The sequence below is a fragment of the Halomonas saccharevitans genome (assembly GCF_900116405.1).
Classification (GTDB): Bacteria; Pseudomonadota; Gammaproteobacteria; order Pseudomonadales; family Halomonadaceae; genus Halomonas; species Halomonas saccharevitans.
In genome coordinates, this window is record NZ_FPAQ01000027.1 from 1 (window position 1) to 54,456 (window position 54,456).

49 protein-coding genes, 3 tRNA genes and 2 rRNA genes are annotated in these 54,456 nt (G+C 68.5%); 28 read left to right on the forward strand and 26 right to left on the reverse strand.

Annotated elements, in window-relative coordinates; genetic code table 11:
* Together BM388_RS12475 and rrf are read left to right on the forward strand one after the other, a co-directional pair.
* Positions 1-136: ribosomal RNA gene (locus BM388_RS12475) — 23S ribosomal RNA — on the forward strand; the annotation flags it as partial.
* 83 nt (positions 137-219) lie between these two features.
* Positions 220-335 (forward strand): 5S ribosomal RNA (gene rrf / locus BM388_RS12480).
* Between the two features lie 336 nt (positions 336-671).
* Here the strand turns inward: rrf and hisC are convergent.
* The gene (gene hisC / locus BM388_RS12485) at positions 672-1,727 is read right to left on the reverse strand and encodes a histidinol-phosphate transaminase (protein WP_089850651.1); all 1,056 of its coding nucleotides are present in this window, start codon (positions 1,725-1,727) and stop codon (positions 672-674) included.
* Positions 1,728-1,849: 122 nt separating this feature from the next.
* Here hisC and BM388_RS12490 point away from each other — a divergent pair, with 122 nt between their 5' ends.
* The 5 genes from BM388_RS12490 to mnmH all read left to right on the forward strand — a co-directional run bounded on the left by BM388_RS12490 (position 1,850) and on the right by mnmH (position 7,056).
* Positions 1,850-2,743: an AEC family transporter gene (locus BM388_RS12490; protein WP_089850652.1), complete on the forward strand. Its 894-nt coding sequence runs from the start codon at positions 1,850-1,852 to the stop codon at positions 2,741-2,743.
* 106 nt (positions 2,744-2,849) lie between these two features.
* Entirely contained in the window at positions 2,850-3,296 is a 447-nt protein-coding gene (locus BM388_RS12495) for a copper resistance protein NlpE N-terminal domain-containing protein (RefSeq protein WP_089850654.1), read from the forward strand.
* A gap of 164 nt (positions 3,297-3,460) precedes the next feature.
* Entirely contained in the window at positions 3,461-4,849 is a 1,389-nt protein-coding gene (radA, locus tag BM388_RS12500) for a DNA repair protein RadA (protein ID WP_089850655.1), read from the forward strand.
* Between the two features lie 51 nt (positions 4,850-4,900).
* On the forward strand, positions 4,901-5,938 hold the full coding sequence (gene selD / locus BM388_RS12505; protein WP_089850657.1) for a selenide, water dikinase SelD: 1,038 nt from the start codon (positions 4,901-4,903) through the stop codon (positions 5,936-5,938).
* A complete protein-coding gene (gene mnmH, locus BM388_RS12510) occupies positions 5,935-7,056 on the forward strand; it encodes a tRNA 2-selenouridine(34) synthase MnmH (RefSeq protein WP_089850659.1) in 1,122 nt (373 codons plus the stop codon). The genes selD and mnmH overlap by 4 nt, the downstream gene beginning before the upstream one ends.
* A gap of 3 nt (positions 7,057-7,059) precedes the next feature.
* On the opposite strand, the gene BM388_RS12515 is transcribed toward mnmH, so the two are convergent.
* Complete coding sequence (locus BM388_RS12515; RefSeq protein WP_089850661.1) at positions 7,060-7,755, reverse strand: type 1 glutamine amidotransferase; 696 nt, start codon at positions 7,753-7,755, stop codon at positions 7,060-7,062.
* A 53-nt stretch (positions 7,756-7,808) separates the two neighbouring features.
* Here BM388_RS12515 and BM388_RS12520 point away from each other — a divergent pair, with 53 nt between their 5' ends.
* Together BM388_RS12520 and BM388_RS12525 are read left to right on the forward strand one after the other, a co-directional pair.
* A complete protein-coding gene (locus BM388_RS12520; protein ID WP_089850663.1) occupies positions 7,809-8,102 on the forward strand; it encodes an MGMT family protein in 294 nt (97 codons plus the stop codon).
* 26 nt (positions 8,103-8,128) lie between these two features.
* Positions 8,129-8,713, forward strand: a complete 585-nt coding sequence (locus tag BM388_RS12525) for a YjaG family protein (protein WP_089850665.1) — start codon at positions 8,129-8,131, stop codon at positions 8,711-8,713.
* A gap of 209 nt (positions 8,714-8,922) precedes the next feature.
* Here BM388_RS12525 and hisF read toward each other — a convergent pair whose 3' ends face one another.
* The 4 genes from hisF to hisB form a co-directional block, all read right to left on the reverse strand.
* Positions 8,923-9,696, reverse strand: a complete 774-nt coding sequence (gene hisF / locus BM388_RS12530; RefSeq protein ID WP_089850667.1) for an imidazole glycerol phosphate synthase subunit HisF — start codon at positions 9,694-9,696, stop codon at positions 8,923-8,925.
* 3 nt (positions 9,697-9,699) lie between these two features.
* Positions 9,700-10,446 carry a 1-(5-phosphoribosyl)-5-[(5-phosphoribosylamino)methylideneamino]imidazole-4-carboxamide isomerase gene (gene hisA / locus BM388_RS12535; RefSeq protein ID WP_089850669.1) on the reverse strand — a complete coding sequence of 249 codons (747 nt, stop codon included), beginning with the start codon at positions 10,444-10,446 and terminating at the stop codon, positions 9,700-9,702.
* Between the two features lie 115 nt (positions 10,447-10,561).
* Positions 10,562-11,203, reverse strand: a complete 642-nt coding sequence (hisH, locus tag BM388_RS12540; protein ID WP_089850671.1) for an imidazole glycerol phosphate synthase subunit HisH — start codon at positions 11,201-11,203, stop codon at positions 10,562-10,564.
* 31 nt (positions 11,204-11,234) lie between these two features.
* Entirely contained in the window at positions 11,235-11,828 is a 594-nt protein-coding gene (gene hisB / locus BM388_RS12545) for an imidazoleglycerol-phosphate dehydratase HisB (protein ID WP_089850673.1), read from the reverse strand.
* A 193-nt stretch (positions 11,829-12,021) separates the two neighbouring features.
* Between hisB and BM388_RS12550 the strand changes: the two genes are divergently transcribed.
* From BM388_RS12550 to BM388_RS12585, 8 genes are all read left to right on the forward strand, one after another.
* Positions 12,022-12,474: an acetyl-CoA sensor PanZ family protein gene (locus BM388_RS12550; protein WP_089850675.1), complete on the forward strand. Its 453-nt coding sequence runs from the start codon at positions 12,022-12,024 to the stop codon at positions 12,472-12,474.
* Positions 12,471-14,816 (forward strand): AsmA family protein, encoded by a 2,346-nt coding sequence (locus tag BM388_RS12555; protein ID WP_089850677.1) that lies wholly within the window; start codon positions 12,471-12,473, stop codon positions 14,814-14,816. The genes BM388_RS12550 and BM388_RS12555 overlap by 4 nt, the downstream gene beginning before the upstream one ends.
* An 83-nt stretch (positions 14,817-14,899) precedes the next feature.
* Positions 14,900-15,991: an A/G-specific adenine glycosylase gene (mutY, locus tag BM388_RS12560; RefSeq protein ID WP_089850679.1), complete on the forward strand. Its 1,092-nt coding sequence runs from the start codon at positions 14,900-14,902 to the stop codon at positions 15,989-15,991.
* 22 nt (positions 15,992-16,013) lie between these two features.
* Entirely contained in the window at positions 16,014-16,286 is a 273-nt protein-coding gene (locus BM388_RS12565; RefSeq protein ID WP_089850680.1) for an oxidative damage protection protein, read from the forward strand.
* A 94-nt stretch (positions 16,287-16,380) separates the two neighbouring features.
* A tRNA-Phe gene (locus BM388_RS12570) sits at positions 16,381-16,456 on the forward strand.
* A gap of 6 nt (positions 16,457-16,462) precedes the next feature.
* A tRNA-Gln gene (locus tag BM388_RS12575) sits at positions 16,463-16,537 on the forward strand.
* Positions 16,538-16,580: 43 nt separating this feature from the next.
* A tRNA-Thr gene (locus BM388_RS12580) sits at positions 16,581-16,656 on the forward strand.
* A gap of 322 nt (positions 16,657-16,978) precedes the next feature.
* The gene (locus BM388_RS12585; RefSeq protein WP_089850682.1) at positions 16,979-17,644 is read left to right on the forward strand and encodes a fumarylacetoacetate hydrolase family protein; all 666 of its coding nucleotides are present in this window, start codon (positions 16,979-16,981) and stop codon (positions 17,642-17,644) included.
* Positions 17,645-17,736: 92 nt separating this feature from the next.
* Here the strand turns inward: BM388_RS12585 and speA are convergent, their stop codons facing one another.
* The 3 genes from speA to BM388_RS12600 all read right to left on the reverse strand — a co-directional run bounded on the left by speA (position 17,737) and on the right by BM388_RS12600 (position 21,046).
* Positions 17,737-19,656, reverse strand: a complete 1,920-nt coding sequence (speA, locus tag BM388_RS12590; RefSeq protein WP_089850684.1) for a biosynthetic arginine decarboxylase — start codon at positions 19,654-19,656, stop codon at positions 17,737-17,739.
* Positions 19,653-20,612, reverse strand: a complete 960-nt coding sequence (locus BM388_RS12595) for a homoserine kinase (RefSeq protein WP_089850686.1) — start codon at positions 20,610-20,612, stop codon at positions 19,653-19,655. The genes speA and BM388_RS12595 overlap by 4 nt, the downstream gene beginning before the upstream one ends.
* 122 nt (positions 20,613-20,734) lie before the next feature.
* Positions 20,735-21,046, reverse strand: coding sequence for a DUF2782 domain-containing protein (locus BM388_RS12600; protein WP_089850688.1), 312 nt, complete (start codon positions 21,044-21,046; stop codon positions 20,735-20,737).
* A 199-nt stretch (positions 21,047-21,245) separates the two neighbouring features.
* Here BM388_RS12600 and polA point away from each other — a divergent pair, with 199 nt between their 5' ends.
* Positions 21,246-24,017, forward strand: a complete 2,772-nt coding sequence (gene polA, locus BM388_RS12605; protein WP_089850690.1) for a DNA polymerase I — start codon at positions 21,246-21,248, stop codon at positions 24,015-24,017.
* 133 nt (positions 24,018-24,150) lie between these two features.
* Complete coding sequence (locus BM388_RS12610; RefSeq protein WP_089850692.1) at positions 24,151-24,648, forward strand: hypothetical protein; 498 nt, start codon at positions 24,151-24,153, stop codon at positions 24,646-24,648.
* A 103-nt stretch (positions 24,649-24,751) separates the two neighbouring features.
* Here BM388_RS12610 and BM388_RS12615 read toward each other — a convergent pair whose 3' ends face one another.
* A complete protein-coding gene (locus BM388_RS12615; protein WP_089850694.1) occupies positions 24,752-25,783 on the reverse strand; it encodes a Fe(3+) ABC transporter substrate-binding protein in 1,032 nt (343 codons plus the stop codon).
* A gap of 231 nt (positions 25,784-26,014) precedes the next feature.
* Here BM388_RS12615 and BM388_RS12620 point away from each other — a divergent pair, with 231 nt between their 5' ends.
* Positions 26,015-27,196 carry an ABC transporter ATP-binding protein gene (locus tag BM388_RS12620; protein ID WP_089850696.1) on the forward strand — a complete coding sequence of 394 codons (1,182 nt, stop codon included), beginning with the start codon at positions 26,015-26,017 and terminating at the stop codon, positions 27,194-27,196.
* Here BM388_RS12620 and BM388_RS12625 read toward each other — a convergent pair.
* The 4 genes from BM388_RS12625 to dctP form a co-directional block, all read right to left on the reverse strand.
* The gene (locus tag BM388_RS12625; protein WP_089850698.1) at positions 27,116-28,792 is read right to left on the reverse strand and encodes an ABC transporter permease; all 1,677 of its coding nucleotides are present in this window, start codon (positions 28,790-28,792) and stop codon (positions 27,116-27,118) included. The genes BM388_RS12620 and BM388_RS12625 overlap by 81 nt on opposite strands.
* 211 nt (positions 28,793-29,003) lie before the next feature.
* Positions 29,004-30,332, reverse strand: a complete 1,329-nt coding sequence (locus tag BM388_RS12630) for a TRAP transporter large permease (RefSeq protein ID WP_089850700.1) — start codon at positions 30,330-30,332, stop codon at positions 29,004-29,006.
* The gene (locus BM388_RS12635) at positions 30,329-30,832 is read right to left on the reverse strand and encodes a TRAP transporter small permease subunit (protein WP_089850703.1); all 504 of its coding nucleotides are present in this window, start codon (positions 30,830-30,832) and stop codon (positions 30,329-30,331) included. The genes BM388_RS12630 and BM388_RS12635 overlap by 4 nt, the downstream gene beginning before the upstream one ends.
* Before the next feature lie 95 nt (positions 30,833-30,927).
* Positions 30,928-32,037 carry a TRAP transporter substrate-binding protein DctP gene (dctP, locus tag BM388_RS12640; protein WP_089850705.1) on the reverse strand — a complete coding sequence of 370 codons (1,110 nt, stop codon included), beginning with the start codon at positions 32,035-32,037 and terminating at the stop codon, positions 30,928-30,930.
* A 387-nt stretch (positions 32,038-32,424) separates the two neighbouring features.
* On the opposite strand from dctP, the gene BM388_RS12645 reads away from it, so the two are divergent.
* The 3 genes from BM388_RS12645 to BM388_RS12655 are packed head-to-tail and all read left to right on the forward strand — an operon-like array spanning position 32,425 to position 37,783.
* A complete protein-coding gene (locus tag BM388_RS12645; RefSeq protein ID WP_089850707.1) occupies positions 32,425-34,731 on the forward strand; it encodes a tRNA(Met) cytidine acetyltransferase TmcA in 2,307 nt (768 codons plus the stop codon).
* Between the two features lie 32 nt (positions 34,732-34,763).
* On the forward strand, positions 34,764-36,290 hold the full coding sequence (locus tag BM388_RS12650; RefSeq protein WP_089850709.1) for an aminoacyl-histidine dipeptidase: 1,527 nt from the start codon (positions 34,764-34,766) through the stop codon (positions 36,288-36,290).
* Positions 36,290-37,783 carry a DNA recombination protein RmuC gene (locus BM388_RS12655; RefSeq protein WP_089850711.1) on the forward strand — a complete coding sequence of 498 codons (1,494 nt, stop codon included), beginning with the start codon at positions 36,290-36,292 and terminating at the stop codon, positions 37,781-37,783. The genes BM388_RS12650 and BM388_RS12655 overlap by 1 nt, the downstream gene beginning before the upstream one ends.
* 110 nt (positions 37,784-37,893) lie before the next feature.
* On the opposite strand, the gene BM388_RS12660 is transcribed toward BM388_RS12655, so the two are convergent.
* Entirely contained in the window at positions 37,894-38,367 is a 474-nt protein-coding gene (locus BM388_RS12660; protein ID WP_089850714.1) for a Dps family protein, read from the reverse strand.
* 219 nt (positions 38,368-38,586) lie between these two features.
* Between BM388_RS12660 and BM388_RS12665 the strand changes: the two genes are divergently transcribed.
* A complete protein-coding gene (locus BM388_RS12665) occupies positions 38,587-39,123 on the forward strand; it encodes a hypothetical protein (RefSeq protein ID WP_089850716.1) in 537 nt (178 codons plus the stop codon).
* A complete protein-coding gene (locus BM388_RS12670; protein WP_089850718.1) occupies positions 39,120-39,479 on the forward strand; it encodes a hypothetical protein in 360 nt (119 codons plus the stop codon). Before BM388_RS12665 ends, BM388_RS12670 begins: the two co-directional genes overlap by 4 nt.
* Positions 39,480-39,502: 23 nt before the next feature.
* Here the strand turns inward: BM388_RS12670 and BM388_RS12675 are convergent, their stop codons facing one another.
* A complete protein-coding gene (locus BM388_RS12675) occupies positions 39,503-39,970 on the reverse strand; it encodes an HIT domain-containing protein (RefSeq protein WP_089850719.1) in 468 nt (155 codons plus the stop codon).
* Between the two features lie 132 nt (positions 39,971-40,102).
* Here BM388_RS12675 and BM388_RS12680 point away from each other — a divergent pair, with 132 nt between their 5' ends.
* The 3 genes from BM388_RS12680 to BM388_RS12690 all read left to right on the forward strand — a co-directional run bounded on the left by BM388_RS12680 (position 40,103) and on the right by BM388_RS12690 (position 41,484).
* Positions 40,103-40,849: a sulfite exporter TauE/SafE family protein gene (locus tag BM388_RS12680; protein WP_089850721.1), complete on the forward strand. Its 747-nt coding sequence runs from the start codon at positions 40,103-40,105 to the stop codon at positions 40,847-40,849.
* Positions 40,850-40,933: 84 nt separating this feature from the next.
* Positions 40,934-41,065: an entericidin A/B family lipoprotein gene (locus BM388_RS12685; RefSeq protein WP_089850723.1), complete on the forward strand. Its 132-nt coding sequence runs from the start codon at positions 40,934-40,936 to the stop codon at positions 41,063-41,065.
* Positions 41,066-41,094: 29 nt separating this feature from the next.
* Positions 41,095-41,484 (forward strand): I78 family peptidase inhibitor, encoded by a 390-nt coding sequence (locus tag BM388_RS12690; protein ID WP_245781539.1) that lies wholly within the window; start codon positions 41,095-41,097, stop codon positions 41,482-41,484.
* A 17-nt stretch (positions 41,485-41,501) separates the two neighbouring features.
* Here the strand turns inward: BM388_RS12690 and BM388_RS12695 are convergent, their stop codons facing one another.
* From BM388_RS12695 to BM388_RS12740, 10 genes are all read right to left on the reverse strand, one after another.
* Positions 41,502-42,005: an acyl-CoA thioesterase gene (locus tag BM388_RS12695; RefSeq protein ID WP_089850725.1), complete on the reverse strand. Its 504-nt coding sequence runs from the start codon at positions 42,003-42,005 to the stop codon at positions 41,502-41,504.
* A gap of 106 nt (positions 42,006-42,111) precedes the next feature.
* Entirely contained in the window at positions 42,112-43,422 is a 1,311-nt protein-coding gene (locus BM388_RS12700) for a short-chain fatty acid transporter (RefSeq protein WP_089850727.1), read from the reverse strand.
* A gap of 70 nt (positions 43,423-43,492) precedes the next feature.
* Positions 43,493-44,863, reverse strand: coding sequence for an MATE family efflux transporter (locus BM388_RS12705; RefSeq protein WP_089850729.1), 1,371 nt, complete (start codon positions 44,861-44,863; stop codon positions 43,493-43,495).
* A 144-nt stretch (positions 44,864-45,007) separates the two neighbouring features.
* Positions 45,008-46,885, reverse strand: coding sequence for a WD40/YVTN/BNR-like repeat-containing protein (locus BM388_RS12710; RefSeq protein ID WP_217641066.1), 1,878 nt, complete (start codon positions 46,883-46,885; stop codon positions 45,008-45,010).
* Between the two features lie 40 nt (positions 46,886-46,925).
* Positions 46,926-48,062, reverse strand: coding sequence for an Mrp/NBP35 family ATP-binding protein (locus tag BM388_RS12715; RefSeq protein ID WP_089850731.1), 1,137 nt, complete (start codon positions 48,060-48,062; stop codon positions 46,926-46,928).
* Positions 48,063-48,074: 12 nt separating this feature from the next.
* The gene (locus BM388_RS12720; RefSeq protein WP_089850733.1) at positions 48,075-48,872 is read right to left on the reverse strand and encodes a DOMON domain-containing protein; all 798 of its coding nucleotides are present in this window, start codon (positions 48,870-48,872) and stop codon (positions 48,075-48,077) included.
* A gap of 29 nt (positions 48,873-48,901) precedes the next feature.
* Positions 48,902-49,639: a molecular chaperone TorD family protein gene (locus tag BM388_RS12725; protein ID WP_089850735.1), complete on the reverse strand. Its 738-nt coding sequence runs from the start codon at positions 49,637-49,639 to the stop codon at positions 48,902-48,904.
* A gap of 16 nt (positions 49,640-49,655) precedes the next feature.
* Positions 49,656-50,636: a chlorate reductase subunit beta gene (gene clrB, locus BM388_RS12730; RefSeq protein ID WP_089850737.1), complete on the reverse strand. Its 981-nt coding sequence runs from the start codon at positions 50,634-50,636 to the stop codon at positions 49,656-49,658.
* Between the two features lie 12 nt (positions 50,637-50,648).
* The gene (clrA, locus tag BM388_RS12735) at positions 50,649-53,420 is read right to left on the reverse strand and encodes a chlorate reductase subunit alpha (protein ID WP_245781540.1); all 2,772 of its coding nucleotides are present in this window, start codon (positions 53,418-53,420) and stop codon (positions 50,649-50,651) included.
* 682 nt (positions 53,421-54,102) lie between these two features.
* Positions 54,103-54,456, reverse strand: a 354-nt coding sequence (locus BM388_RS12740; protein WP_139233943.1) for an integrase core domain-containing protein, incomplete at its 5' end; no start/stop codon positions are given.

Below are 54,456 nucleotides of genomic sequence, written 5' to 3' on the forward strand. Positions count from 1 at the left end.
CCCTTCAAGATGAGACATCCCCGAGGCCTTGAGCCTCCTGAAGGGCCCAGCGAGACCAGCTGGTTGATAGGCCGGGTGTGGAAGCGCTGCAAGGCGTTGAGCTAACCGGTACTAATGGCCCGTGAGGCTTGACCATATAACACCCAAGCGGTCTGCCGATGGCAACCGACACGACGGATACGCGAGACGCATCTCGTCAGCATGATTCACCGTTTTTCGCCTGACGACCATAGCGTACGGGAACCACCTGATCCCTTGCCGAACTCAGCAGTGAAACCGATCAGCGCCGATGGTAGTGTGGGGACTCCCCATGCGAGAGTAGGTCATCGTCAGGCACCTATTCAGAAACCCCGACTCTTGTGGTCGGGGTTTCGTCGTTTCTGGGCCTCCCCCGGAGAGTAGCGGAGCGCCGCCCGGATCATCGTCAGGCACCTATTCCGAGAAAACCCCGAGCTCATAAGAGCTCGGGGTTTTTTCATGTGGGCGCACGGTGGTTGGCCGGACAACAGGGCAATCCCGCCCCTGCCAGTTACGCTGCGTCGTTCCATCAAGCCGCCGTCCCAGAGGCCCCTCTCTGGATGCGCCCCTTCCTAACCAAACGCCCCCGCCTCCTTCGAGGCGGGGGCGTTTTCGTTAAGGGAGAAGGTCCATCCAGGCAGGCGCGTGCTGCGCTAGCGGCACAGACTCTCCAGGGCCTCGATGAGGCTATCCATCTCGTCATCGGTGCCGATGGAGATGCGCAGGTGGTCGCGCAGCGCGTCGGTGTTGAAGTGGCGCACCAGCACGCCGCGTTCGCGCAGGCCCACGAAGAGCTGGGCGGCGTCGAGCTCGGAGTGGCTGACCAGCAGGAAGTTGGTCTGCGAGGGCAGTACCTGAAAGCCCAGGGTCTCGAGACGCACCCGGGTCCGCTCGCGGGTGGTGATCACCGCTTCGCGGCAGGCATCGAAATGCTCGTGATCGCCAAGCGAGGCGATGCCCAGCGCACTGGCCAGGCTATCGACGGGATAGGAGTTGAAGGAGTCCTTGACCCGCTCCAGGCCCTCGATCAGCTCCCGCGAGCCCACGGCATAGCCCAGGCGCAGGCCGGCGAGGCTGCGCGACTTGGAGAAGGTACCGGTGACCAGCAGGTTGGGAAAGCGCTCGATCAGCGGCGCCGCGCTCTCGCCGCCGAAATCCACGTAGGCCTCGTCGACCAGCACTACCGAGTCGGTGATCCGCTCGAGCAGCCCGGCCACGGCCTCTCGCCCGTGGCCATGGCCGGTGGGGGCGTTGGGGTTGGCGAAGATCACGCCGCCGGCATCTGCGGGGAAGGCATCGAGGTCGACGCGCCACTGGTCGTCCAGCGGGTGGGTGCGGCGCTCGACGCCGTAGAGCCGGCAGTAGACCGGATAGAAGCTGTAGGAGATGCTCGGCATCGACAGCGGCCGCGGCTGGCGGAAGAAGGCCTGGAAGGACAGGGCCAGCACCTCGTCGGAGCCGTTGCCGACGAAGACCTGGGCGGTATCCACCCCGAGCTCTTCGGCCAGTGCCTCGCGCAAGGCGAAGGAGGTCGGGTCCGGATAGCGCCGCAGGTGGTCGGCGGAAAAGTCGCGCAGGGCGGCCTCGACGGCGGGGGCCGGCGGATAGGGGTTCTCGTTGGTGTTCAGCTTGATCAGCCTCTCGCGGGGCTGCTCTCCCGGCACATAGGGAGTCAGCTCGCGAACCTCAGGGCTCCAGAACTTGCTCATGATTACTCGCTCGAGGGAAGGGGGGTGAACTCATGGTGACCCGAGCGTCCCGCCCGCGCAAGCCGTGCCCATGCTAGTCTCGAGGCGCTCATTCTCTCCTTTACTGTCGACGGATCCCTGCAATGACCGCCCAGATCATCGCCACCCTGCTGCCCGTTTTCCTGATCGCGGGATGCGGCGCGGTCTACGGTCGCTTGCGAACGCCGGATATCCGCGGGCTGAACACCCTCAACATGGAGCTCTTCGTGCCCATGCTGGTGTTCGCCGTGCTGGCCGACCGCCAGGCACCGCTGGCGGACTATGCCAGGCTGGCCCTGGCGGCGGCCGTGGTGGTGCTGGGCTCGGGGCTGGTGCTCTGGCCGGTGGCGAAGTGGCTGAAGCTCGAGGTGAAGACCTTCCTGCCGCCGATGATGTTCAACAACTCCGGCAACATGGGCATCCCGCTGCTGGTGCTGGCCTTCGGCGAGCAGGCCCTGCCGGCGGCGGTGGTGCTGTTCATCGTCGAGATGCTGCTGCACTTCTCGGTGGGGCTCTACATGCTCAGCCCGCACACGCCGCTGTGGCGGCTGCTGCGCATGCCCATCGTGCTGGCGAGCCTGGCGGGCCTCGCCGTCAACCTGGGCGGGGTGCCGCTGCCGGGCTGGGGGCTGGAGGCGATGCACATGCTGGGGGGCGTCTCCATCCCGCTGATGCTCTTCGCCCTGGGCGTGCGCATGCTGGACATCGATTTCGGCGACTGGCGGACGGGCCTGCTCGGCGCGCTGCTCTGTCCGCTCTCGGGGCTGGTGCTCGCCGCGCCGCTGATCATCTGGCTCGAACTGTCGGGGCTTCAGGCGGCGGCCCTGTGGGTATTCGCGGCCCTGCCGCCGGCCGTGTTGAACTACCTCGTGGCCGAACAGTATCGTCAGGAACCCCACAAGGTGGCCTCCCTGGTGCTGATCGGCAACCTGGGCAGCCTGGTGGTCATGCCACTGGTGCTGATACTGGTCTTTACTCGGGTCTACCCGCCGGGTTGAGCAACGCGGTCCCGGGCGAGGCTGTCCGCTGGGCACGCTAGAGGTTATGCTGTGATTCAGGTTGCCGTGCCTCACGGCGTCATGCCCATTGGTTAGGAGGACATAAATGCAAATCAGGACCTTGCTGGTCGGCTCTGCCCTGGCCGCGCTGTTGGCCGGCTGTGCCGCCGGCCCCACCGATCAGGCCGCCACCGAGATGGAAGCGACGACGGTGACCTACCAGGGCACCTTACCGTGCCGCAACTGCGAGGGCATCGACCTCAACGTGACCCTGAACGGCGAGGAGCAGGGGATGGCCGCGGAGCGGACCTTCGACCTGGACGCCTCCTATCGGGCACACCCGCAGAACCCGCCGGACGAGAACTATGCCGGCAACTGGGAGACGCTTCAGGGTACGGAGCAGGATCCCGCCGCCACCGTCTACGAGCTGGTGCCCGACGGCGAGGGGCAGACCTACTACTTCCTGCGCGTCGATCCCCAGACGCTGGAGCTGATCGATCCCAACCTGCGCCGTTTCCAGAACAGCGAGATGTTGCAGCTCAAGCGTCTCTGATCCTGTGAACGAGCAGTACCGGGGCGGCCTCAGGGCCGCCCCGTGTCGTTGCGGGCTCGCTAATCGCGCGGGGCTCCGCAGCCGACGGCCCCTGGCTGCTAGAATGGCGCGATTGATATCCGAGCCGTCATCGACAGCCCCGTCAGCGAGCGAGAGAGTGCCCCATGGCCAAAGTGAAGAGCGCCTTCGTCTGCACCGAGTGCGGTGCCGAATACCGCAAGTGGCAGGGGCAGTGCACCAGCTGTCAGGAGTGGAACACCCTGAGTGAGGTGCGCCTGGCGCCCGCGCGTCCCGGTGCCGGGGCGGGCGGCGGGGCAAGCGGCGGCCCCGGGCGCGGCGGCTACGCCGGCAGCCTCTCCCGCGAGGTGGTCGACCTGGGCAGCGTCGATCTGAGCGAGGTGCCGAGGCTCTCCTCGACCTTCGAGGAGTTCGACCGGGTGCTGGGCGGCGGGCTGGTGCCCGGTTCCGCGGTGCTGCTCGGCGGCCACCCCGGTGCGGGCAAGTCGACCCTGCTGCTGCAGACCGCCTGCAAGCTCGCTCAGGAGCGCTCCTCGATTTATGTCACCGGCGAGGAGTCGCTCTCCCAGGTGGCGATGCGCGCTCATCGTTTGCAGCTGCCCACCCAGGGGCTGAAGATGCTCGCCGAGACCAGCGTCGAGACCATCCTCGGGGTGGCCGAGCGCGAGCGCCCCGAGGTGTTGATCATCGACTCCATCCAGACCATGCACCTGGAGGACATCGCCTCGGCGCCGGGAGGCGTGGCTCAGGTGCGCGAATCCGCCGCCGCGCTGACCCGCTTCGCCAAGCAGTCCAATACCGTGCTGCTGCTGGTCGGCCATGTGACCAAGGACGGCAGCCTGGCCGGGCCCAAGGTGCTCGAGCACATGATCGACGCCTCGCTGCTGCTCGAGGGCGGCGCCGACTCGCGCTTTCGTACCCTGCGCGGGCAGAAGAATCGCTTCGGCGCGGTCAACGAACTGGGCGTGTTCGCCATGCTCGAGCACGGCATGAAGGAGGTGAAGAACCCCAGCGCCATCTTCCTCTCGCGCAGCGAGGAGCAGGCATCGGGCAGCCTGGTGATGGTGGTCTGGGAGGGCACCCGGCCGATTCTCGTCGAGGTGCAGGCGCTGCTCGACGAGTCGGCGCTGGGCAACCCGCGCCGCGTCGCCGTGGGGCTCGACCAGAATCGTCTGGCCATGCTGCTGGCGGTGCTGCACCGCCACGGCGGGCTCTTCACCGGCGATCAGGACGTCTTCCTCAACGTGGTCGGCGGGGTCAAGGTGCTGGAGACCAGCGCCGACCTGGCGGTACTGGTCGCGGTGGTCTCCAGCCTGCAGAACCGGCCGCTACCGCGCGAGCTGGTGGTGTTCGGCGAGGTGGGGCTGTCCGGGGAGATCCGCCCGGTGCCCAACGGCCAGGAGCGCATCGTCGAGGCGTCCAAGCACGGCTTCACCCGCGCTATCGTGCCCCGGGCCAACGCTCCCAAGCGCAGCCCCGAGGGCATGGAGGTGGTCGCCGTGGACAAGCTCGCCGAGGCCCTCGACGCCCTCTAGACCCGACAGACTTGAGGTAGAATGCGATTAACGAATGCCAAGGAGAACGAGATGAGCGCCATCCGCCTGACCCAGTACAGCCACGGCGCGGGCTGTGGCTGCAAGATCGCCCCCGACGTGCTCGACGGGATCCTCGCCAAGGCCGGGCCCGGCGCCAGCCATTCGCGGCTGATCGTCGGCAACCAGGGTCGTGAGGACGCCGCCGTCTACGACCTGGGCGACGGACGCGGCATGATCGCCACCACCGACTTCTTCATGCCTATCGTCGATGACCCCTTCGACTTCGGCCGCATCGCCGCCACCAATGCCATCAGCGACGTCTACGCCATGGGCGGCACGCCGGTGATGGCGCTGGGCATCCTCGGCTGGCCGCTGGACAAGCTCGGCGCGGACGTCGCCGGCGATGTCGTGGGCGGGGCCCAGGCGGTGTGTCGCGAGCTGGGACTGGCGCTCGCCGGCGGGCACTCCATCGAGTCTCCCGAGCCGATCTTCGGCCTGTCGGTCAATGGCCTGGTCGACCTCGAGCATCTCAAGCTCAACAAGGGTGCGAAGCCCGGTGACCTGCTGTTCTTGACCAAGCCGCTGGGGGTGGGGCTGCTCACCACCGCCGAGAAGCAGGGGCTGCTGAAGGCCGGCCACCAGGAGCTGGCACGCTCGACCATGCTCAAGTCCAACGCTATCGGCACGGCGCTGGCGAAGGTCAAGGGCGTGCACGCCATGACCGACGTCACCGGTTTCGGCCTGGCCGGCCACCTCGCCGAGATATGCACGGCCAGCGGCGTCGCCGCACGTGTCGACTTCCGGCGCCTGCCGCGACTCGCCGAGGCCGAGGCCTACCGCCGCCAGGGCGCGATGCCCGGCGGCACCCGGCGCAACCGCGAGGCGCTGGGTGCGAGCCTGCCCGGCATGGACGAGGCGCACTGGCAGTGGCTCTGCGACCCGCAGACTTCCGGCGGCCTGCTGCTCTCGGTGCACCCCTCCTGGGAGGACGACGTGCAGCGCATCGGGCGCGATCATGGCATCGAGCTCACGCCCTTCGGCGAAGTGGTCAAGGCCAGCGGGCCGGCGCTGATCGAGGTGCGCGGATGAGTCTGCCGCTGGTCGAACCGGACCTCGAACTCTTGCGTGAAGGGCGCGTGCTGATCGACGTGCGCGCGCCCGTGGAGTTCGCCCAGGGCGCGCTGCCCGGCGCCGTCAACCTGCCGCTGATGGACGACGAGGAGCGCCACCTCGTCGGCATCGAGTACAAGGAGCGCGGCCAGGACGCGGCCATCGCCCTGGGCGAGCGGCTGGTGCGCGGCGGCCTCAAGGCCTCAAGGGTCGCCGCCTGGCGGCGGCTCGTCGAGGCCCACCCCGACGCCATCATCTACTGCTTCCGCGGCGGGTTGCGCTCGCGCACCGCCCAGCAGTGGCTGGTTGACGCCGGCATCACGCGTCCGCGCATCCGTGGGGGCTGGAAGGCGATGCGCCAGGCGCTCTGCGCGCGCATCGACGGCGCCGCCGAGCAGCCGCAGCTGGTGGTGGGCGGGCTGACCGGCTGCGCCAAGACATCGCTGATCCTGGCGCTGGAGGAGGGCCTCGACCTCGAGGGCTGTGCCCGCCACAAGGGCTCTGCCTTCGGCCGCCATCCACTGCCGGCGCCGAGCCAGATCGACTTCGAGCACGCCATGGGGCTGCGCCTGCTGGACCTGCCCGGGCCGCTGGTGCTGGAGGATGAGTCGCGGCGCATCGGCACCGCCAATATCCCGCTGACCTTCTGGGAGGGCATGGTCCAGGCGCCGCGCATTCGCATCGAGATGCCGCTGGACTGGCGCCTGGAGCAGATCCGCAAGGACTACATCGACGATCTCTGGGAGGTCCATCGCCGGCAGTTCGGCGACTGGCTGGGCTGGGCGCTGATGCGCAAGCAGCTCGCCGCGGCCCTCGGGCGCCTGAGAAAGCGCCTGGGCCAGGCGCGCCTGGCGCGCCTGCAGCGCCTCCAGGCGCTGGCCTTCCGCGAGCACGAGCGCGGCAACACCAGCGCCCACGAGGCCTGGCTGGCGCCGCTGCTCACCGAATACTACGATCCGCTCTACCGCCACCAGCTGGAGAAGCACCCCGAGCGCCACTTCCTCCACGTGGGCGACTGGGAGAGCTGCCTGGAGGTCGCCCGCGAGTGGTCGGCCCAAGCCAGGAAACAAGGCCGGCCCGTGCCGCAGCCGGCCTGAGCCTCAGCGCGCGGCGTGTCGCAGCCACTGTGACAGCAGCCGGTCGAGCAAGGGGGCGAGCCGGTCGAAGCGCCTCGGGTCGTCGAGCATCGTGGCGCGGTCCTGGGCGTGTGGGCTCGCCTCGCTGCCCTCGGGCGGCGGCAGATGATCGAGCAGGGCGGTGACGCTGGCCGCGGTCGCCTCCAGGTGGCAGAGCAGGGCCACCACTCGCCCGTCGTCCCAGGTGAAGCCCTGCAGTGGGCTTGCCGTGCTGCGGCCCAGCGCCAGGGCGTAGTCGGGCAGGGCGAACACCTCGCGGTGCCACATGAAGGCCTCGAAGTCCTCGGGCAGGTCTGCGGGGCTCAGCGGGGCGAGGCTCACCCGGTGCCAGCCGGTTTCGGCCACGGTGCCGCGAGCGACGATCGCTCCCAGCGCCTCGGCGATCCGCCTGGCACCGTAGCCGATCCCCAGCAGCGGCTTGTTGCCGTCCAGCGCCTGTCGGATGAGCTTGCGCTCGGCCCTGAGCCAGGGGCGCGCGCCGTCATCGGCGCTGCCCTCGGGGCCATCGAGCACGATCAGGGCATCGCCGTCGGCCAGCCGCGGCGGCAGCTCGCCCGCATCGAGGTGGAAGACGGTGAAGCTGTGCCCCATGCTGGCGAGCCAGTCGGCGATTCGGGCCGGTCCCTGGTGGGGGCTGTGCTGGAGAAGGTGAACATGCATGCGAGCCTCGCCATATTAGCAATGCGCGGGTGACGGACGGAGCGCCAGGGTACATGAAGCCCGAGCTGAGAGAGCAGATTCTGACCATTCTGGCCGAGATTCCCGCGGGCCGGGTGACGACCTACGGGCGCATCGCCGCGATGACCGAGGGTGCCACGCCGCGGCTGGTGGCCCGCGCCCTGCGCGACCTGCCCGCCGGCCACGGCCTGCCCTGGTTCCGGGTGATCACCGCGTCGCGCAAGCTAGCCGATCACGGCGGTGCCGACGAACAGCGCCGGCGCCTGGTGGCCGAGGGCGTGCTGTTCGATCCCCGCGGGCGGGTGTCGGTCGAGCGCCTCTGGCCCTGAGACAACCTAACCTCCAAGGAGACTCCATGAACGGCTTCTTCCAGCGCCTTCAGCAGCTCGACCCGCGTCGCCAGCAGGCCTTCATGGCGGCGCTGTGCGAACGGCTGTTGCCCAACTATGGCCTCTACGCCGAGAACAGCGGTGAGGGGAACCCCCACGGCCTGCGGGTGATCCTGGATCTCGTCTGGGAGCAGCTGGCGGTGAAGGAGGCGCGCATCGACTTCGACCGCCAGGCCGAGAAGCTCGCCGAGCTGGAGCCCCCCGCCGAGGACGACAGCTTCGGCGCCCGGCGGGCACTGGAGGCGGTGGTCGCGCTCTCGGCGATCCTCGACACCCTGCGCGGCGAGGCCTCGGAGGCGGTACTCGAGGTCAGTCGCGCCTCGCGCAGCGGGGTGCGCGCCTTCATCGAGCTCACCGAGGGCGAGGAGGATGGCGAGCGTCTCGCCGCGCTGCTGCGCGACCACCCGCTGATGGCGGACGAGAACGACTTCCAGGATGCGGTGCTCGAGGCCCTGGAGACCGGGCCGCTGGATCGTGAGGCGCTCAAGGCGCTGCGCCGCCTGGGCCGCAACGACGGCGTCAGCAACCTGGGGCTCTCCGTCGAGGAGTAGCCGCCCGCACGCCGGCTGGAACGACGAAGGGCCCGCCAGTTGGCGGGCCCTTTGTCGTCTCGAGTCGGTAGCAAGCGAGAGACGATGAGCTTATCTGGCGTCAAGCCTTCGCGAGGGCGCTGTGAACCCGTCCTTGGGCGCTACTTTTGACGTCCCTGGTCAAAAGACCCTCGCGCCGCCTTGCCCCCGGCGCTCATCTCATTCGATCACTACAGCCGCATCTCGATCCCGCGCTCCGCCATGTACCGCTTGGCCTCGGGGATGGTGTACTCGCCGAAGTGGAAGATGCTGGCCGCCAGCACCGCGTCGGCGCCGCCGTCGATGACGCCATCGACCAGATGGTCGAGGTTGCCCACGCCGCCGGAGGCGATCACCGGCACGCTCACGGCATCGGCGATGGCGCGGGTCACGCCGAGATCGAAGCCGACCTTGGTGCCGTCGCGATCCATGCTGGTCAGCAGCAGCTCGCCGGCCCCGTAGGCCACCATCTTCCTGGCCCACTCCACGGCATCGAGGCCGGTGGGGCGGCGCCCGCCGTGAGTGAAGATCTCCCAGCGCTCGGGCTCGCCCTCGGCCGAAACCTTCTTGGCATCGATGGCCACCACGATGCACTGGCTGCCGAAGCGCTCGGAGGCCTCGTGCACGAAATCGGGGTTGGTCACCGCGGCGGTGTTGATCGACACCTTGTCGGCGCCGGCGTTGAGCATGGTGCGGATGTCGTCGCAGCTGCGGATGCCGCCGCCCACCGTGAGCGGGATGAACACCTCGCCAGCGATGCGCTCGACCATCTCCACCGTGGTGTCGCGGTCCTCGTGGCTGGCGGTGATGTCGAGGAAGGTGATCTCGTCGGCGCCCTGCTGGTTGTAGCGCTGGGCGATCTCCACCGGGTCACCGGCGTCACGGATGCCGATGAAGTTGACGCCCTTGACCACGCGGCCGGCGTCGACGTCCAGGCACGGGATGATGCGTTTGGCGAGTCCCATGGATCAGCTCCCCTTGTGGCTGAGTGCGTCGCACAGCCGCTGGGCCTCGGCGACATCGAGGCTGCCCTCGTAGATGGCTCGGCCGGTGATGGCGCCGAGGATGCCGTCGTCGGCGACCTTGGCCAGCGCCCGCAGGTCCTCGAGGTCGGTGACCCCGCCCGAGGCGATCACAGGCAGGCCACCCTCACGGGCGAGCTCGGCGGTGGCCTCGACGTTGACGCCCTGCATCATGCCGTCGCGGGCGATGTCGGTGTAGACGATGGAGGAGACGCCGTCGTCGGCGAAGCGCTTGGCGAGCTCGGTGGCCTTGACCGTGGAGACCTCGGCCCAGCCGTCGGTGGCAACGAAACCGTCCCGGGCGTCCAGGCCGACGATCACGTGGCCGGGGAAGGCGCGGCACATCTCGCCGACGAAGGCCGGCTCCTTGACCGCCTTGGTGCCGATGATCACGTAGGAGACCCCGGCCGCGAGGTAGTGCTCGATGGTCGCGGCGGAACGGATGCCGCCGCCGATCTGGATCGGCAGATCCGGGTAGGTCCGGGCGATGGCAGTGACCGCCTCGCCGTTGACCGGCGCGCCCTCGAAGGCGCCGTTGAGGTCGACCAGGTGCAGGCGGCGGGCACCGGCCTCGACCCAGCGGGCGGCCATGGCGACCGGATCATCGCCGTAGGTGGTGGCGTCATCCATGCGGCCCTGCTTGAGGCGCACGCACTGGCCGTCCTTGAGGTCGATGGCGGGAATTACCAGCATGTCGGATCTCCATTCGGCGCGCTCTTGGGCGCCCTTGTTGTCATAAATGCGGCGGTCATGAGTGCGGCTGGCAGGGGCGCGTCTTTGGCACCCCGGGGCATGGCGGCGGTGCCGCTCAGGGCATCCACTGAACGAAATTTTCCAGCAGCTTGAGGCCGGCCCGGGAGCTCTTCTCCGGGTGGAACTGCACCGCGAAGGTGGCGTCGCGGCCGATGGCCACGTGGGCATTCACCCGTCCGTAGTCGGTGGTGCCGAACACCGTGGCATTGTCGGCGGCCTCGACGTAGTAGCTGTGCACGAAGTAGAAGTGCTCGTCCTGGTCGATGCCCGCCCACAGCGGGTGGTCGTGGTGCTGATTGACCAGGTTCCAGCCCATGTGCGGGACCTTCAGGCGCTCGTTGCGCTCATCGCGCATGTCGGCCGGGAACTTTCGCACCTCGCCGGGCAGGAAACCCAGGCAGCCGATGCCGCCGTTCTCCTCGCTGTGGTCGAGCAGCATCTGCTGGCCGACGCAGATGCCCAGCAGCGGCTTGTCCTGGGAGGCGAGCAGCTCCTCGACCAGGCCGCGCAGCTCGGTCTTCTCGAGCTCGCCCATGCAGTCGCGGATGGCGCCCTGGCCGGGCAGTACCAGGCGGGTGGCGCCGCGAATGCGGCGGGCATCCCGCGTCACGACCACGTTTTCGTGAGTGACGTGCTCCAGTGCCTTGGCGACGGAATGCAGGTTACCCATTCCGTAGTCGATGACGGCAATGGTCATGGGGCGCTCCTCGTGTGATCGTGCGGCGGCCTCAGAGGCTGCCCTTGGTGGACGGCATCTGACCCGCCATGCGCGGGTCCTGCGCCACGGCCATGCGCAGTGCGCGGCCGAAGGCCTTGAAGATGGTTTCCGCCTGATGGTGGGCGTTGAAGCCCTTCAGGTTGTCGATGTGCAGGGTCACCCGGGCGTGATTGACGAAGCCCTGGAAGAACTCCCAGAACAGCTGGGTATCCAGGCGACCGATGCTGGCGCGAGTGAACTCCACGTCCATGCTGAGCCCCGGGCGGCCAGAGAAGTCTACCACCACGCGGGACAGCGCCTCGTCCAGGGGTACGTAGGCATGGCCGTAGCGGTAGATGCCGCGCTTGTCGCCGACCGCCTGGTGGAAGGCCTGGCCCAGGGTGATGCCCAGGTCCTCGACGGTGTGGTGATCGTCGATGTGCAGGTCGCCCATCGCCTCGATGTCGAGGTCGATCAGGCCGTGGCGCGCCACCTGATCGAGCATGTGATCGAGGAAGGGCACGCCGGTCTCGCAGGTCAGACGCCCCTCGCCGTCGAGATTGATGGTCACCGTGATCTGGGTTTCCCGGGTGTTCCGGGTGACCGTGGCGATACGCTCGGACATGTCGGATCTCCAGCGCCTGGGCGCGTGTCGAGGGGGCCGGGAGTGCCTGCCGGCCAGCAATACGAAGGGGCGTCGGGTGCTGTGCCTGACGCCGAGAGCCTGCCATTATAGTGAATCGCTCACCCCATCCGCTACAATGCGGCCCATGACAGTGGCGGCACGCCTGCCGCCCCGGCCTCCAGGAGATCCTCGCATGCCGGTGACCCTTCAACAGGTCGATCAGGACGCCTGGGACGCGGATGCCCAGATACGCCTCGACCTCGTACGCATCTTCACTGACGCGCCCCCCGAACGCCTGCCCCTGCCCGTGGACGATTTCATCCGTGAGCACCTGGCGGGCGGCCACCGGTTCAGCTGTGCCCGCTTCAACGATCGCCTGCTGGGCGCCGTGGCGGTAAAGCTCGATCAGGATGCCTGGTGCCTTTCGAACCTCTGCGTGCGCAAGACCACGCGCCGCCGAGGGGTCGGCTCGCGCCTGCTGGGGCTGGTCAGCGAGGCCGCCCATGCCGAGGGGTGTCGCCTCTATGCCGCCTCCTCCCAGCTGCCCGTGGCCGACCAGCTGCTGCTCTCGCGGCTCGGCTATCGGCTCACCCAGGACGGCGACTACTTCGAGCTCAATCTCTTGCCACCGCGAGGTCATCAATGAAGCGCCTGTTGCGCACCCTGCTCGCCGCGATCGGCGTCCTCGGCCTGGTGATGGTCGGTGCCGTGGTCTATGTGACGACCTTCTTCGACCCCAATGATCTCAAGCCGCGCCTGATCGAGGTCGTGCGCGAGCACAGCGGCCTAGAACTGACGCTCGACGGCCCGCTCTCCTGGTCCTTCTATCCCCGACTGGGGGTCGGCGTGCAGCAGGCCGAGGCCCGCCTGCCCGATCAAGGCGATGACTCGGCGCCCTTCGCCGCGCTCTCCCACGCCGAGGTCAGCCTCGCCTTCGCGCCGCTGCTGCGCGGAGAGATCGCCATCGACGGCCTGACCCTCGATGACCTCTACCTCGACCTCGAGCGCGACGCCCAGGGCAGGGGCAATTGGGAGGTGCTGAGCGAGCGACTGGGTGAGCGCGGCGAACAGGCCGAGGCGGCCCTGGCGCCGGCCAGTGCCGGCCCCGCCCCCACCGCGGGCAACGGCCTCTCGGTGGCCCTCAATATCGCCAGCGTGCAGGTGAATCGTGGCGAGGTGCACTTCCGCGATGCCCTCGCGGATCGCGAGCTGCGCCTCGAGAAGCTCGAGGTCAGCGGCAGCAACGTCAATCCCGGCAGCGCCTTTCCGCTCACCTCCTCCTTCCGCCTGCGGCTGCATGAAGGTCTCGACTGGCAGGAGCAGGCGAGCGAGCCGCGACTGCTCAGCGATGTTTCCCTCGACACCCGGGTAAACCTGGGTCTGGCTGAGGGGCGCCACGTGCTGGAGGAGCTGAGCCTTGAGACGGTCAACCGGCTGGCCGGGCTCGATAATGAGCAGAAGCTCAATCTGCAGGGCGAGCGTCTGGTGATGAATCTCGGCGAGGGCAGCCTGCAGCTGGAGACGGGCACGCTCGACGCCAGCCTCAACCATCCGCGCCTGGGCGAGAAGGTCCTGCCCATGACGCTGGCCTTTTCGCTGGATGCCGATCTCGCCGAGCAGAGTGCCCGCCTGCGCGAGCTCGAGCTGACCGGGCCCGACGCCCTGAAGCTCAACGGCAACCTCAACCTCAGCGATCTCGGCGAGGCGCCGACCTATACCGGCCAGCTGCGGCTGACGCCGCTGTCGCTGCGCCCCTGGCTGACGCGCCTCGAAGCGATGCCCGCCATGGCCAATGGCCAGGCGCTCACCGACGTGGCGCTGACCAGCCCGGTCAGCGGCGACCTCACGCGCTTCGAGCTCGCCGGCCTGACCCTGGTTCTGGACGACGCCACCTTCACCGGCCGCTTGGCGGGCCGCTTCGACGGCGGCCAGCTCGCCGCCGACCTGCAGGGGGATCGCCTGGACCTTGACGGCTACCTGCCGCCGTCGGGCGCCGGTAAAGATACCGCTTCGTCCAGGCAGTTGCCGGGCATCCGCCGGGCCCACGCCGAGGCGACGGACGCGCTGGTCTCCGCGTCGTGGCTCTCCGAACTCACCCTCGACGCTCATCTCGAGCTGGGCCAGCTGCGCCTGGCGGGACTCGACTTCCAGGACGTCGACCTGACCCTCGAAGGGCGAGATGGACGCCATCGCCTGGTCAACTTCGAATCCAGCTTCTACGAGGGGGCCCTGGCCGCCGAGGGCGGCCTTGACCTGCGCGAGAGCCCGGTTCGCTGGCAGCTGTCGCCCAGCGCCGAGCGGGTGCGCCTCGAGTCGCTGCTCGAGGCTCGCTCGGAGGAGCCGGCTCCCCTGAGCGGGCGTTTCAGCGGTGAGGGCGAGCTGACCAGCCGCGGCAATTCCCTGCTGGAGCTCAGGCGCCACCTGAGCGGCCGCCTCGATGCGCGCATCGACGAGGGCGCCTTCAAGGAACTCAATGTCGCCGAGGAGCTGTGCACCACGGCCGCCACCCTGCAGGGCAAGCGGCTCGACCGCGACTGGGCCGAGGAGACGCGCTTCGAACAGATCCGCGCCGGCCTGACCCTGGACGAGGGCGAGGTGCAGAGCGACAACCTGCTGGTCACGCTGCCCGGCATGCGGGTGGACGGCCAAGGCCGTATCGATCTGGTCAGCGAACAGTTCGACCTGCGCGCTGCGGTGCGCCTAGTGAGTGCCGATAACGCCCCCTGTGAGGTCAATCCGCGCCTGGCGCGCGTACCGCTGCCAGTGCGCTGCAACGGCGCCTTGAGCGGCGTGAGCTCGGAGTGGTGCCGCTTCGATCGCGAGGCCTTCCAAGGCACCCTCGCCGGACTGCTGCGTGACGAGGCCACTCAGCGCGCCGGCGAAAAGGTCGAGGAGCGCCTGGAAGGCGCCGTCGAGAAGCTCGACGAGCGCCTCGGCGAGCAGGCCGGCCGGGAACTTCGCAACGCCCTGGAAGGTCTCTTCAACTGAGCAACATGCATGACCAGTCCCTGCGCCGACTTCCCCAGTCGGCGCTTTTTTTCGTGTCGAGAGTTGTGTGACGGGAGCCCCTGATGACGGACATGCCGCCTGCGATCCTGCCACCCGAACGCTTCCAGCAGCGCCTGCTTGAGTGGTTCGACGAGCACGGCCGCCACGACCTGCCCTGGCAGCAGGATCGTAATCCCTACCGGGTGTGGGTCTCTGAGATCATGCTGCAGCAGACTCAGGTCACCACGGTGATCCCCTACTTCGAGCGCTTCATGGCGCGCTTTCCCGACGTGGTCGCCCTGGCGGCGGCAGAGCAGGACGAGGTGCTGCACCTGTGGACCGGGCTTGGCTACTACGCCCGTGGCCGCAACCTGCACAAGGCCGCGCGCGTCGTCGTCGAGGAGCACGGCGGAGAGTTTCCCGTGGAGAGCCTCGAGGCGATGGCGGCGCTGCCCGGCATCGGCCGCTCCACGGCCGGTGCGATCATCGCCCAGAGCACCGGGCGGCGGGCGGTGATCCTCGACGGCAATGTCAAGCGGGTGCTGACGCGCCTGCACGCGGTGGAGGGCTGGCCGGGGCGGCCGGCGGTGGAGCGCCGCCTCTGGGCCCTGGCCGAGCATTACACGCCCGAGGCGCGCGTCGTCGACTTCACCCAGGCGATGATGGATCTGGGGGCGACGCTATGCCGGCGCGGGCAGCCGGACTGCGCGCGCTGCCCCTTCGAGGCGGAGTGCGTCGCCCACGCCCGCGGTGAGGAGAAGCGCTTTCCCGAATCGAAGCCGAAGAAGGCCGTGCCGACACGCACCACCGTCATGCTGCTGCTGCAGGATCGCGACGGACGCGTGCTGCTCGAGCAACGCCCCTCCAGCGGCCTGTGGGGTGGGCTCTGGAGCCTGCCGCAGTTCGACGATCGCGAGGCGTTGGCGGCGTGGCTGGCCGTTCATGCCCCGGGCAGCGAGCTCGAGCCGGCCTGGACGCCCTTCACCCATGTCTTCAGCCACTTTCGTCTCGAGATCACGCCGCAGCCGGCGCGCATCGCCCGGCTGGATTCGGTGGGCGAGGCGCGCTGCTGGTACGATCCCCGTGACCCTGCCAGCGTTGGCCTGGCGGCGCCGGTCAAGGCGCTGCTGGCCTCGCTCGAGCCCTTTGCATTGACCACCACCGCCGGGCCATGAGCCCGCACGAGGAGAAATCCCGATGAGCCACACCGTGTTCTGCCGCAAGTACCAGAAGGAGATGGAGGCCCTGCCGTTCCCGCCGCTGCCGGGCAAGAAGGGCAAGGAGATCCAAGCTAACGTCTCGAAGCAGGCCTGGGAGGAGTGGCAGGCGCTGCAGACCCGCCTGATCAACGAGAAGCATCTCAACATGCTCGACGCCGCCTCGCGGGAGTACCTGATGGAGCAGATGGAGCGCTTCTTCGACAACCAGGAAACCGACCAGGCCGAGGGCTATGTGCCCCGCCAGCAGTAGGCGCGACGGGGCCCGCCATCGTCTTCCAACTTTCTGAATCGAAAAGAGTTGACGGCGGCGGGCCAGTGCGGTTTAATACGCACCGTTGGCGAGGGGCCAGATAGCTCAGTTGGTAGAGCAGGGGATTGAAAATCCCCGTGTCGGCGGTTCGATTCCGTCTCTGGCCACCACAATGCTGGGGTATAGCCAAGCGGTAAGGCACCGGTTTTTGGTATCGGCATGCGCAGGTTCGAATCCTGCTACCCCAGCCACGTCAACCCTGTTTCCGATTCTGTGACTCGAGTCGGTTCCCGCGCCGGCATAGCTCAGTTGGTAGAGCAACTGACTTGTAATCAGTAGGTCCCGGGTTCGACTCCTGGTGCCGGCACCATTGAAGCATCGGGAAGAATGAGTCGCAACATATAAGAAGGCCGCCCACATTGAGGCGGCTTTTTTGTGTCTGGACGAACGGCTCTCCTCGGCATGACCCTCGCATTCCCTCGCCGCTGGCGTCACGCGGCAAGAAGCCTCCCTCGGGTATTCGCACTATTTGCCTGCCGTTGACCACATTCTTTCCCGGCGATCATCGCGTCAGGGCAATGGTGGCACATCATGAGCCGGTACCGGGGTGCTGGACCGCGAGGCCGGCTTCGGTAGACTGAAACGCCAGTCGCTCGACCGCGACGTTCCCCACGTGAAGGAGAAGACCCCACATGCGCTTCGTGCCCCGTTTCACCGACGGCCGGCCGTTCGCCGAACCGCTCGGCAAGATCGTCTGCGTCGGCCGCAACTACGCCGAGCACGCCCGGGAGCTGGACAATCCCGTGCCCAGCGAGCCGCTGCTGTTCATCAAGCCGGCGACCGCCGCCGTGGCGCTGGAGCAGCCGATCGCGGCGCCCTTCGCGCGAGGCGAGGTGCACTACGAAACGGAGTTGGCGCTGCTGATCGGTGAGGAGCTCGCGAACGCCACGCCGGAGCAGGCCGAGCGCGGAGTAGTCGGCATCGGGCTGGCGCTGGACCTGACCCTGCGCGACGTGCAGGCGCGCCTGAAGGAGAAGGGGCATCCCTGGGAGGCCGCCAAGGCTTTCGACGGCGCCTGCCCGCTCTCGGCCTTCCTGCCGCTTACCGAGGTGCCGGACTGGGCGACGCTCTCCTTTACCCTCGAGGTCGACGGCGAGGTCCGCCAGCAGGGCCGCGGCGCGGATATGCTCTTCCCGGTGCCGGCGCTGCTGGCGGAGATGAGCCGCCACTTCACCCTGCAGCACGGCGACGTGGTGCTCACCGGCACACCGGCCGGCGTCGGCCCGCTGCCCCGCGGCGCCACGCTCGCCTTCACGCTCTCAGGGGGACTTGCGGTCACGACCCGCGTGACGGAGTAGGTGAGCCCGGCGCCACCACCAACGACAACGCCTCGCGGGCTCGACCGTGTGGCGTTGTCGTTTCCAGGCGGTCAGCGCCGCGCCGAGTCTCGCTACTCCAGATAGGTGTAGCCCTCGAGCCCATCCGAGAGGTCGTCAAGGAAGGCCTGCTGCTGGGCCTGGTCGAGCCCGCTGCGGGAGAGCTGCTCGGCGAGGTGCTCGCGCAGGGTCGAGACGTCGAAGTTGACGTAGCCCAGCACGTCGGCCACCTGGTCGCCCTGCTGGACCTGGCTGATCGACCAGTCGCCGTCGGCGGTCAGGGCAGCGTCCGCGGAGTCGGTGTCGCCGAACAGGTTGTGCAGGTCGCCGAGGATCTCCTGGTAGGCGCCCACCAGGAAGAAGCCCAGCAGTTTCTCCTCGCCCTCACGCCACTCGGGCAGCGGCAGGGTGGTCTCGACGCCCTGGCCGTCGACGTAGCCGTCGATGCGGCCGTCGGAGTCGCAGGTGATGTCCTGGATCACGCCGCGCCGCTCGGGGCCGCGGTGCAGCCCCTCCAGCGGCAGCACCGGGAAGATCTGCTGGATGCCCCAGACGTCGGGCACCGACTGGAACAGCGAGAAGTTGACGAACAGCTTGTCGGCGAGCTTCTCGGCCAGCTCGTCGGTGATCTCGCGGTGGGCGCGGTTGCGGTTGTCGAGCAGGCCGCGCAGCCTCGCACAGGCGGCGAAGTAGACGCTCTCGCCCTCGGCGCGGGCGTCGATGTCGGTCATGCCGATCACGAAGCGCTCATGAAGCTCGCCCATGGCATGCACCAGGTCGTGCCAGGCCTCGACGAGGCCGCGCGGCTCGGCGCGCTCGTGCAGCAGGTCGTGGACCCGCCACAGCTCGTCGACCTGGGGGTCGTCCTTGACCCGGCGCTCGGGGGAGAGGTGGCTGACCCGCTCCTCGCCGATCACGTTGGAGATCAGCACCGCGTGATGGGCGGTGAGGGCGCGGCCAGACTCGCTGATGATGTGCGGCTGGGGCAGCTCCTGCTCCGCGCAGGCCTGGGCGAAGGCCGCCACCACGTTGCGGGCGTACTCGAGCATCGAGTAGTTGGCCGAGCAGAAGCTGCGCGAGCGGGTGCCCTCGTAATCGATCCCGAGGCCCCCGCCGACGTCCACGGTGTCCACCGGCGCGCCCAGCGCCACCAGGCTCTGGTAGAAGCGCGCGCACTCGCGCAGGCCGCGCTGGATGTCGCGGATGTTGGCGATCTGCGAGCCGAGGTGGAAGTGCACCAGCTGCAGGCTCTCCAGGGCCTCGGCCTCGCGCAGCTGCTCTACCACGGAGAGTATCTGGCTGGCGGTGAGGCCGAATTTGGACTTCTCGCCGCCGGTATTCTGCCAGCGGCCGCGGCCCACCGAGGAGAGCCGGGCGCGCAGGCCGATCCGCGGGGTGACGCCGAGGCGGCGCGCCTCCTCGAGGATCAGCGGCAGCTCCGAGAGTTTCTCCACCACTAGATAGACCCGGTGGCCTATCTTCTCGCCCATCAGCGCCAGGCGGATGTACTCGCGATCCTTGTAGCCGTTGCAGACGATCAGCGAGGAGCCGTCGGCCGAGAGCGCGAGCACCGCCAGCAGCTCCGGCTTGCTGCCGGCCTCGAGGCCCACGCGGCCGCGGCCACGCTCATGGGTGCCGAGGATCGACTCGACCACCCGGCGCTGCTGGTTGACCTTGATCGGATAGACGGCGGTGTAGCCGCCCGAGAAGGCCTCCTCCCGCATGGCGGTGTCGAAGGCGGCGCACAGCTGCTCGACCCGGTCATGCAGGATGTCGGTGAAGCGCACCAGCACCGGCAGGCGCAGGCCGGCCTCGCGCAGCTTGTTGACCAGCGGCTGCAAGGGCAGGGCCGGACCGTCGTCGTCGCTGCCCAGCGGACGCACCAGGGCCTGGCCGCTGTCGTTGACGTCGAAGTAGCCGCTGCCCCACTGATCGATGTTCCAGGTGCGGCGCGCGCGCTGGGCGGGACCGGCCTTGCTCTTGGACTGACTCATTCATCTCCCTCGGGTAGCGGCAGGGCGCCGTGCTCCAGGCGCGCCTTGAGCACGGTGCGAAACTGGTCGGGGTCGTGGGGCGTGAGATCGTGGGCCGGCGGATCGACGTAAACCACCAGCAGCCGGGACAGCCAGTAGCGCAGCGCGGTCAGGCGCAGCATCATCGGCCAGGCCTCGCGCTCGGCGGCGGTGAGCGGCCGGCGCGCCTGGTAGGCGCTAAGCAGGGCGTCGTGGCGCGCCTGGTCCAGGCGGCCGTCGGGCCCGGTGGCCCAGTCGTTGATGACGATGGCCAGGTCGAACAGCAGGTCGCCGGTGCAGCCGTTGTAGAAGTCGATCAGCCCGCCGAGGCGATCGCCGTCGAACAGGGTGTTGTCGCGGAACAGGTCACCGTGCAGCGCGCCCTGGGGCAGGTCCGGCGCGTCGCCGAAGAAGCCCTGGTAGGTCTCCACCTCGTCCTTCATCAGCGCCTGATCCTCAGGCGACAGATAGACCAGCACCTTGTGGTGCATGGGCAGCAGCCAGTGCAGGTCCCGCGGGTTGGGGCGATGGCCGGGGAAGTGCCGGGAGACCGCGTGCATGCGCCCCAGGGCGTCGCCCAGCTCGTGGCACTGGGCGAGGTTCGGCGCCTTGGGATGCTTGCCGGGCAGCCGGGGAAACAGCAGGGCCGGCTTGTCGGCCAGGGTGTGCAGGGCCACGCCGTTACGATCGTGGAGGGGGCCCGGGACCGGCAGGCGGTGCTCGTCCAGGTAGTCGAGCAGGTCGACGAAGAACGGCAGCTCCTCGTGCTCGCCCTGCTCGAACAGGGTCAGCACCAGCTCGCGTCGGTCGGTGGTGACAAAGAAGGTGCTGTTCTCGGTGCCGGCGGGCACGCCCTCGACGGAGACCAGCGAGCCGGCGTCGAAGCGGCTGAGGAACTCGGCGACCTGAGGGTCGGTAAGCGGTGTAAATACGGCCATGTCTCTCTCGCCCGGGAAATGCCAAGCCGCCTATTGTAGCGACTTGGCCCTTCGATGCACGCGCCCCGGCCGCGGTGGTGGCACTTGCGAGGCCATGCTGGCGCGGCGAGGCGGCCGACGGATCAGAAGGTCTTCAGCACCCACTGGGGCACGGCGATGCGATCCCCCTCGCGGCGCTCGAAGTCGCCGTCGCCGTCGTGGTCGACGAGATAGTAGGAGGGGCCGGCGAAGGGGCGGATCTCGATGGCGTAGAGCTCGCCGTTGACCCGGTACTCGCGGATGGTGCGATCCTCCTCCTCGCGGATGGTGATGTCCGGCTCGAGGTCGCCGGACGACTGGGCCAGCGCGCCGGCGCTGGCGGAGAGGGCCAGGGCGATGACCAGGGCCAAGGCTAGCCCCAGGGCGGGCGCGTCGCTGCGCAGGATCTTCTTCATGATGGCCTCCAGTGCCGCAGGGACGGGGCAGCATGCGTGACGAATCCTCCGCGGCCGCCCCGGTGATAACTTAAGTGATCATAACTTCAGTGTAAGACCTCGTCGCCGCCCGGCCTACCATCCGCGGCAAAACGCGGCGGCAATGCGTATCATGGACGACCAGCAACTCACCACGCCACGCCTCAATGGATGCCGATACATGGCCGACACGCCCATCGTTCTCGTCGACGGTTCTTCCTATCTCTACCGCGCCTTCCACGCCCTGCCGCCGCTGACCACCTCCGAGGGACAGCCCACCGGGGCGATCAAGGGGGTGCTCAACATGCTCAAGCGGCTGATCAAGGACTATCCCGACAGCCCCATGGCGGTGGTCTTCGACGCCCCCGGCAAGACCTTCCGCGACGAGCTGTTCGAGGAGTACAAGGCCCATCGCCCGCCGATGCCCGATGACCTGCGCTCCCAGGTGCAGCCGCTGCACGACTGCGTGCGTGCGCTCGGGCTGCCGCTGCTGTGCATCGAGGGCGTGGAGGCCGACGACGTCATCGGCACCCTGGCTCGCCGGGCCACCGAGGCCGGCCGCGATGCGGTTATCTCCACCGGCGACAAGGACATGGCCCAGCTGGTCAATGCCCATATCACGCTGGTCAACACCATGAAGGACGAGACCCTGGACGTCGAAGGCGTGAAGGAGAAGTTCGGCCTGCCCCCGGAGCTGATCATCGACTTCCTGGCGCTGATGGGCGACAAGGTCGACAACATCCCCGGCGTGCCGGGCGTGGGCGAGAAGACCGCGCTGGGCCTGTTGCAGGGCATGCAGGGCGGGCTCGAGACCCTCTACGCCGACCCCGAGAAGATCAAGACGCTGGGCTTTCGCGGCGCCAAGACGCTGCCCAAGAAGCTCGAGGCGCATCGCGACCAGGCCTTCCTCTCCTACCAGCTGGCGACCATCAAGACCGACTGCGAGCTGCCGGTGGGCCTCGACGACCTGGACATCGCCCATCCCGACCGCGAGGCGCTGGTCGAGCTCTATCGCCGCCTGGAGTTCCAGGCCTGGCTCTCGGAGCTTCTGGAGGGCAGGCACGAGGGCGTCGACGATGTCGCCGGCGGCACGCCGGCGCCGGCCGAGGCCGACGGGAGTGGCAGTGCGGCGAGCGACAGCGCCCAGCGCGAGGATCACGTCATCCTCGAGCAGGCCGAGCTGGACGCCTGGCTCGAGCGCCTCGCGGCCAGCGATGCCTTCTGCTTCGACTTGGAGACCACCAGCCTGAATTACATGGAGGCCCAGGTGGTCGGCGTGGGGCTTGCGCTCGAACCGGGCGAGGCGGCTTACATCCCGCTCGCCCACGACTACCTCGATGCCCCGGCGCAGCTCGACCGCGACGCCGTGCTCGAGGCCCTGCGCCCGCTCTGGGAAGACGATCGGCGCACCAAGATCGGTCAGAACCTCAAGTACGACATCTCGGTGCTGGCCAATGTCGGCATCACGGTGGCCGGGCCGCTGGAGGACACCATGCTGGCCTCCTACGTGCTCGACTCCACCGCCACCCGCCACGACATGGACTCGCTGGCGTTGAAGTACCTGGGCGAGAAGACGGTCTCCTTCGAGGAGATCGCCGGCAAGGGCGCCAAGCAGCTCACCTTCAACCAGATCGCCCTGGAGCAGGCCGCACCCTACGCCTGCGAGGACGTCGACATCACCCTGCGCCTGCACCGGCTGCTGCGGCCGCGCCTCGAGGCCGAGGGGCGCCTGGCCGAGGTCCTCGATACCCTCGAGCTGCCGCTGGTACCGGTGCTCTCGCGCATGGAGCGCACCGGGGTGGCGCTCGACCCCGAGCGGCTGCACGCCCAGAGCCAGGAGCTCGAGACCCGCATCCGCGAGCTGGAGAGCCGCGCCCATGAGCTCGCCGGTCGCGAGTTCAACCTCGGCTCGCCCAAGCAGCTCGGTCAGATCCTCTTCGAGGAGCAGAAGATCCCGGTGATCAAGAAGACGCCCAAGGGGGCGCCCTCGACCGCCGAGGCGGTGCTCGAGGAGCTGGCGCTGGATTACCCGCTGCCCAAGGTGATCATCGAGCATCGCGGGCTCGCCAAGCTGAAGTCCACCTACACCGACAAGCTGCCGCGGCTGGTCAACAAGGCCACCGGGCGCCTGCACACCAGCTATCACCAGGCGGTCACGGCCACCGGGCGGCTCTCCTCCAGTGATCCCAACCTGCAGAACATCCCCATCCGCACCGAGGAGGGGCGGCGCATCCGCCAGGCCTTCGTGGCCCGCCCCGGCTATCGCATCGTCGCCGCCGACTACTCCCAGATCGAGCTGCGCATCATGGCGCACCTCTCGGGCGACAAGGGGCTGCTCGAGGCCTTCGCCGAGGGTCGCGACATTCACGCCGCCACCGCCGCCGAGGTGTTCGGCGTGGCGCTCGACAAGGTCACCGGCGATCAGCGCCGCAGCGCCAAGGCGATCAACTTCGGGCTGATCTACGGCATGAGCGCCTGGGGGCTCGGCCGCCAGCTCAACATCGAGCAGAGCCAGGCCAAGACCTACATCGATCGCTACTTCGACCGCTATCCCGGCGTGGCCCGCTACATGGAGCGCATCCGCGCCCAGGCCGCCGAGGACGGCTTCGTCGAGACGGTGTTCGGCCGGCGCCTCTACCTGCCGGAGATCCACTCCCAGAACCGTGCGCGCCGCCAGGGCGCCGAGCGCACTGCCATCAACGCGCCCATGCAGGGCACCGCGGCGGACATCATCAAGCGCGCCATGATCGACGTGGACGCCTGGCTCGCCGACGAGGCCTTCGATGCGGTGATGGTGATACAGGTCCACGACGAGCTGGTCTTCGAGGTGGCCGAGGCGCAGGTCGACGCCTTCATTGCCGAGGTGAAGGCGCGCATGCAGGGCGCCGCCGAGCTCGACGTGGCGTTGACCGTCGAGGCCGAGAGCGGCATCAACTGGGACGAGGCGCACTGAGCTTGGGCTCACAACAACGCGCTATGCTGCGCCGATCAGCGGCGGTGAGATGGCGCGGCCATGGAGTGCTATGGTGCTCTTATCCGGGTCGGCACGGCCCGAGTCCATCAAGGAGACGAGGATGCGAAGGACGATGAGGACATGGCTGGCGGGCGCGGGGGTGATCCTGCTCTCGGGGTGCGCGAGCCAGGCGACGCCGCCAGTGGCCGAGCTGTTCGACTGCCAGGCCCTGAACCGGGCGGTGGCGAGCGCCGAAACCGGCTTCGCCGATATCAAGGGTCGCCTGGAGACTACCCGCCTGACGCGCACCTGGCAGACCGATACCCAGGCCTTTCACGACGCCTGCGTGATCACCTCGGCTCGCCGGCCCGATCACTACCTGTGCTTCGGCCCCCTGGCGAGCGACGATCCACGTAGCGCCCTGCTCAAGGGCGGCGAGGCGGTCGCCCAGTGCCTCGGCGAGGGCTGGCAGTCGCGGCGCACCTCGGCCGATCGCATCGCGTTCACCCGCGAGGGTCAGGCCCCGGTGGTGACCCTGGAGACCTTCCTCAACGACCGCGGTCGGCGCATGGGCACACTGGGCGTCTATCAAAACGCCCGTGACGCCGAGCCGCGTCCCGGCGGTAGCTGAGTGCGGCTTTTCCCCGACATAACAAAAGGCCCGCGGCAGCGCCGCGGGCCTTTTGTCTTTCCGTGCTCGTCATGCCGCTTTCATCGCGGCGTGACGGAGAGGCTTAGCGCCAGCCGGCCCGGTCGAAGATGCGCACCGCTTCCGGGTTGTTCTCGCCCAGCACGCTGACGTTCAGGTCGTCCTTCTTGAAGTCGCCCCAGGAGTCGATGACGCCGTCGATCTCCACGCTCTCGACGGCCGGGAACTCGTAGTTGCCGGAGGCGAACAGCGCCTGAGCCTCGTCGGAGGCGAGGAACTCGAGGAAGCGCACGGCGTTCTCCTCGTTGGGCGCGCCCTTCACCATGCCGGCGCCGCCCACGTTGATGTGCGCGCCGCGATCGTCCTGGTTGGGGAAGACGATCTGGACCTTCTCGGCGACCTCGCGATCGGCCTCGTTGTCGGAGTTGGCTAGGCGCACGTAGTAGTAGTGGTTGGCCACGGCGATGTTGCACTCGCCGCTGGCGACGCCGCGGATCTGGTCGGTGTCGCCGCCCTCGGGATCACGCGCGAAGTTCTCGACCACGCCCTCGGCCCACGCCTCGGCGTCTTCCTCGCCGTGATGGGCGATCATCGAGGCCAGCAGCGACTGGTTGTAGATGTTGTTCGAGGAGCGGATGCAGACCTCGCCCTTGAGCGCCGGATCGGCCAGGTCCTCGTAGCGGCTGATGTCCTCGGCATTCACCTCGGTGGGGTCGATGAAGATCGCTCGCACGCGCTGGCTGAAGCCGAACCACTTGCCTTCGGGGTGACGCATGTGGGCCGGAAGGCGCTCGTTGAGCACATCAGAGTCGACGCTTGCGAAGACGTCCTCCTGCTCGCCGCGCCACAGGCGGCCGGCGTCCACGGTAATCAGCACGTCGGCGGGACCCGCTTCGCCTTCCAGCTTGAGGCGCTGGATCAGCTGGTCGGAGTCGCCTTCGAGGATGTTGACCTCGATGCCGGTCTCTTCGGTGAAGGCGGCGTAGAGCGCCGCGTCGGAGTCGTAGTGACGGGCCGAGTAGACGTTGAGCTCCTCGGCGGCGGAGGCCTGGGAAGCCATGGCGGAGCCGGCCACCAGGGCGGCGAGGGGCAGGGCGAAGCGACGATGCTGCAGCATGGAGGTACCTCGTGGGTGCTGATAGGAAATGATAATGCTTAACATTAATCTTTCGCTATTGAAGCCCCTCGCGGCATCGCCGTCAAGCCCGTTGCGCGACGGATCTGATCCAGATCAGCTGGCGGCGCGCCTCGAGGAGCACCGCTGAAATGCGAGCGATAGTACAACGCATTCGGGAGGCTTTCGCGTTACCATGTTGTTCAGACACTCTCAACCGGCAGTCGAGACCCCATGACCAGCCAACCGACCCTGACGCCAGATGCACCGGCGACCTCCGCGCCGGTGCTCGCCATGCACCAGATCCGCCACGCCTACGAGCAGCACCCGGCCGTCGAGGACGTCTCTCTCGACGTCAAGCCCGGGGAGATCGTCTGCCTGCTGGGGCCCTCGGGCTGTGGCAAGTCCACCCTGCTGCGGATCGCCGCGGGGCTCGAGCGGGTGCAGCAGGGGCGCGTGGCGCTGGGCGGCGAGCCGATGGGTGAGGGGCGCAGCCACGTGCCGCCGGAGAAGCGCAACGTCGGCCTGGCCTTCCAGGACTCGGCGCTGTTCCCGCACCTCTCGGTGCTCGACAACGTGGCCTTCGGCCTCGAGGCGTTGCCCGCCCAGCAGCGCCGGCGGCGGGCCTACGAGCTGCTCGAGCTGCTGGGCATGGAGCGCTATGCGCGAGTCTTCCCGCACATGCTGTCGGGGGGGCAGCAGCAGCGCATCGCCCTGGCGCGTGCCCTGGCGCCCGCGCCGCAGCTGATGCTGCTCGACGAGCCGTTCTCGAGCCTCGATGCCCGCCTGCGCGACCGCATCCGCGACGATACCCTGCACGTGCTCAAGAAGGTGGGCACCGGCGTGCTGCTGGTCACCCACGACCCCGAGGAGGCCATGTTCATGGCCGATCGCATCGTGCTGATGCGCGAGGGGCGGGTGGTGCAGGCCGGCACCCCGTTGGAGCTCTACTGCACTCCGGCCGATCCCTTCGTGGTCACCTTCTTCGGCGAGGTCAACGAGCTCGAGGGGCGGGTGCAGGATGGCCAGGTGGCGACCCCGGTGGGCGAGGTCTCCGCGGGCGGGCTGCCCGAGGGCAGCCTGGTGCGGGTGATGATTCGCCCCGAGGCGCTCAGGGTCGTGCCGCTCAACGAGCCGCCCGAGTATCACCACAGCCACATCATCATGGCCAAGCTGCTGGGTCGTACCAGCCTGCTGCACATCTGCGCCCATACCCCCGACGGGGAAGAGGCCCACCTGCACGCCCGGGCCCCGGGGGTCTTCCTGCCCCGCGAGGGCCAGCCGATCATGATCGGCCTGGACGACTCCCAGGTGTTCGTCTTCCCCCTCGAGGCCTCAGCTGCCGGGGCGGGAACGGCGCATGGCGACGCTGAGCAGGATCACCGGGATGATGCCTACTGCCACGATGGCCAGTGACGAGGTCGAGGCCTCGGCCAAGCGTTCGTCGGCGGCCAGGCTGTGGGCGCGGATGGCCAGGGTGTCGAAGTTGAAGGGGCGCAGGATCACCGTGGCCGGCAGCTCCTTCATCACGTCGACGAAGACCAGGATGCCGGCGGCGATCAGGCTGCCGCGCATGATCGGCGTATGCACCTTGCGCAGCGTCCCCCCCGCCGTCTGACCCAGGGTCCGCGAGGCCGCGTCCATGCTCGGCGTCACCTTGCCCAGGCTCGCCTCGATGGCGTTGAAGGAGACCGCCAGGAAGCGCACCAGGTAGGCGTAGATCAGGATGAACGCCGAGCCGCTGAGCAGCAGCCCCACCACGACCCCGAACTGCCCCTTGATGACGTCGTTGATCTGGTGATCCAGCCACACGAAGGGGATCAGGATGCCCACCGCCACCACCGAGCCCGGTACCGCATAGCCCATGGCGGCCACCCGCGTGGCCACCCGGGTGATGCGGCCGGGATTGAGCCGTGCCCCATAGCTGAGCAGCAGCGCCAGGCTCACGGCCACGATCGAGGCGAGCGTCGCCAGCAGCAGACTATTGCCGGCGAACTCCAGGAAGGCGGCGCCAAACAGCGCATCGCCGCCCTGAAACGATAGGTAGCCGAGCAGGCCGCTGGGAATCAGGAAACCGAGCAGCACCGGCGTCAGGCAGGCCAGGGTGGTGGCCCAGGCGCGCCAGCCGTGGAGCACGAACTCGGGCAGGTGCTGGTAGCGGCCGGTAGTGTGGAAGTAGCGCCGCTTGCCCCGGGACCAGCGCTCGAGCAGCACCAGGGCGATGACGAAGGCCAACAGGCAGGCGGCCAGCTGGGCCGCGGCCACCTGCTCGCCCATGCCGAACCAGGTGCGATAGATGCCGGTGGTGAAGGTGTCGACGCCGAAGTACTGCACCGCCCCGAACTCGTTGAGGGTCTCCATCAGCGCCAGCGACACCCCGCCGACGATCGCCGGCCGCGCCAGCGGCAGGGCCACGCTCGAGAACAGCCGCCAGGGACCGCGTCCCAGGGTGCGGCCCACGTCCAGCACGCACACCGACTGCTCCAGAAAGGCCGCCCGCGCCAGCATGTAGACGTAGGGATAGAGCACCAGGGTGATCAGCGTCGCCGCGCCCCACAGCGAGCGGATGTCCGGGAAGAAGTAGTCGCCGGCCGACCAGCCGAAGGTCTCGCGCAGCGAGGTCTGGAGTGGGCCGGCGTATTGCAGGAAGTCGGTATAGGCGTAGGCGATCACGTAGGTCGGCACCGCCAGCGGCAGCAGCAGCCCCCACTCGAAGAGCCGACGCCCCGGGAAGCGGCACATCACCACCAGCCAGGCGGTGCCGGTACCGATGACGAAGGTGCCGAGCCCCACGGTCACCACCAGGAAGAGCGTATTGCCCAGGTAGCGGGGCAGCACGGTGCTGCCCAGGTGCTGCCAGATGCCATCGGTAGGCATGAACAGGTGCGCCAGGACCACGATGACCGGCAGCGCCACGATCAGGGCGATGCCGATGGTCAGGGCATTCCAGGCGTTGAGGGGCAGCGACAGGCGGGAAGGCGTGCGGGCGCGGGAACTGGCCGGACTGGTCAACGGAGTCTCCTTCCGTGCCGGGATGGCTACAGGGATGCGAGATACTTGCGGCTGAGAATTGTATCAGCTGGCCGGGGCCACTGCAGCCGCGGTCGCCGTGAACTCGGTCGCCGTGAATACGGTCTCCGTGACGCCGATCAAGTAGACGCCGATCAAGCAAAACGCCCGCCGCTGGAGGAGCGGCGGGCGTCGAGGGTCGTGCCTTGAGGGCTTAGTAGCCGATCAGCAGCGACGGCAGGCCGGTCACCAGGACCGGGAAGAAGGCCATCAGCAGGCAGGCCAGCACGATCAGTGCCACGAAGGGGATGACCGCCCGATAAAGATCCAGGGTCTCGACGCCCTTGGGAGCGACCCCCTTGAGGTAGAAGAGCGCATAGCCGAAGGGCGGGGTGAGGAAGGAGGTTTGCAGCACCACGGCGACCATCACCACGAACCACAGCACGTCGATGCCCATGCTCTCGACGATCGGCAGCATGATCGGGAAGCTCAGCAGCACAATGCCGGTCCAGTCGAGGAACATGCCCAGGATGAAGACCAGGAAGAGCATCAGGATCAGCGCCCCGGTGGTGCCGCCGGGCATGGCCATCACCACTTCGTGGATCACCTCCATGCCGCCGCCGATGGAGAACACTCCGGTGAAGGCGGTGGCCCCCACCAGCACCAGCATAACCATGGTGGTGGTTTTGCTGGCCTCGATCAGGGTGCGGTAGCAGGTAGAGGCCTTGCGATCGCCGAAGATCAGGAACAGCAGGAAGGCGATGAAGACGCCGATCGCCGAGGCCTCGGTGGCGGTGGCGATGCCGGTGAACAGCGACCCCAGCACGCCGAGGATCAGCGCCATGGGCGGCAGCACGTACTTGCCCAGCATCTTCAGAAGCTCGCCGGTCGATACCTCGGCGCGCTCCTCGGCCGGCACCAGGGGACCGTACTCCGGCTTGAGGTGGCAGATCACCAGCACGTAGAGGGCGTACATCGCGCCGAGCAGCAGGCCGGGCACCAGGGCGCCGGCGAACAGGGCGCCCACCGAGACCGGCGAGTAGCTGGCCATCAGGATCAGCATGATGCTCGGCGGAATCAGGATGCCCAGGCAGCCGCTGGCCATGATCACGCCCGCGCTGAGCTGCTTGTTGTAGCCATAGTTCAGCATCGGTACCAGGGCGATCATGCCCATAACCGCGATGGAGGCGCCGACGATGCCGGTGGTGGCCGCCAGCAGCACGGACACCACGACGACCGTCAGCGCCAGGCCGCCGCGCAGGTTGGCCAGCAACAGGCGCATCGACTCGAACATCTTCTCGGTGACGCCGGAGTCGTTGAGGAAGCGTGCCATCAGGATGAACAGCGGGATAGCGACCAGGACGTAGTTGTCCATGGCGTTGCCATAGATGTTGTTGATCAGGATGCCCAGCGTATTGGCGCCGGGTCCGAACCAGGCGCCGAGCACCGCGACGCCGCCGAGCACGAAGGCCAGCGGATGGCCCATGAACAGACCGATCAGCAGGCCGCCGAACATGAACAGGGTGAGCATCTCGGCGCTCATGCGGGGGTCTCCTTGCCGAGCGCCTGGACGGCGCGGATGACGATGGCGATGGCCTGCAGCAGCAGCAGCCCGGCGGCGATCACGATCACGGCCTTCACCGGATAGACCGGAATGGCCATCATGCCGTAGGTGGTCTCACTGCGGCTGAAGGAGCGTTCGAAGAACGCCCAGCCGAAGCTCAGCAGCATCCAGATGAAGGGCACGAAGAAGATCAGGTAGCCGAGGAGTTCGAGGGCCGCCTGCTTGCGGCGCGAAAGCAGCCGCTTGAGCACGTCGACCTCGACGTGGGCGTGATGGCGCAGCCCGTAGGCGGACATCAGCATGAAATGGGCGCCGAACAGCATCTTCGTCACGTCGAAGGCCCAGTCGCTGGGGCGTCCGATGAAGAAGCGCAGGGCGATGTCATAGATCACGATCAGCGTGATCACGGCGAGCAGCGGAGCGATCAGGCGTCCGAATCCCTCGTTGAGGGCGTCGATGGCCCTGGCAGTGGCGTTCATGATGAGAGCTCTCGGAATCGGGCGAATCGTGCGGAAGGAGGTTCAGCGGAACCGTCGGCTTCGAGGCCGGCCCCGACGGGGCCGGCCCGGAGCGCTTACTGGTTCATGCAGGCCTCGATCTCCTCGAGGGAGGGCAGGTCGTCGGTGACGCGGCTCATGTTGTAGGGCACCGAGACGTCACGCCAGTTGGCGTAGTGCTCCAGGTAGCTGATCATGGAGTGGTAGACCTTGGCGTGCATCGGGTCTTCGCAGGCCCCCTGGACGATCACTTCGTTGGTGATGCGCTGGATCTCGGCGAGATCCTCCTCGCCGAGCTGGTTGATCTCGGTGCCGTCCTCGATGAACTTCACCGTGCCCTCGGTGGATTCACGCTCGGACCAGGCCAGCGACCAGGCCATGGTCGCCTGGGCAGCGATCTTAAGCTTCTCCTGGGTCTCCTCGGAGAGCGCGTCCCAGGCGTCCTGGTTGATCATCACGCCGAACACGCTGGCGGACTGGTGCCAGCCCGGCACGGACCAATAGTCGGCGACTTCGGAGAAGCCGGCCTTGTAGTCCACGCCCGGGGTGGAGAACTCGGCGCCATCGACCACGCCGCGCTCGATGGCCTGGTAGATCTCGCCGCCGGCCAGAGTGACCTGGGAGCCGCCGAGCTGCTCGAGCACCCGGCCCTGATCGCGGCCGGAGAGGCGCAGGCGCTTGCCCTCCAGGTCGGCGATGCTCTCGATGGGCGTGCCGCCGCGGAAGCCCGACTCGTTGTTGGTGATGCCGTAGGGCAGGTAGACCATGTTGTAGTCGCCGTAGACTTCCTGATAGAGCTCGAAGCCGCCCCACTGGTTGATCCAGTTCAGGTAATCCACGCCGTTGAACAGGCTGGTGGTGGTGGCCAGCGGCGAGAAGGCCGGGCTGTAGCCGGCCCAGTAGCCGGGCCAGTCGCCGGCGGCCTGGATAGCACCGGTTTGGGTGGCATCGAAGACCTCGGTGCCAGGCATCAGGGTGCCGCCGGCACGGAAGTTGATGGTCAGCTCGTCACCGGCCAGGGTGTTGACCAGCTCCGCCCAGTGGCGGTCGATCTGGATCAGGTCCAGGTTGTCCGGCCAGGTGGTGGTCATGGTCCAGGATTCCTGGGCCTGAGCGGTGGTGCTCAGGGCGGCGAGGGCAACGCCGGCCGCGATCCCGGTGAGGGTGAAGGTGCGCAGTGCTGTCATTTTATTATCCCTTTTCCTTGTTAGTACGGGTTAGTACCAGCATCGATGCCCATGGCTCCGCGTTGGCCATGCCAGTTCACGAGCCGACGGCATCGCGGCGTTCGCCACAAGCTAGCATGTCACCCCTGTAGGATTCGATCGTGCTGATGTGGGGATGACGGCCCTCGGTGACGGCGACATCGCTAGCGATCGATGGCTGTCGTGCACGCGCGGTCAGGGAGGTTTGGTATGAGAATCAGGGGGTTGCTTTTTGTTGACGTTGACGTAAACGGACGGCTTGGTGGGTCGTGCTGCGTTGAACGCGGCCTTTACATAAGACCAAAGTGGTAGCGGGACGTGCCGATAAAAGGCGTTTCAGGCAGGACAGCGGCGACGGGAGGCGGCGTCATGAGCGGCAGAGTGCAACACGGCAGGGACAGAGACGGTCGGGAGGCGAGGGCGGCGCGCGCCCTGCTGGTGCAGGCGCGACGCCTCGCCCGACACCGCTGGCGCGGCCTGGTGTGGCTGAGCGGCGAGGCCGAGGCCTGTCGGCGCGCGGCGCACAGCCTGTGGCAGGCAGGAGAGGAGCAGGGAGCGTGGCGGGCGCCCCTGTGGATCGCCGCCGAGCCCCTCGAGGGCCTTGCGGCGTCGGCCTGGCTGCCGGCGGCGAAGGCGCGCACGCGGCTCGGCGGCGAGCAGGACCTAGTGGTGATCGATGCCGTCTCTGCTGGGTGCGGCTTCGACCCCGAGGCGTTCGGGGCGCTGGCCGGCACGCTCACGGCCGGCGGCCTGCTGGTGCTGATGACGCCGCCCGACTGGGGGCAGCGCCCCGATGCCGACTACGCCCGCCTGGCCGAGCATCCCTGGCGGGCGGAGCAGCTCAGCGCCCGCTATCTGGCGCGCCTCGGCCGCCTGCTGGGCGACGATGCGCGGGTGATCCGCTGGACGGCGGGGGAGGCACCGCGCCTACCGGACGTGCCCGAGGCCATGACCGGGGCGAAGGGAGAAGCGCCGAGAGAGTCCCCGTCGCTGCCGGCCGGCGGCGACGCCTGCCTGACCGAGGACCAGGCCGAGGCGGTCTCCCGGCTGACCCGGTTGCGTCGCCGCCGGCCGCTGGTGCTGACCGCCGATCGCGGCCGCGGCAAGACGGCGGCGCTGGGCATCGCCTGTGCGCGGCTGCTGGCGGAAGGAGCAGGGGCCGGGTCAGGAGCGGCCGAGGCCGAGATTCTGGTCACCGCGCCGCGCCCGGCGGCGGTGGCCGGGCTCTTCGAGCGACTGGCGGCGCTCTGCCCCGAGGGGCAGCGGCACGGCCATGCCTTCGAGGCGCCCGGGGGGCGGGTGCGCTTCCTGGCCCCCGATGAGCTGGCCCGCCTGGCCGAGCAGGGCGAGGTCGGCGGGCCCGGTCGGCTGCTGCTGGTGGATGAGGCGGCGGCGATCCCCGCTCCCCTGCTGGGGCGCTGGCTCGAGGCCTTCCCGCGCATCGCCTTCGCCACCACCGTGCACGGCTACGAGGGCTCGGGCCGCGGCTTCGCGCTGCGCTTTCGCGAGCGGCTCGAGCGTCAGGCGCCCGACTTTCGCGAGTGCCACCTGGCCGAACCGATCCGCTGGGCGCCGGGGGATCCCCTCGAGGCACTCACCTCACGCCTGCTACTGCTGGACGGCGAGCCTGACACCGCCCCGTCCGCCGACGGGCCCCTCGTCTCGTGCCGCCTGGATCGCGACGCCCTGGCCGCCGACGAGCCGCGGCTGCGAGCGCTGTTCGGCCTGCTGGTGCAGGCTCACTACCGCACCACTCCCGCCGACCTGCGCCGGCTGCTGGACGGCCCGGGGGTGGCCATCACGACCCTCGAGGCGGGTTCGGCCCTGCAGGGCGTGGCGGTGTGTGGTGACGAGGGCGGCTTTGCGGCCGATCTCGCCGAGCGGGTGGCGCGGGGCGAGCGGCGCCCGCGTGGCCACCTGCTGGCCCAGTCGCTGGCCGCCCATGCCGGGGAGCGCGCGGCGCTGACCGCCCGCCTGCGGCGGGTGCTGCGCATCGCCGTGCCCGCCGGCCGGCGCCGCGAGAGGCTGGGGCTGCACCTGCTTTCCGCCGAGGTCGAGCGGGCCCGCGACGAGGGTATCGACCTGCTGGGGGCGAGCTTCGGCGCCGAGCCGGGCCTGCAGGCCTTCTGGCGTTCGGCGGGCTTTCGCGCGGTGCGCCTGGGGCTGACCCGCGAGACCGCCACCGGTGAGCACGCGCTGATGGTGGTGCGCCCCACCAGCGTGGCCGGCGAGGCGCTGGCCGAGCGCCTTCAGGCGCGCTTTCACCGCCAGCTACCGGGCCTGCTGGCCTTCGAACTGGCCGAGCTCGAGCCCGCTGTGGCACTGGCCCTGCTCGCCGAGGGCCCGGCGACAGCCCTCGACGCCGCCGATCGCCGCGATATTGAGGACGTGGCCTTCGGTCATCGCGAGCCGGCCCTTGCGCGCCCGGCGATCCAGGCGCTGGTGCGGCGCTGCGCAGGCGGCGGATCCGAGGGGGTCGACCAAGGGGACGACGATGAACGCGACGAGGAGCCGGCGCTGCTGGCGGCCTGGGCCTTCCAGGGGCGCGGCGCGAACTGGCTGGCGCCGCGCCTGGGCGTGGCGGGCAAGAAGGACGTCCAGGCCTGGCTGCGCGAGGCCGTGGCGCGCCTGCACGATCGCGACGGTGGACTTTCCCCCGATCAGGCCGGGCGGTAGAGTGCCCGAATTCACCGTCGGACAGATGCCCCATGAACGCACATCTCGAGCAGCTCTCCCCCCGGCCCCTGTGGCGCCATTTCCGCACCCTGTGCAACACGCCGCGGCCCTCCGGCCATGAGGCCGCCCTGGTGGCGACCCTCGAGCGCTGGGCCGAGGGCCTGGGCCTGGCCCACGACCGCGACGCCTTTGGCAACCTGCGCATCCTCAAGCCCGCCACGCCCGGGTACGAGCAGGCGCCCGGGGTGATCCTGCAGGGGCACCTGGACATGGTCGCCCAGGCCAATGCCGGCCATCCCCACGACTTCACCCGCGACCCCATCGAGACGCACGAGGCCGACGGCTGGCTGCACGCTCGACAGACCACCCTGGGCGCGGACAACGGTCTCGGCGTGGCCGCGGCGCTGGCGATCCTAGAAGATGACGCCCTGATCCACGGCCCACTGGAGGCGCTCTTCACCCTGGAGGAGGAGTCCTCCATGGGCGGTGCCCTGAATCTGGCCGAGGGTTGGCTCGAGGGCCGGGTGCTGCTCAACCTGGACTCCGAGGATCGCGGCCAGGTCTACATCGGCTGCGCCGGTGGCGCCGACGTCATCGTGGATGCCCAGCTGCCCACCGCGCCGCTGGAGGCCGGCGAGGTGGCGCTCTCGCTCTCGCTCACCGGCCTCTCGGGCGGCCACTCCGGCATCGATATCCACAAGGGGCGCGGTAACGCCAACCGCCTGCTGGTGCGGGTGCTGCGTGCCCTGGAGCCCCACGGGGCGAGGCTCATCGACTACCACGGCGGCACCCTGCGCAACGCCCTGCCGCGAGAGGCCTTCGCGACCCTGGCCCTGCCGGAAGACGCACGCTCCCACGCCGAGGCGCGGGTGGCGGCGCTCGAGGCCGAGCTGCGCGCCGAGCTGGCCGGTGTCGACGAGGGGCTCTCGCTCTCCCTGACGCCCACGGCGGCGCCGGCAGACGAGGCCTTGACGGCCGAGGCCAGCCGGCTGCTGGTGCGCGCCCTGCACGTGGCGCCCTGCGGCGTCGAGCGGATGAGCGTCGAGGTGCCCGGGGTGGTGGAGACTTCCAACAACCTCGGGGTGGTCAGCCTCGAGGCCGGGCGCTTCCACCTGTGCGCCCTGGTGCGCTCGCTGCACGACAGCGCCACGGCGGACATCGCCGACCGCTTCCGCGCGCTATTCGAGCTGATCGGCGCCCGCACTCGGGTCGAGAACGCCTATCCGGGCTGGACGCCCGATCCGGGAAGCCCGCTGCTGGCGCGCTTTCGGCGCCTGCATCAGGAGCGGCTGGGGAGCGACCCGGAGGTGAAGGTGATCCACGCCGGCCTGGAGTGCGGCATCCTCGGCGGCAAGTATCCTCAGCTGGACATGATCTCCTTCGGACCGCTGATCCGCGGCGCCCACTCGCCGGACGAACGTGTCGAGCTTTCCTCGGTGGAGGAGTTCTGGACGCTGCTGCGCGTCCTGGTGGAGGACCTGGCCACGGTGAAAGAGGAGGACCTGGCCACTGTGAGTGCGGAGAACGCCGGCCGACCCTCACCCTCTTCGAGCTTGTGATGAACGAATGGCTGCAAGCCAGCGCCCCGGCCTGGTGGGTGGCGGCGGCATTGGTGGGACTGCTGGCGGTGACCACCGCCCTGGCACTCGGCTGGCGGCGCCGCCTGGCGGCCGCCGAGACGCGGCTCGCCGCCGGTGAGCAGGCGCGCTCCGATCGCGAGGCCGGCTTGCGACGCCTGGAGCAGGAGCTTACCCAGAGCGACGCCCAGCTGGATGCCAGCCGTGAGCGCCTGGCGGCTCTGGAGGCCGAGCTATCGGGAACGCGCAACCGGCTCGCCGAGCAGCGCGAGAGGGCCGCTCGGCTGGAGACCGAGCGTGAGCAGATGGCGCTGCGCCACCGCGAGCAGCTGGCCCTGCTCGAGGAGGCGCGAGAGCGGCTCAAGGAGGAGTTTCGCCAGCTGGCCGGGCGCATCTTCGAGGAGCGTCAACAGGCCTTCTCGGCGCAGAGTCGCGACGGCCTCGAGGCGACGCTCAAGCCCTTCCGCGAGCAGGTCGACCAGTTTCGCCGCCGGGTCGAGGAGCTCCACGGCCAGCAGAGTCGCGATAGCGGCTCGCTCAAGGCGCAGCTCGAGCAGCTGGCCGGGCTCAACGCCCGCCTCGGCGAGGAAGCCGCGGGGCTCGCGCGGGCTCTCAAGGGCGACCAGAAGGCCCAGGGAAACTGGGGTGAGCTGATGCTCGAGACCCTGCTCGAGCGCAGCGGCCTGCGCCGGGACATCGAGTACCGTCGCGAGGTCTCGCTGCAGGGCGAACAGGGGCGCCAGCGCCCCGACGCGATCATCTACCTGCCCGACGACCGCCACCTGATCGTCGATGCCAAGGTGTCGCTGGTCGCCTGGACCCGGGTGGTCAACGCCGATCAGGAGGCCGAGCGCGAGGCGGCCATGAAGGCGCACCTGCAGTCGCTGCGCAGCCACGTGGCCGGCCTCGCCGGCAAGGACTACCCGGCTCTGCCGGGGCTCAATTCGCCGGATTTCGTGTTCCTCTTCGTGCCGGTGGAGCCGGCCTTCGCCGCGGCCTTCGAGCGCGACCCCTCACTCTTCCAGGAGGCCTTCGATCGCCAGGTGGTGGTGGTCACCCCGACCACCCTGCTGGCGAGCCTGCGCACCGTGGCGGGCCTGTGGAGCCTGGAGCGCCAGAACGAGAACGCGCGCCTGATCGGCGAGCGGGCCGAGAAGCTGCTGGCCAAGTTCGGCGGCTTCGTCGAGAGCCTCGAGGAGGTGGGGCGCCACCTGGAGCGGGCAAGCGATAGTCAGCGCCGGGCCATGGGTCGGCTTGCCAGCGGCCAGGGCAGCCTGGTGGCTCAGGCCACCGAGCTGCAGCGCCTGGGCGTGCGCATGAAGAAGCCGCTGCCCGCGGAGCTGGTGCGCGCCGCCGACGGCGACGAGCCGGAGGAGAGAGGCGAGGCGGATGAAAGCGCTGAGGAAGGGCCTGAGGAGAGAGCTGAGAAAGACGAGAGGGGCCCGGGCGACCGGTCGTCGCCGGAACGCGCCTGAGCCGGAAGGCATCGACCCCACCACGCAACGACGCCGCCCGAGGGCGGCGTCATTCCCATGCGGGCTCGTTCTCATGCGGGCTCGCTCTCGTGCGGGCTCACGGGGGACGTTCAGCCGAGATAGGCGCCCAGCATCCACACGGTCTTTTCCTGCTCGCGGATGTAGTCGCCGGCCTGGGCGGCGGTACCCTCGTCATCGGCGTCGGAGGCCAGCGAGAGCAGCTCGCGCTGCAGCTCGATCAGGGTCTGGTAACCCTGAAGCACGCCGCGCACGCAGGCCTCGCCGTCGTGGACGTTCTTGTCCTCTTCGATCCGGGCGATCTTCACGTAGTCGCTGTAGGCGTGCACCGGAGTGTGACCCAGGGTCAGGATGCGCTCGGCGACTTCGTCGACCTTGGTCAGCAGGTCGGTGTAGAACTCCTCGAACTTCTCGTGGAGCTGGAAGAACTGCCGACCCTTCACGTTCCAGTGATAGCCGCGCACGTTCATGTAGAAGATCTGGTAGTTGGCCAGCAGCTCGTTGAGCTTCTCGGCGAGCTGGCTGGCGCTGGCCTCGTGCAGGCCGATGGTGTTGGTGTCGCTCATGCAATGCCTCCTTGATCGCTTTGTGAACAGGTTACGGTAGCTCGGTGGTCACGGGTAAGCCCGTTATCTTCATGGCCACCATAGCCGATGACCATGACCTGCGGGCGCCGGGGGTGTGATTCAAGGTCTTGCGCCGCACGCGGCCAACAGACCCCTGCGCGTATCGTGGCCACCGTCATCCGGACTAGACTGAAATTACCCGTTTCTGGAGACGACACCATGCGCACATGGCTGCTGTGGCTGCTGCCGGGCGTGCTGGCCGGATGCCAGATGACGCCGACGACTCTGCCGGAGGCCGAGCCCGCCCCCTCCGCCGAGTGCCGATGGCCCGCGGGGCCCGGCGATGACCTGGACCGCGTGATCACGGCCCTGGAGGCGGAGGGCTTCGTGGTGCGCCACACCGACGCCTCGCTGGGGCTGGTCAGCGCCGACCGGGCCCGCACCACCATCTACCACGACAACGGCATCGAGCGCCTGCCGCGCATCGGCGGCTTCGTGCGCGGCGGCAGCGGCGGCCACATTGGTACGGGCGTGGTGCTCGGCTTCGGCGGCGGCGCCGGGCCGGGCATCGACGAGGCCACCCGCGCCGAGCGGGTCTCGGTGGTGGTCGATGGGCGAGCGCTGCGGGTGAGCCGCGACATTCGCCTGATCGACTGGCGAGGCGACCTGCGCGAATCGCGCAGCGCCAGCGACGCCGACTTCTGCCGCGATCTGCGTCGCGCCATCCGGGCCGTGCCGGCCGGGGAGGCGTCATGACGCGCACGCTGCTGATCCTGCTGCTGGCTACGTGGCTCGCCGGCTGTGCCGCGCCGCCTGCCAGCGCACCGCGCGAGCTGCGCCTGGCGGCAACGCCCGAGACCACCCTTCGCGAGGCCATGCAGCTGCTGACGGCGCGCGGCTACGTGATTCGCCATGCCGACGACGACCTGGGGCGGCTGGACGCCGCCCTGGCTCGAATGCCGGGCTACGGCGTCTCGCTGCGCGTCTTCGCAGGCGCCGAGGGCGGCAGCCGGGTCGAGGCCATCGCCACCCGGGGCGGCCGGGCGCTGCCACCCGGCCTGCTGGACCCTTTTCTCACCGACCTGCAGGCGCGGCTGGGACTACTCCCCTGAGATCGGCCGGAGTTCGACGCCCCTCAGTCTGGATCGCCAGCGCCCTGGTGGTCAGTCCACCGATGGCCGGAGCCCAGGTCCAGCCGCTCGAGCTCGGCGAGGATGCGGGCGCGCATGGCGGCCAGGGCGTCCGGATCGTAGGGTTCGGCCCGGCCGTGGCCCCACACCGGCGCCGGCCAGGCGGCGTCCTCGCGGCGTCGTACTACGGCGTGCACGTGCAGCTGGGCAACCACGTTGCCGAGGCTGGCGATATTGAGCTTGTCGCCCGCGAGGGCCTCGAGCAGGGCCCGGCCGATCGTCGTGGCTTCTCGCCACAGTTGTCGCTGGTCGGCCTCGTCGAGTTCGAAGACCTCGCTGACCGCGTGGCGGCGCGGTACCAGCACCAGCCAGGGGAAGCGAGCATCGTCCATCAGGCGCAGCTGGCATAGCGGCAGCTCGGTGATCGGGTAGGTATCCGCCACCAGGCGGGCATCGGGTTCGAAATCCGGCATCGCGCGTCTCCTTTCGCGAGGGCATCCCTCTTCGCCCCATGATGGCACAGCGGCGCTGTGCGGTCAGATTCCCCCGGCCGGACGGGGCCGGTATGCTGGTCGGCCTTCGACTCGCTACGCACGGACGCCATCATGACGCTGCTCGAGGCCCTCGCCCTGCTGACCATCGGCACCCTGGCCGGTTTCATCAACGTGCTCGCCGCCGGGGGCTCGATGCTCACGCTGCCGCTGCTGATGTTCCTGGGGCTACCGCCCCAGGCGGCCAACGGCACCAACCGGGTGTCGGTGGCCCTGCAGAGCGTCTCGGCGGTGACCAGCTTCCTGCGCGCGGGCGCCTCCCACCTGGGGCTCTCCCTGCGACTGTCGGTGCCGGCGGTCGCCGGCTCGCTGGCCGGTGCCTGGCTGGCCCTGCAGACCGACGACGCCCTGTTCGAGGCGATCCTGATCGCGGTGATGGCGGGCTCGGCGGTGCTGATGCTGCTGCCTCAGCCGCGGGTGGAGACTCGGCCCCTCACCGCCGAGCGTCTCACCCCCGCCGTCTATCTGGCGATGTTCGCCATCGGCCTCTACGGAGGCTTCATCCAGATCGGGGTGGGGATCCTCTTCATCGTGGTGCTCTACCGCATGCTGAAGATCGACCTGGCCCAGGTGAACGTCTTCAAGGTGCTGATTGTGCTGGTCTATACATTGCCGGCCCTGGCGATCTTCCTGATCAACGATCAGGTGCGCTGGGGCTACGGCCTGACGCTGGCGGCGGGCAGCATGCTGGGCGCCTGGCTGGCGGTGAAGGTCAACATGAGCGCGCGCGGGGCCCTTGTCGTCAAGTGGCTGACCCTCGCGGTCATCGCGGCGATCATCCTGCGGCTGCTGCTGGGGTAGGCGGTCGGCGGCGACGGTGGTCGCGTGCTAGCTTGAAGGGGCATCAGTACGTCACTGCAAATTCGAGAGACCGAGGAGGCAATCATGAAACGGACAATCGCACTGGTACTCGTCGCGCTGTTCACTGCGTCGCTGCTCGGTGGCTGCAACACCATCCGCGGCGCCGGCCAGGATATCGAGGAGGGCGGCGAGGCCATCCAGGAATCCAGCTACTGAATCAGCGGACGGGACCGCCACCTGCCGGAATGGCGACCGATCGTTTCGGGCCCTTCATCATGGACGGGCCCTTCATCATGGAAGAAGAGGAGAAGACCATGCCCCTCAAGGCGCTAGCGCCGTTTTTCGTCGGCCTGCTGCTGGCCGGCTGTACCGGCGGATCGACCACTCCCGACCCGGCACCCGCGCCGCCTCCGCCCGGCGTGGCCGCCGGTGACGCCTGCGACGCCGAAGCGCTTCAGGACCGCGTCGGGCAGCGCTTCACCGCCACGCTCGGCCAGACGCTGCAGGCCAAGAGCGGTGCCACTACCCTGAGGGTGCTGCGCCCCGGTACGGCCGCCACCCTCGACTATCGCCAGGATCGCCTCAACGTGCGCCTGGACGAGCGCGATCTGATCGCCGCCATCGACTGCGGCTGAGCGACGCCCTTGCCGTTTTAGAGTTCGCCGTGCTCCTCCTGGGTGCGGCGCTCCTCCTCCTCGGCCTGTTTGCGCAGCTTCTTGCGCAGGGCGGCCTTCTCGAAGCGCAGCTTCTGCAGCGAGGTATCCAGCCGTAGCGGCGGCACCCGCGCCGGCTTGCCGTGGTCGTCCACGGCGACCATGGTCAGATAGCAGCTGTTGGTGTGGCGGATCATCTTGTGGCGGATGTCCTCGGCGACCACCTTGATGCCGACCTCCATGGAGGAGCGGCCCACGTGGTTGACGCAGGCCAGGAAGGTGACCAGCTCGCCGACGTGGATCGGCTGCTTGAACAGCACCTGATCGACGGAGAGCGTCACCACGTAGTGGCCGGCGTAGCGGCTGGCACAGGCGTAGGCCACCTCGTCGAGCTTCTTCAAGATGGCGCCGCCGTGCACCTTGCCGCTGAAGTTGGCCATGTCCGGCGTCATCAGCACGGTCATCGAGAGTTCGTGCTGGCCGGGGAGGGTCTGGTCGTCCATCTAAGGGGTCTCGTCAGGTTGGGTCACGCGGTTTGTTCAAGCATAACGCCTCGCCCCCGGAAGAGGGAGCGAGGCGTTTTCGGATCACGCTAGGCGCGACGCCGGTTCAGAACCAGGTCAGGCCGATGGCGATGATGATGCCGGTGATCAGCAGCTGGATCAGGCAGAAGCCCATGATGTCCTTGGCCTTGAGGCCGGCGATGCCGAGCACCGGCAGCGCCCAGAAGGGCTGCAGCAGGTTGGTCCAGGCGTCGCCCCAGGCCACGGCCATGGCCACCCGGGGGATATCCACGCCCAGGGCCTGGGCGGCCGGCAGCATCACCGGGGCCTGCACGGCCCACTGGCCGCCGCCGGAGGGCACGAAGATGTTGACGATGCCGGCGCTGATGAAGGACCAGAAGGGCAGCGTTGTCTCGGTGGCAAGCGAGATCAGCGCCCCGGAGAGGGTCTCGGCGAGCCCGGACTGCACCATGATCGCCATGATGCCGGCGTAGAAGGGGAACTGGATGACGATGCCGGCACCGCCCTTGATCGCCTCGTGCAGGCTGTTGAGCAGGCTCTGGGGCGTGCGATGGAGCACGATGGCCAGGAACAGGAACAGGAAGTTCACCACGTTCAGGTTGAGGCCGCCGCCGCGCAGCACGAAGTGGTCGAACAGGAACAGCAGGCCGGGGATGCCGACCAGCCAGGCGAGCGTGGTGCTATTCTCGAGGCGCTCCGCCGGCCGGGTGAGGCGCGGCCGCTTCGTCTCGGTCTCGCCGAGCAGCTTGGGGTCGATGTAGACGCTGTCCTTCTCGTCCGGGAGCATCATGCGGTTGACCAGCGGTACCGCCACGAACAGGCAGAGCACGATGGCGATGTTGAACAGCGAGAAGATGGTCTCGCCGGTGCCGATCACGCCGATCTGCTCGGCGGTGAAGTGCCCCTCGGTGGCGACGGTCAGCGGGATCGAGCCGGCGAGCCCGCCGTGCCAGACGACGAAGCCGGAGTAGGCGCTGGCCACCAGCAGGCGATAGTCCACCCTGATCTGGCGGGCCAGCTCCTTGGCGAAGAGTGCGCCGACGACCAGGCCGAAGCCCCAGTTGATCCAGCTGGCGGCCAGCGAGACCAGGGTCACCAGCAGGATGGCGGCGCCGGCGTTGTTGGCCAGGCCGGCCAGTTTCTGCAGCAGGCGGCTGACGGGGGGCGAGCTTGCCAGCATGAAGCCGGTGACCAGCACCAGCAGCATCTGCATCGAGAAGGTCAGCAGGTTCCAGAAGCCGTCGCCCCAGAAGCGCAGCACGGCCAGCGGGGTCTGGCGCTCCACGGCGATGGCCGCAGCGGCGGCGATGACCGTCAGCAGCAGCACGAAGATGTAAGGGTCGGGCAGGTACCTTTCGACCAGCTTGACGGCCGGCCGCGATAGAGCCTTGAGCATGGGAGTTCCCTTGTTCTGTTGTCTTGTATGGCGTGCCCGACAGAAAGTAGCGCAATCTCAGCGGCTTGTGCTACCCGGGGCGGGGCGCGTCGTCAACGCGGGCGGCCGCCACGTCGTGGCGCCAGCGGGTGCGGCGGTGGTGCCGGTAGTAGGCCGCGAGCACCCCCGAGCGCACCAGCGCGAAGGCCAGGAAGGAGAGCCACAGGCCGTGGTTGCCCAGCCCCTGGGTGAGCCACCAGAGCGGCAGGTAGACGGCGAGGCCGGCATAGATGCTGTTGCGCATCTCGCGGATCGCCGTCGCGCCGATGAAGACGCCGTCCAGCAGGTAGCTCCACACCGCGATCAGCGGCATGACGACCATCCAGGGCAGGTAGGCGCCAGCCGTCTCGCGCACCTCCGGTAGGCCGGTGAGCATCGCGATCAACCCCTCGCCGCCCAGGGCGAAGGCCAGCGAAGCCGCGCCAGCGGTGAGCAGCGAGAAGCGCGCGGCGCTCGTTACGACGTCGCCGAACTCGTCGAAGCGTCGGCGCCCCACGGCGCGGCCGGCCAGCGCCTCGGCGGCATGGGCGAAGCCGTCCAGGGCGTAGCTGGTCAGCATGATGAACTGCAGCAGCACGGCATTGGCGGCCAGCACGGTATCGCCCTGGGCGGCGCCGCGGGAGGTGAAGAAGGCCATGGCGAATAGCAGCCCCAGGGTGCGCACGAAGAGGTTGGCGTTGACCGAGAAGAGCTCCGCGTAGGCGGCAAGCCTCAGGATCTGGCTGCGCAGGAAGCGCCCCGAGAGCCACCGGAGCTGGCGCGAGACCAGCCACAGGCCGAAGGCCAGCGCCGTGTAGTCGGCGATCACCGTGGCCCAGGCCACGCCGTCGCTGGTCATGCCCAGCCCCACCACGAACAGCAGATCCAGGGCGATGTTGACGCCGTTGGTCAGCACCAGGATGGCCAGCGTGACCCGCGAATTCTGCTGGCCGAGGAACCAGCCGAGGATGGCGTAGTTGGCCAGCACCGCCGGCGCCGAGAGCAGGCGGATGCGGGCATACTCCGCGGCGAGTTCGGTGGCCACCTCGCTGCCGTCGAGCAGCCACAGCCCGAATCGCACGAGCGGCTCACCGGCGACGATCAGTCCCAGGCCGATCGCCGCGGCGAGCAGCAGCGACTGGCCGAGCAGGTTGCGCACCTCGCCATCGGCCTCGCGTCCCACCGCCTGGGAGGTGAGGCCGGTGGTGCCCATGCGCAGGAAGCCGAAGCCCCAGTAGAGGAAGCTGAACAGCGTGGCGCCGAGGGTCACCCCGGCGAGATAGCGCGAGTCGGGCAGGTGGCCGACCACGGCGGTATCGACCAGCCCGAGCAGCGGCACGGTGATGTTGGAGAGGATGATCGGCCAGGCCAGCGCCCAGATACGCTGAGGGGCGCGCGCGGCGGCGGGAGAAGATGAAGTCACGATGGCTCCGGTCGAGACGCGAAGGCGGCAGGATGGGCGGAGTCGTGAAAAGGTGCAACCAAGGGCGGCGCGAGGTCGTGTGCGCTGTCCATCACGGTGAGGGCCCCGGTCGCGCTTGGGGCCCTCGCTGTGACGGATGAGAGCTCAGGCGTCGGGCCGGCGGCGCATGATGGTGCCTCGATCCCCCACCGCGTAGGTGGCGCCGCCGCGGGTGGCGCACACCGCACGCAGCCCCGCCTCGGTGCCGGTATCCTCGCCAAGCCACTGGCCATCCGTCAGGCGCAGGGCGCGTCCTCGGGTGCCCACGGCGCTGACTCCGGCTGCCGTCGAGCCCGAGAGGCTCATCAGGTCGTCGCGCAGGCGCGTCGGCATCAGCTGCCAGCGCTGGCCGTTGAAGTGGGCCAGGGCGCCGGAGAGCCCCACGGCGTAGATGTCGTCCAGGGCCTGCCCCCACACGCCGTAGAGGAAGCTCTCGGTGCCGACCTTGAACTCGGCCCACTCGCGGCCGTTGTAGCGCAGCACCAGTCCGAAGTCCCCCACGGCCAGCAAGTGCTCGTCGTCCAGGCCCCAGAGCCCATAGAGGGCCGAGGACGTGCCGCTGGGCATGCGCCGCCAGCCCAGGCCGTCGAAGTGCAGCACCAGGCCCTCGTCGCCTACCGCGTAGATCGAGTCGGGCCCGGTGCCCCACATCGCCAGGATCGTCAGGTCCAGGTGCAGATCGAAGTGCAGCTGCCAGCGTTCGCCGTCGAAGCGGTAGATGCGTCCCAGCTGGCCGGCGGCAAAGAGACCGCCGTGGCCGGCGTCCCAGGCGCAGTGCACGGCCAGCTCGCTGGGCGCCGGCAGGATCTCCCAGCTATCGCCGTCAAGGCGCAGCACGGTGCCGGCCTCGCCGCAGGCGTAGCAACGGCCGTCGGGCGCCTCCCACAGCCCCCACAGCTGACGGTCGGTGGGCGAGGCCATGGCCTCCCAGGCCGTGGGGTGCACCGCCGCGGGCGGCGGCGCCAGGGCCTCGGTGAAGTCGGGGGCCGCGGTCATGATGGTGCCGAAATCGCCCACCGCCAGGGCCTCGCCGGTGGGCAGGGGCACGATGTCCATCAGGTCATGGAGGCTGTTGCTCTCCAGGCGATCGAGGCGCAGGTCCTGCAGATAGTAGAGATGCCCCTGATCGCCGACGATCAGCGTCCCGTCCTTGTAGGCCTTCAGCGCCCGCAGCCGCGGCATCGGCGTGCTGAAGGTCAGCGCCTGGAACTCGCCCTGCCGGTAGCGGACCAGCTCGCCGCGAAAGCCGCCCTGATCGACGAAGTAGCGGCCACCGCCGAGCAGCAGCTCGTCGTCGTCCACCGCCAGCAGGGCGTGAAAGCCCGAGCCCAGCGGGCAGGGAAGCCGCGTCCAGCGGCCGTCGCCGTCGCGGTGCAGCACCGTGCCCTCGCCGCCGGCGGCGTACACGCTGCCGCCCGGCGCGCAGGCGACGGCGCGCAGGTTGACCTGGGTGGGGCTCTCTTCCGCCTGCCAGCGGGCGCCGTCGAAGTGCAGGATCACTCCGTCGTCGCCCACCGCCCAGGCCTCGCCGCGGGCGTTGCCGTCGATGGCGAACAGCGGGGTGTTCTCGAGGCAGGGAGCGAAGCGGCCGCTGGCCTCGTCGATCACGCCGCCGCGCACCGACTGCCAGGCACTGCCGTCGAAGTGCAGCACGGTGCCCATCCAGCCCACGGCGATGAGGTTATCCCGCGAGGGGCCCCAGAGGTCGTGCAGCGGCAGCCGCGTGGGCGAGGTCATGTGCGTCCACGCCTGGCCCTCGGTATGGCCGTCGAAGTGCAGCACCATGCCCTCGTCGCCGACCACGAACACCTCGCCGTCGATGGCCAGGCCCGACCACAGCACGTCACCGTCGCCGGCGCCCACCTCGGGTACGCGGCGCCAGGGCGTGCGCTGGGGCGTGCTGGACTTGCCGCCGTCGAGCAGCTGGCGGAAGAAGCGGCGGCGATCGGCCTGGGGGGGGCCGGCATGGCGAGTCTGGGTCATGGCGTGGCGTCCTGAAGAAGGTGCATGCGATGGCGAAAGATCAGCGGGTGACGTCGTCGGGATCGGGTGGCCGAGGTGCGTCGCCCAGCAGGCCGGCGAACTGCGCCTGCAGCTCATGGCGCAGGGCGTCGCGCTGCTCCGGGGGGACGCTCGCCAGGGCCGCCTCCAGCTCATCGCCGGCCTCGCCGGCCAGCGCCTGCAGCGAGTGCGCCGCGGCCTCGGCGAAGCCCTGGCGGGCGTGGGCCACGCAGGCCTCCACCACCGGGGCGAAGGCCCGCGCCTCGGGGCCGTCGGGGGCGGCCAGCACGATCGGCTGGCCGCTGTCGGAGCCGCTGGCCAGCGCCGGCGAGAGCGGGATCTGCGCCAGGGAGTCGACCTCGACCAGCGCCTCGGCCAGGTGGGCCCGCGGGAAGAGGTGGAACTCGCCGCCGCAGTGGGGGCAGGTGACGCCGGCCATGTTCTCCACCACCCCGAGCAGCGGCAGCTGGCGCTCCTGGCAGAAGCGCACCGCCTTGAGGCTGTCCATCAGCGCCACTTCCTGGGGCGTGGTGGCGAGCAGGGCGGCCACGTCGTGGCCCTCGAGCAGGTCGGCCAGGGTGATCAGCTCGTTGCCGGTGCCCGGCGGCATGTCGATCACCAGGAAATCCAGCGGCCCCCAGTCGAAGGAGCCGATCAGGTGGTGCATGAAGTCGTGCTTGTAGGCGTCGCGCCACACGATGGGGGTGTCGTCGCGCTCCATCATGAAGGCCAGCGAGCCGACCCGCAGCGGATGCGCGACCCCCTCGGCCTCGAAGGTTCGGGGCGTCAGGCCGTTCCCGCCGAGGCGAACGCGCTGGCCGACGAAGCCGAAGAAGCGGCTCTGGTTGGGGCCGTGGATGTCGGCATCGGCCACACCCACGCGATAGCCCCGCGCGGCGAGCCCCGCGGCCAGGTTGGCCGAGACGGTGCTCTTGCCGACGCCGCCCTTGTTGGCCATCACCATGATGATCTGGCCGATCTGGGCCAGGCGCGACTCGATCAGCCGCTTCTCATGATGGCCCTTCTCGAGGCGACAGGTCTCCTCCTGGGGGCAGAACTGGCAGGCGTGGCCGCGGCCGCAGTCCTCGGGCGCCAGCGCCAGGGGGTCGCGGGAGGGGTCGCGGGAGGGGGCGCGGGGGGGAAAGTGGGATACCGACATCGTGATGCCTCCTCAGCTTTCGGTGTCGTTGGCACCGGTGTCCAGCAGAATCCAGGTGTGGGTGACGCGCTTGTCGCCGTCGCGCTCATGGTCGCTGCCCTCCCACAGGGCGAAGGCCATCGGCACCTGGTCGCGCTCGAAGCTCACCTGATGCTCGCCCTCGGCCTCGAGCGGGCGCGACATCACCACGTGCCACTCACTGTTCTCGGGGACCGCCTCCTGGATGTAGTCGCTGGCGCCGGCGACGCTCTGCTCGGGCAGCCGGGTGGTGCTGCCATAGCCGCCGGCGGCGAGGTTCTCGATGCGCTGCTCGTGATCGGCGCGCCAGTACCAGATGTTGACGGGGGCGTCCGGCCCGGAGCCCATCATGTAGGAGGTATCGACGTCGCCCAGGGCGTACTGCACGGCCACGCCGTCGCGGAAGTCGTCCACCGTGGTGGCGCGGTTCTCGCTGTCGTCCTTCCAGTGCAGGCGGATGTAGAAGCGTTCGCTGGAGCGGGCGACCTGGAAGTAGAGGTGCTTGCCCCGCGTCGCGCCCTCGTCGAAGCGCAGCTGGACCGACTCGTGCACCGGCGGGGCGGCCAGCAGGGTGGTGCGGTACATCGGAAGGCGATCCCAGATCAGGTCGTCGGGATCGTTCTGGATGCGCAGGTAGATGTCCGCGGGCAGCCGAGACGCCTTGACGGTGTCGCCGGGCTGAATCTCGGTGACGTTGGGGTTGAGCTCGGGGTGAGCGGCAAAGGCGCCGCTGGCGGTGGTGAGTGCCATCGCCAGGGCGGCGGTGCCGTAGAGCAGGTGACGCAGTGTCATGACGTGGTTCCTCGTCGGTCGGATCACGTTCAGTCCCAGAGGGGCTGGCTTGCGGTGTCGGGAGTCGCCTTGCTGCTGCCCGGGTCCGGGCAGGGCCCGACCTCGGCTTCCAGCGCGCGGCACTGCCGGTCGGCCCAGTCCGGCAGGGTCTCGATCAGGTGCTCGAGGGTGGCGTCCAGCCCCAGGTCGCGCTGTCGGGCGTAGCTCTCACGCACGGCGTGCAGCAGCGGGCCGAGACAGCGGGCCAGGAAGTCCCGCTGGGCGCGGCGATAGGGAGAGACGTCGGCGTCGCCCTCCAGGGCCCGGCGCTCCAGGTGGCAGAGCAGGGCGCAGAACTCGAGCATCGCTACCAGGTGGTCCGGCTCGTCTTTAAGCCCCTCGTCGCCCAGCGCCGCGGTCAGGCCGAAGTGGCGATAGAAGGCCTGGACGTTGAGCAGGTAGCTGCCGGGCGATAGCCCGGCGAGCAGGTCGGGATAGGCGTTGGCCACCAGGGGCACCCGGGGCTTGCCCTTGTCGCCGTGGATGAAGGTGGCCATGTAGCCCACCTCCAGGTCGGTGAGGCTGGCGCTCGGCGCCAGCCGCGGCCAGGGCTCGCCGGAAAGCCGCTGCCAGGCGTCGTCGAGGCTCTGATGGAAGCGCCCGTCGGCGAAGGCCTGCTGGGTCTCGGCCAGCGGGTAGCCCAGCGCGGCGGCGGCCAGGCGATAGATGGAGCCCCGTGCCTCGGCGCGGGCGACGGCGGGCATCGGGGGGGCGTGCGCTGCGGTCATGATCGTCTCTCCCGGCTCAGCTGAGCTTGAACATCTCGGCGTGGTTGTAGCCGATCAGCAGGTCCATCAGCTCGCTCTCGCGGCCCTCGGCCTTGGCCTGGCGCTCGGCCTGCAGGGTGTCGAGCACCTCGCCCACGCGCGGTCCGAACAGGCTCTCCAGATACGCCAGAGGGATGCGCGGCTCGTCCAGCTCCCGACCGTCGGAGGCATACTTGGAGGGCGACAGCGGCGGCACGTAGAAGACGTTGGGCTCGGTGCCCCACTCGGGATGCAGCGGCAGCGCCACCTGGTACTTCTCCACTAGCTGGTGGATCGGGCCCTCCTCGTCATCGCGGTAGCCGATCCAGCGGATGCGGCCGACGCACTGCTGGGCGCAGGCGGTGGCCAGCCCCTTCTCGATGCGCGGGTAGCAGAAGATGCACTTCTCCGACTTGGAGATCTGCTCGTTGAAGTAGACCTTCTTGTAGGGGCAGGCGTTGACGCAGTAGCGATAGCCCCGGCAGCGCTCCTGGTCGACCAGCACGATGCCGTCTTCCTGGCGCTTGTAGATGGCGTTGCGCGTGCAGGCCGCCAGGCAGCCGGGATTCGCGCAGTGGTTGCACAGCCGCGGCAGGTAGAAGTAGTAGCTGTTGGGGTAGTCGCCCTCGCCCTGGTCCTCGTCCCAGTTGGCGCCCCAGGTGGGCTTCACGTGCGGGCGCAGCCACGGGTCGGTGCCGGTCATCAGCGCCTCCTCGTAGTTGTACTCCCACGGGATGCCGTAGTCCTCCTGGCTCGGCTGGCGGCCCAGGCGCAGGGCGCCATCGGCGTCGAAGCCGCCGCCCATGTTCTGGTAGTCGCGCGGATACCCCAGCCCCGGCTGGGTCTCCACGTTGTTCCAGTACATGAACTCGCGCCCGTTGCGGTTGGTCCACATCAGCTTGCAGGCCGCGGTGCAGGTCTGGCAGCCGATGCACTTGTTCAGATCCAGCACCATGCTGAGTTGGCGTTTGACAGCCATGGCAATCTCCTCTTAAACGGCCCGCGGGTCAGCGATTTCTTCGGCCGTGGCCAGCGCGATGTCGTAGCTGCTCTCGTGGATGACCTGGTTGGCATTCCACTTGGCGTAGATGAACTGGAGGTGTCCCCAGCCCCCGACCAGCTCCAGCGGCTGCAGCAGGGTGGCGTGGGAGTTGTTCATCGGCTTGCGATGGATGTACTGATGCGGCTCCCAGCCGTGCTCCATCATGATCGAGTCGACCGGAATGCTCGGGTAGAACTTGGCCTGGGCGAAGAACTCGCCGTTGGCGTTGAACAGCTTGACCCGGTCGCCGTCCTTGATGCCGCGCTCGGCCGCGAGCGTCGGATTGATGTAGATGTTGGGCTCACCGCGCTGCAGCCGCAGCAGGTACTTGTTGCTGCGCCAGTTGGAGTGAATCCCCCAGCGGGCGTGGGGCGAGTAGAAGTGCAGCGGGTAGTTCGACGCCTCGGGGCCGGCATAGAGCCGCGCCGTGGGCACCGTGGACTTCAGCTTCACGAACCGCGGATGGTCGCAGTAGAAGGTGATGCGCCCGGTCAGGGTCTCGTAGGGCTGCTTGCCGTCGGTCTGGGCGGTGAAGGGGTTGTAGGGCTGATCCTTCTCCAGCGGCTGGTTGAGGCCGGCCTGCTCGTTCATCACGATGAAGCCGCGCTCGGACGCCTCCTCCACGCTCACGCCGTCGAACTCCGGCGAGTTCTCGACGATGTAGCGGAACACGTCGTAATCGGTGTTGAGCTCGCCGTTGCGGGTGAAGTCGTCGTGGATGGTGTGCAGGTCGCGGGTGACCTCGCCGTCCTGGATCGGGCCGATGCCCCGGGCGAGGGCGCGCTCCTGAATCTTCTTGGTCAGCAGCGTCATGATGTCCCAGTCGGGCTTGCACTCGCCCACCGGCGGCACCGACTGGGTGAAGACGTTGCAGAAGCGGTGGTAGCCCTGGGTGCGCAGGTCCCAGGCCTCGTAGTGGCTGGCTGCCGGCAGCACGTAGTCGGCCCACTCGGCGGTGGAGTCCATGCGCACGTTGATGTTGACGTAGAGCTCGCTGGCCTGGCGCAGGTGCTCGTCGCGATAGGTCTCGGCGATCTTGTTGCGGCGGAAGGTGTTGTCGGCGATCGAGATCATGCCCTTGATCTCGCCGTAGTAGGGCATCCAGCCCTCGTCGATGGACTCCTGCATCATGGCTTCCATCTCGTCGACGTCGAAGCCGGTGCGCGCCTTGAGCTTCTCGTTGTCGAAGTGGCGGCGGATGCCGTCCATCATGCCGCCGCGCAGCACCTCACCCAGGCCGCCCGGCTCGTAGCGGGCCGACTTCTTGCCGTCGAAGGTGGCAAGCTCGGTCCATTTCGGGTGGTTCCACACCACCCAGGAGGTGTCGAGTCCGCCGGTGCGGCCGCCGTGGCCGGTCAGCGCCAGCGCCAGGGCATAGCCCCAGCCGATGTAGAGGCAGTTGGAGTAGCTCGAGGTGATGTAGCCGAGCATCACGATCGCCTTGCGAGCCTTAGCCAGGTGACGCGCCTCCTGACGCACGACATCCGGATGAATGTTGGTGTATTCGAAGGTGCTCTCGGGCGTGTACTTGGCCGCCTCCAGCTTGACCTGCTCGAACACCGTGGTGACCTTGATGCCCTCGACCTCGAACTCGCCCTCCAGCGCCGGGTCGACGTCGCCGAGCTTGAGGGTCTTGTCGTCGTCGCCCATCGAGCCCTTGGCCTTCACCGCCTCGCCGCGGGTCAGGTCCCAGTGATAGAAGACCTCGTCGGAGCCGCCCTCCACCAGGTCCGCCTCGCGCAGCAGCTTGCCGTTATCCTGGCGGACCAGCATCGGCAGGTCGGTCTGCTCCTTCATGAAGGCGGGCTTGAAGAGCTGTTCCTCGATGATCACGTTGACGAACGACATCGCCAGGAACGGATCGGAGCCCTGCTTGATGGGCATCCACAGGTCGGTATGGATGGAGCTGGGGTTATAGTCCGGCGCGGTGCTGGTGATGCGCGCGCCGTTGTACTTGGCCTCCCAGATGTAGTGGGCATCGGGGATCCGGGTGGCGTTGGGGTTGATCATGCCGAGCAGGATGTAGTCGGCGTCGAACCAGGCGTCGGAGGTGAAGCTCTCCAGCGGGTTGCCGTAGGCCAGATGGGCGCCGGTGTTGAGGTCACCCACCACGGTGAAGCCGTCGAGCTGGATGCCGCCCACCAGCGAGGCGAAGCGGTTGGGCGCCGACTGGCGCACCATGGTCTGGTTGCCCGAGCCCTGGTGGGTCTTGAGCTTGCCGGGCCCGTACTTCTCGAAGATGTCGATGATCTTGTCGGCGACTTCCTCGGTGGCCTGATCCCAGGAGATGCGCTGCCACTTGCCCTCGCCGCGTTCGCCGGCGCGCTTGAGCGGGTAGCGCAGGCGATCGGCCTCGTACATGGCGGTGGAGTGGATGGCACCCTTCTGACAGCCGCGCGGGTTGGCGTCGGGCACGTTGGGATTGACCTGGGGGTACTTGGCGATCTGCTCCTCGCGAATGACGATGCCGTCCTTCACGTAGACGTCCCAGGCGCAGTTGCCCATGCAGTTGATGCAGTGGGCGGCGTGGCCCACGCTGTCCCAGGCCCACTCGTTGCGATACAGGTCTTCCCAACTGCGGTAGGGGTACTCGCTGGCCAGGGTGTCACCGATCGGTTCCAGGCGATTCAGTGCCCAGACATTGCCGCTGAGCAGGGCGCCGGTGCTCGTCAGCCCCAGCCCCTTCAGGAAATCGCGACGCCTCAGCTTCCACATTCCCATGGTTCTCTCCTCATCAACAGCCGCCGCCTGTCGATCGACCCGATTGGCGTCGGTGTGTGTACGACGGGCATGCCCTGCGCGTCGTCTGCTTTGCCGGGTGGACGTGATTGGTAACCGCGACGTCAAGACCGTGATTAATGGATTCCGGCTAATACTGGCTGTGCTTATTTATTAAACGTGATCTTTAGGAATGCACGGGAATGTCAGGGGTGTCGTACGCGAGCCGTGAAGAATCCTTCACTACGATATCGGTCGAGCGCGGTTAACGGGTTTAAGAGTAGCACTCGATAAATATTATTGGACAGGAAGAAAGTTGTTCGCACAGCGGTTTTGATTTGACGTTTGATATGCGTCAATAAATCTTTCCTGTCCGGGAGAAGCGCTCGGGGCGCGGCCTGTGACGGTGTTGCGTGGATCCGGCGGGGCGGCCGGCATGGGTGGGGGAAGGTGGGAAGTGGTGGTAAGCAAGAGGGCTTAAGTCAGGCTTCTGTATGACCTGAGGCATGGACGAAACAGGGAAAGCGTCATAGAGGCGGTGGGTAGTGGCGCACTAAAGTAATCGGTCGGGAAAAGTTTGTTCCGGCGGGGTGGACGATGGCTTTTCCCGAGAGGTGTTCTCAAATATTGAGAGTGCCGAGTTGTCATCAAGTGTTCGATACGTTAGCGATGCGATATATCGGGTTTAAGTGTCGGGTCCCGTGTGATTGACCACCCGCTTGGTAAATAACTCAGGTCGCTTGGCCTGCCATTCCTTCATCACCGCAATCGGTGATTGATGGTGCAGCGCCTTCTGGGGAATGTGGTGATTGTATAGCCACGTATAGCGTTTCAGCGTCTGCTCCAGATCTTCTCCTGAGGTATAGCGCCTTGTCGCTAGCACATCGCTGATGCGGCCATTGAAGCGCTCCACCATGCCGTTCGTCTGCGGCCTTCCCGGCTTGATCAGACGATGTTCGATACCATCGGCCTGGCACTCTTGGTCAAATGCATGGTTCCCGCTGGGCTTTCGCTCACCGGCCCGAGTGAAGCGATCGGT

Excerpts from the sequence above, each read along its gene's own strand:
- hisC (WP_089850651.1), bottom strand. The coding sequence starts at position 1,727 with ATGAGCAAGTTCTGGAGCCCTGAGGTTCGCGAGCTGACTCCCTATGTG.
- BM388_RS12490 (WP_089850652.1), top strand. The coding sequence starts at position 1,850 with ATGACCGCCCAGATCATCGCCACCCTGCTGCCCGTTTTCCTGATCGCG.
- BM388_RS12495 (WP_089850654.1), top strand. The coding sequence starts at position 2,850 with ATGCAAATCAGGACCTTGCTGGTCGGCTCTGCCCTGGCCGCGCTGTTG.
- radA (WP_089850655.1), top strand. The coding sequence starts at position 3,461 with ATGGCCAAAGTGAAGAGCGCCTTCGTCTGCACCGAGTGCGGTGCCGAA.
- selD (WP_089850657.1), top strand. The coding sequence starts at position 4,901 with ATGAGCGCCATCCGCCTGACCCAGTACAGCCACGGCGCGGGCTGTGGC.
- mnmH (WP_089850659.1), top strand. The coding sequence starts at position 5,935 with ATGAGTCTGCCGCTGGTCGAACCGGACCTCGAACTCTTGCGTGAAGGG.
- BM388_RS12515 (WP_089850661.1), bottom strand. The coding sequence starts at position 7,755 with ATGCATGTTCACCTTCTCCAGCACAGCCCCCACCAGGGACCGGCCCGA.
- BM388_RS12520 (WP_089850663.1), top strand. The coding sequence starts at position 7,809 with ATGAAGCCCGAGCTGAGAGAGCAGATTCTGACCATTCTGGCCGAGATT.
- BM388_RS12525 (WP_089850665.1), top strand. The coding sequence starts at position 8,129 with ATGAACGGCTTCTTCCAGCGCCTTCAGCAGCTCGACCCGCGTCGCCAG.
- hisF (WP_089850667.1), bottom strand. The coding sequence starts at position 9,696 with ATGGGACTCGCCAAACGCATCATCCCGTGCCTGGACGTCGACGCCGGC.
- hisA (WP_089850669.1), bottom strand. The coding sequence starts at position 10,446 with ATGCTGGTAATTCCCGCCATCGACCTCAAGGACGGCCAGTGCGTGCGC.
- hisH (WP_089850671.1), bottom strand. The coding sequence starts at position 11,203 with ATGACCATTGCCGTCATCGACTACGGAATGGGTAACCTGCATTCCGTC.
- hisB (WP_089850673.1), bottom strand. The coding sequence starts at position 11,828 with ATGTCCGAGCGTATCGCCACGGTCACCCGGAACACCCGGGAAACCCAG.
- BM388_RS12550 (WP_089850675.1), top strand. The coding sequence starts at position 12,022 with ATGCCGGTGACCCTTCAACAGGTCGATCAGGACGCCTGGGACGCGGAT.
- BM388_RS12555 (WP_089850677.1), top strand. The coding sequence starts at position 12,471 with ATGAAGCGCCTGTTGCGCACCCTGCTCGCCGCGATCGGCGTCCTCGGC.
- mutY (WP_089850679.1), top strand. The coding sequence starts at position 14,900 with ATGACGGACATGCCGCCTGCGATCCTGCCACCCGAACGCTTCCAGCAG.
- BM388_RS12565 (WP_089850680.1), top strand. The coding sequence starts at position 16,014 with ATGAGCCACACCGTGTTCTGCCGCAAGTACCAGAAGGAGATGGAGGCC.
- BM388_RS12585 (WP_089850682.1), top strand. The coding sequence starts at position 16,979 with ATGCGCTTCGTGCCCCGTTTCACCGACGGCCGGCCGTTCGCCGAACCG.
- speA (WP_089850684.1), bottom strand. The coding sequence starts at position 19,656 with ATGAGTCAGTCCAAGAGCAAGGCCGGTCCCGCCCAGCGCGCGCGCCGC.
- BM388_RS12595 (WP_089850686.1), bottom strand. The coding sequence starts at position 20,612 with ATGGCCGTATTTACACCGCTTACCGACCCTCAGGTCGCCGAGTTCCTC.
- BM388_RS12600 (WP_089850688.1), bottom strand. The coding sequence starts at position 21,046 with ATGAAGAAGATCCTGCGCAGCGACGCGCCCGCCCTGGGGCTAGCCTTG.
- polA (WP_089850690.1), top strand. The coding sequence starts at position 21,246 with ATGGCCGACACGCCCATCGTTCTCGTCGACGGTTCTTCCTATCTCTAC.
- BM388_RS12610 (WP_089850692.1), top strand. The coding sequence starts at position 24,151 with ATGAGGACATGGCTGGCGGGCGCGGGGGTGATCCTGCTCTCGGGGTGC.
- BM388_RS12615 (WP_089850694.1), bottom strand. The coding sequence starts at position 25,783 with ATGCTGCAGCATCGTCGCTTCGCCCTGCCCCTCGCCGCCCTGGTGGCC.
- BM388_RS12620 (WP_089850696.1), top strand. The coding sequence starts at position 26,015 with ATGACCAGCCAACCGACCCTGACGCCAGATGCACCGGCGACCTCCGCG.
- BM388_RS12630 (WP_089850700.1), bottom strand. The coding sequence starts at position 30,332 with ATGAGCGCCGAGATGCTCACCCTGTTCATGTTCGGCGGCCTGCTGATC.
- BM388_RS12635 (WP_089850703.1), bottom strand. The coding sequence starts at position 30,832 with ATGAACGCCACTGCCAGGGCCATCGACGCCCTCAACGAGGGATTCGGA.
- dctP (WP_089850705.1), bottom strand. The coding sequence starts at position 32,037 with ATGACAGCACTGCGCACCTTCACCCTCACCGGGATCGCGGCCGGCGTT.
- BM388_RS12645 (WP_089850707.1), top strand. The coding sequence starts at position 32,425 with ATGAGCGGCAGAGTGCAACACGGCAGGGACAGAGACGGTCGGGAGGCG.
- BM388_RS12650 (WP_089850709.1), top strand. The coding sequence starts at position 34,764 with ATGAACGCACATCTCGAGCAGCTCTCCCCCCGGCCCCTGTGGCGCCAT.
- BM388_RS12655 (WP_089850711.1), top strand. The coding sequence starts at position 36,290 with ATGAACGAATGGCTGCAAGCCAGCGCCCCGGCCTGGTGGGTGGCGGCG.
- BM388_RS12660 (WP_089850714.1), bottom strand. The coding sequence starts at position 38,367 with ATGAGCGACACCAACACCATCGGCCTGCACGAGGCCAGCGCCAGCCAG.
- BM388_RS12665 (WP_089850716.1), top strand. The coding sequence starts at position 38,587 with ATGCGCACATGGCTGCTGTGGCTGCTGCCGGGCGTGCTGGCCGGATGC.
- BM388_RS12670 (WP_089850718.1), top strand. The coding sequence starts at position 39,120 with ATGACGCGCACGCTGCTGATCCTGCTGCTGGCTACGTGGCTCGCCGGC.
- BM388_RS12675 (WP_089850719.1), bottom strand. The coding sequence starts at position 39,970 with ATGCCGGATTTCGAACCCGATGCCCGCCTGGTGGCGGATACCTACCCG.
- BM388_RS12680 (WP_089850721.1), top strand. The coding sequence starts at position 40,103 with ATGACGCTGCTCGAGGCCCTCGCCCTGCTGACCATCGGCACCCTGGCC.
- BM388_RS12685 (WP_089850723.1), top strand. The coding sequence starts at position 40,934 with ATGAAACGGACAATCGCACTGGTACTCGTCGCGCTGTTCACTGCGTCG.
- BM388_RS12690 (WP_245781539.1), top strand. The coding sequence starts at position 41,095 with ATGGCGACCGATCGTTTCGGGCCCTTCATCATGGACGGGCCCTTCATC.
- BM388_RS12695 (WP_089850725.1), bottom strand. The coding sequence starts at position 42,005 with ATGGACGACCAGACCCTCCCCGGCCAGCACGAACTCTCGATGACCGTG.
- BM388_RS12700 (WP_089850727.1), bottom strand. The coding sequence starts at position 43,422 with ATGCTCAAGGCTCTATCGCGGCCGGCCGTCAAGCTGGTCGAAAGGTAC.
- BM388_RS12710 (WP_217641066.1), bottom strand. The coding sequence starts at position 46,885 with ATGACCCAGACTCGCCATGCCGGCCCCCCCCAGGCCGATCGCCGCCGC.
- BM388_RS12715 (WP_089850731.1), bottom strand. The coding sequence starts at position 48,062 with ATGTCGGTATCCCACTTTCCCCCCCGCGCCCCCTCCCGCGACCCCTCC.
- BM388_RS12720 (WP_089850733.1), bottom strand. The coding sequence starts at position 48,872 with ATGACACTGCGTCACCTGCTCTACGGCACCGCCGCCCTGGCGATGGCA.
- BM388_RS12725 (WP_089850735.1), bottom strand. The coding sequence starts at position 49,639 with ATGACCGCAGCGCACGCCCCCCCGATGCCCGCCGTCGCCCGCGCCGAG.
- clrB (WP_089850737.1), bottom strand. The coding sequence starts at position 50,636 with ATGGCTGTCAAACGCCAACTCAGCATGGTGCTGGATCTGAACAAGTGC.
- clrA (WP_245781540.1), bottom strand. The coding sequence starts at position 53,420 with ATGGGAATGTGGAAGCTGAGGCGTCGCGATTTCCTGAAGGGGCTGGGG.